The following is a 54,716-nucleotide window of genomic DNA, read 5'->3' on the forward strand; positions in this document are numbered from 1 at the left end:
ACCGACACTGCCTTCGACGAGGCCCATGGCGCGCTCCTGAGTATGGGCGCATCGCAGCTGCCGCCCTGCTCGCAGTCGCATCTGGCGCAGATGCGCGCACTGGTACTGGCCAGTCACTACATCGTCGAACTCGGCTACATGCAGCAGGGCCGGTTGCGCTGTACCTCATGGGGGCCATCGCCGCAGGCGGTTGCGCACACCGCTGCCGACTTCGTGGTCAAGCGTGGCATTGCGGTCACTACGAGGCTGCGTCCGCTGGCCAATCCGCAACACCCGCTGATGGCCCTGCAACTGCGCGACTACAACGTCCTGATCAATCCGACCACGCTGACCGACATCAATCTGCCGCCCGGCCTGCAGTTGGCGATCGGCACGCCGGACGGACAGATACTGAGCAGTACCGGCACTGCCGCCGAGCGGCTGCTGATCGCAGCGCCGACCGACGCCTCCGGCACCGGCGCAGATGCCCAGGTATTGTCCGGCCGCGACCGCCGCGGCGACTGGGCCGCGGTCGTCACCGAGCCGGCGGCCTATCTGCGCGGGCCGCTGGCGGCCGCGCGGCTGCAGGTGGTACCGGTCGGCATTGCGCTGGCGCTGCTGTTGGTCAGCCTGGTGATCTGGGTGTCGCGGCGGCGGTTGTCGCCGCTGGCACGGCTGGAAATCGCCGTCCAGCGCAACGAGTTCGTCGTGCATTACCAGCCGATCATCGCGCTCGACACCGGCGCCTGCGTCGGTGCCGAGGCGCTGGTACGCTGGCAGCAACCCGATGGCGTGCTGATCCCGCCCGATGCCTTTATCCCGCTGGCCGAAGAAAGCGGCTTGATCCTGCCGATCACCGACCTGGTGGTGGCCGAAGTCATCCGCGACCTCGGCCCCACCCTGGCGGCTGACCCCTCCCTGCACGTGGCCATCAATGTCTCTGCCGAGGACATCAAGAGCGGCCGTGTGCAGACCGTGCTTGCCCAGGCGCTGCACGGCACTAGTGTGGACAGCGGGCAGTTGTGGGTGGAGGCGACCGAACGCAGCCTGATGGACATCGAAGCGGCACGCACCACCATCACCCATTTGCGCGGTGCCGGCCACACGGTGTCGATCGACGACTTCGGCACCGGGTACTCGAGCCTGCAGTACCTGCAGGGATTGCCGCTGGATGCGCTGAAGATCGACAAGTCGTTCGTGGATACCATCGGCACCCACTCGGCCACCAGCGCGGTGACCTCGCACATCATCGACATGGCCAAGACGCTGCAGTTACGCACCATTGCCGAAGGCGTGGAACGGCAGGAGCAGCTGGACTATCTGCGCGCGCACGGCGTGGATCTGGCGCAGGGCTGGCTGTTCTCGCGCGCGCTGCCGGCTACCGGCTTCATCGCCTACCACGCACTAATGCGCGGCGCTGCGCACTGACCGGCGCCGGGACGGCGCCCTGCACTGACCTGGACCGTCAGGACGCGTAAGTCGACCAATAGCCACGGCGATCCAGGCACCACGATAAACGTTGTGCGCGCACGGCATGCTCGAATCGCAGCGCAGGTACTGATCTCGCCCGCACGCAAGCTCAAATTGCCCGAACGCGTGCTGCCCGAGCTGGCGCTACCGCTTTGCGTTCACCCCTGCCGCAAGCACCGATGCCGAGCACCCGGCAAGGTGCAATCTCGTGTGGCGATCCTACTGGGACTGACTGCACCAAAAAAAAAAGGCCGCCAATGGCGGCCCTTTCGATCAGGCGCTTTGCAAGGCGCCTTCGCGTTGGCGGCGTACCGGCTTGGGCCGGCTCGGGAACGCATGCCGCACGATCCGCCACATCACCTGGCCGAACTGACGCGGCAGCGAGCCGGTGTTGTAGTGCTGGCCGTAACGCGCACAGACCTGCTTCACCTCGACCGCAATCTGCGCGTAGCGATTGGCCGGCAGGTCCGGATAGAAGTGATGCTCGATCTGGTGGCTCAGATTGCCCGACAGCACGTTCATCAGCTTGCCACCGGTGAGGTTCGAGGAACCCCGCAGCTGACGCAGATACCAATGGCCGCGCGACTCGTTGCGGATCGACTCCTTCGGGAACACTTCCGCATCGGCGGTGAAGTGGCCGCAGAAGATGATCACGAAGGTCCAGATGCTGCGCAGCACGTTGGCGGCCAGGTTACCCAGCAGCACGGTCAGGAAGAACGGGCCGGCCAGCAGCGGGAACACGATGTAGTCCTTGAGCATCTGGCGGCCCATCTTGCGGCCGACCGGCAGGAACGAGGCGCGCAATTCGGCCGCCTTCATCTTGCCGGCGAACCAGCGGCCCAGGCGCAGGTCCTGGATGGCCACGCCCCATTCGAACAGCAGCGCAAAGAACACCGCCACGAACGGCTGCAGCAGGTAGAACGGGCGCCAGCGCTGTTCGGGAAAGATGCGCAGCAGGCCGTAGCCGATGTCGTCGTCCATGCCGCGCACGTTGGTATAGGTGTGGTGCTTGAAGTTGTGCGTCTTGCGCCAGTTGTCGCCGGTGGCAACGATGTCCCACTCGTAGGTGTTGCCGTTGAGCTGCGGGTCGCCCATCCAGTCGTACTGGCCGTGCATGACGTTGTGGCCCAGCTCCATGTTCTCCAGGATCTTGGACAGGGTCAGCAGCACCACGCCGGCGATCCAGGCCGGGATCAGCACGCTGTGCACGAACGCGCCCAGGAACAGCAGCGCGCGACCGGCCACGCCGGTCCAGCGCACCGCCGCCACGATGCGGCGGATGTAACGCGCATCGGCGGCGCCGACCTGGCTCTGCACGCGGGCGCGGATGGCATCGAGCTCGTCGCCGAAGGACTGCAGTTCGGCAGCGGACAGGGCGCGGTTATGGACTCGGCTCATGAAGATTCCTTACAGATCCAGGATCAGGTCAGTGCTCGGGGCACTGATGCACAGGCGGACCTGTGCGGTGGGTTCATTGCTGCGCTCACCGGTCAACAGGTGGCGCGTGGTGCCGGACTGGCGCGCGCAGGCGCAGCTGTTGCAGATGCCCATGCGGCAGCCGTATTTCGGGCGCAGGCCTTGCGCTTCCAGCCCTTCCAGCAGCGACTGGCCGCGCGGCAGGCTGAGCGTACGGCCACTGCGTGACAGCTGGACCTGCACATCACCGGTTTCGCCGTCTTCCAGCGTCGGCACGCTGAAGGCTTCGGCCTGGAACGCGGCCACGCGGCCCTGCAGGCGCGCACGCGCCGCCTGCACGAAACCGCCCGGCCCGCAGACCATGACGTGACGGCTGGAGAGATCGGCAATCTGCTGCAACGGATAGGTATCGATGCGCGCCGCCGGCGTGGCGCCTTCGCGGGTGGTCAGCAGCCGTACGCGCAAGCGCGGATGGGCGGCGGCCATCGCCTCGAATTCGTCGACGAAGCAGGCTTCGTCACGCTGGCGCACCCAGTACAGCAGGTCCACGTCCATCGGCATGCCGGCCTGCGCGGCGGCCTGCAGCAGCGCGCGCATCGGGGTGATGCCCGAGCCGGCCGCCAGCAGCAACAGCGGCGTCGGGGTGGTCGGCAGCAGCATGTCGCCGAAGGCCGGATCCAGCGACACCACCGTCCCGATCGGCGCAGCGCCGGCCAGGTAGCGGCTGACCAGCCCGCCCTCGATCGCCTTGACGGTGATCGCCAGGCGGCCATCGGCCAGCACGGTCGGGCTATAGCTGCGCAGCAGGCGGCGGCCGTCGATCTCCACGCCCAGGCTCACGTGCTGGCCGGCCTGCAGGCCCTGCCAGTGGCCATTGGGCCGCAGCACCAGGGTCACCGCGTCGCGGCTGGCGGCCGTGCGCGCGACCAGGCGGGCCATCGGCCGTTCCAGCGTCCACAGCGGGTTGAGCCGGGTCGCCCAGAAGTCGAACAGCTGCGGCGACACCAGCCGGCGCGCCAGACGCGTCGGCAATGGGGACTTGGACTTGGGAGGAGATGCCAGGTTCATGGATTGCACTATACGCATGCATGCACAGCCGTGTATACAGTTGTATATCGATCAGAGGAGCTATGATTCAGGCCCACGCCTAGCTGCTGCCTCATGACCTCCATCGCCCTGCCTTCCCAAGACGCGCCGCCGTCACGCAAGCCGGCGATTTCACGCGAGGACCTGATCGCCGCGGCGCTGTCGCTGATCGGACCGCATCGCAGCCTGTCCACGCTGAGCCTGCGCGAGGTGGCACGCGAAGCCGGCATCGCGCCGAACAGCTTCTATCGCCAGTTCCGCGACATGGACGAGCTGGCGGTGGCCTTGATCGATCTGGCCGGGCGTTCGTTGCGCACCATCATCGGCCAGGCCCGCCAGCGCGCCACCTCCACCGACCGCAGCGTCATCCGCGTGTCGGTCGAAGCCTTCATGGAGCAGCTGCGCGCCGACGACAAGTTGCTGCATGTGCTGCTGCGCGAAGGCGCGGTGGGCTCGGATGCATTCAAGCAGGCGGTGGAGCGCGAGCTCAGCTATTTCGAAGACGAGCTGCGGGTGGACCTGATCCGCCTGGCCGCCGCCGACAACGCCAAGCTGCATGCACCGGCGCTGGTGTCCAAGGCGATCACCCGGCTGGTGTTTGCGATGGGCGCGGTGGCGATGGACTCGCCGCCGGAAAAAGATCCCGAGCTGATCGAACAGATCTCGCAGATGCTGCGCATGATCTTGACCGGCGCACGTACCTTGGGCACGCACGGCGGGTGAGCGTGGTTTGACGTTGGAAGCGGCGTGCCTGCCCTGCTTTCATCGATGACGCTTGATCGTTGAGCGCTGCAGCCCGGCTGGCTGCGGATGGATTGCATCGCACGTCTGTACTGCCATCGCGTCAATGACCTTGTGGTCATGCTGGCGTCGTCCACCTGCGTTGCCGCGTCGAGCATCGTTCAAGCGCCCGTGCATCGACATGGCCGCAGGTACTGCGTTTCGCACAGCCAGCCAGAAATAGCGATCGCTGAAACATCTGTAGTGCCTGCGTTCGAAGGCATTTCGATGACCTGCAGGGCAATACGGCCGCATCTTCTGAAGGCCACCGCTTTGTGGAAATACGCTTGGCGTTATCGGCTGACGTCTTGGTACAGATTATCCGTACACACCAGCCACGTAAGGCCATTCGATAAATCAATACACCTGCAGTGCAAGCTTGCTTGAGCGCGATGTTGCAGGCTGGCGTCAGCAACCTCATCCATACCGACAGATGCACAGTTCAGTCTTGTCGCGACGGCACTCACGTCCAAGCACACGCGTTTCACTCCTCGCTGGCCAAGGTGGCGCCACGTTCGCGATCTGCTCGACAGACGCACCTACAGCCACCCCGGAGACGACATGAGCAACCACGATACCCCTCTCGACAAGCAGGAACGCAAGGCCGAAGCGCAGGATTTGAATCGTGATCCGATCTCCGGCGCACCCCGTTCGCATCCGGTAGGCGTGGGTGTGGGCGGCGTTGCAGGCGGCGCTGCCGCAGGTGCGCTGGCCGGTACGGTGTTCGGCCCGCTGGGCACCCTGATCGGCGCTGCGGTGGGCGTGGTGGCCGGCGCTGCAGCCGGCAAGGGCGTGGCCGAGCGCCTGGACCCGACAGTGGAAACCGAATACTGGCGCCAGGAATATCAGAACCGTCCTTACTACAAGGAAGGCACCGATTACGATCGCGATTACGCCACCGTGTACGGCTTCGGCCTGCAGGCGCGCGAAACGCGCCCAACCAGCACCTGGGAAGAAACCGAAGCGACCCTGGCCGGCGAGTGGCCGCGCAATCGCGGGGAATCGCGACTGGAATGGGAAGAAGCGCGCCTTGCTGCGCGTGATGCCTGGGAGCGCGCCGATCGCACCCATAGCGTCTATCGCGAGGGCGACACGCATTACGAAGGCCGCTTCGACAGCGCGAGCTATCGCGATGCCGAGTATTCCTATGACGATTATCGTCCGGCCTATCGTTATGGCATGCAGGCGCGTCAGCAACACGCCGGCCGCCAGTGGGACGACCATCTGGAACGCGACCTGGGCGACGGATGGGACCGGTTCAAGTCCAACTCGCGCCTGAGCTGGGAAAAGGCCAAGCACGCAGTGCGCGAAGCCTTCGATTCCGAGCATCACGGTGATGCGGCACGTCGCAACCCGACCGACCCGCGCGTCTAAGCTCATACGGCCTGGCGCCGAGCCAGGTTGAAGTCTTGGAAAAAGAACGGGCCCCACGGGCCCGTTCTTCTTTGTGGAAAGCACTGCCATGCAAAAGGCGTTCTAGCGAACGCGCGAATCAGCTGGAACTGTTCTCCACCGCACGGATATCGCCACGGAATTCGTTCGTGCCCTGCCCCGGCGAGGAGAGCGCATCGCTCTGCTGCTTGAGCCTGTGCTTGCGCGCGGCCACCACTTCCTTGGCCAGGGCGATGCGCCGGCCGACCACCATCTCGGTCAGCCAGTCGATCAGCGTGCGCGTATATTCCTGCTGGTGTTCCTTGACGCTCAATGCGTGATCGGCACCGGCAATCACGCGTGCACTCAGCGAGCGCGCATTGACGAAGGCATTGGCGTAGTTGCGCAATACCGGATGCGGCACGATCACATCGTGTTGCGCCTCCACCAACAGCACATCGCCTTTGTAATCGGCACAGGCGGCCAGGGCGATATTGTCGTCGGGGGTCAGCACGCGTTGCCGGTAGTCCATCAACTCCGGATCGGCGTTGAGGCTCACCTTGGGGTGATCCCAGTGCTCGTCCTTGTAGAGCGCGGGCGAGCGCAACGCCAGCCATTCCACCGGGCGTTCGCGCGTCAGCAATGCCGACAGGTAGCCGCCGTAACTGAGCCCGACCACCGCAATCGACTGCGGATCGACGTACGGCAGGCCAGCGAGCTGATCGTAGGCGGCCTTGATGTCGTCCAGGTTCTGCGCGCGTGTCACGCTCTGGCGCATCGACGCATAGCCTTCGTGACCGCGCAGGTCGAAGGTCATGCAGATGCAGCCCAGGCCGACCGCTTCGCGCGCACGCACCAGGCTGTGATGCTGGCTGCCGCCCCAACCGTGGACGAACAACACGGCGGGAATGCCGGTGGGCGTCAGCAAGGTGCCGCTGAGTTCGTCCTGGTCGACCGGGATCTGGATGCTGGAAAGTTTGGCTTCCATTATGCGGTGGATACCCTCCTGTATTTGAAGCGCGGACCCGGCCCGGCGCGCTCCGCGCGGTAGTAGATCTGCGCATCCGCAGGCGGTTCGCCCTGATAGATCTCATGCGTGGATGCATGCACCCACTGCAGGTTGGCGTCATCCTGAAAGCTGGAGATCGCGGCAAGCTCGGCCGGTGTCGCGCCGCCGACGCGCCAGGATTGCTCCAGCACACCACAGACCGGACCGGCCTGCCCATCGTCGCCACTGACCACGTCGTAGTTGCGCCGCGAGATGTGCAACCCAGGATAGGCGGCGGTGATGAATCGATCGTATCTGCAGGCCTGCTCGACCACCCGCTGTTGCAGCAACGGTAGCGCGGTCATGGCCAGTGCCTCGAGCGATCCGCGATATACATGCAGCGACGAGCCGCCGTAGACCTCTTCATCCTGCGTGTTGCGCACACTGCATTGCGTGCCGTAATAGGCAATCTGGACACCGGCAAGGCAGAGCTCGCCCACGCTATGCGTCACGGGCTGCAGGATGTTGCGCTCCAGCACCGCGCCATGCGTGCGCAAATAATGCTCCGGCAGGCTGTCCAGCACCTGCGCGAGGTGCGCTGCACCGGCGATACGCCATTGGCCGTTGCCACCCACGCCGGTCGGCAGCTTCAGTCGCACACCGCCATCCGGAAGCAGGAGCTCCAATGCACGCAGGGCATCGATGCGCGAAAACACCGTATAGCCCGCCAATGTTGCCGGGATCAGCGCGGTGGCCAGTGCCTTGTTCCATCCGGCGATGCTGGCTGCATGGTCGGCAATGAGCGGGTGGCCGATCACCTTGGTCGCCAAGAAGGCATGCGGCACGATGCCGCCCAGCAAATCCGCCGCGTCATCGATACCGAGTCCATGCGCCTGTTCCGAGGTCAAGGTCTCATCGGGCACATGAAACACGGTCTCAGGAACAACATGCTTGGAGTCACTGGCGTGCCCTGCGCCGCGAACGCCCAGCAACCTTGCGATTTCACCGCAGACCCAGGCATGCGTGGCACGCTCATGACCGTCCTCGGGCACCGGACGCGTGACATGCCCCACGACCTGGCAGTACTGCCTGTGCGCCATCACGTCTCCCCTCGCAGCGTCGAGCCGCGTGCCGTTGCTGGCTTGTTCAAACAGTTGAGACGTATGCAGGCATTGATACAGCGCTATGCGATGCCCGGGAGAAACGGCTTATTTCAGCGTCAGATAGAACGCAAATACGATCGCAAGGACGACGATCAAGCTGATGGCGACACGTCCCCCTCGTAGCTCCACCAAGGCATGCCACCACACGCGTGCTTCGGAGGTACCGCTGGCGGCTTGCGGCTTACGGCTGCTTTCGCTGTCCTGCATCCTGAGTACTCTCATCTCCCTAAAGTCATCCCACATCCTAAGCATCAGACGTTACACAAGTGTGGAACGATTCAGAATCTTCCGTAAATTGCGGCATTGCGCAGGCGTTTCTCGCTCATCAATGCAGCCACCAGCCGATACGCGATGGCAAGCCTCACACCTCGATGGCCGACATTTCAGCCAATGCAATCGATTGCTGGCTGTTGCTCAGCACGACGCCATCGCCTCGATCGCAACTGCACGTCATTCGCGGCATGGCCTGCATACGCAGCGTGTAGAGGCGCAAATGCAAGCTGACCAGTTAAGCACGCACCGCGGCAGTGCGTTGAATAGTCGGGTTCGATGATCATTCGTTGACACAGCCGCAGTTACCCTGCATGTCAAGTTTGTTTAACCCGGACCACGCGAAGTCATGAGCAGAGACCCATCCGTCATCGATGTACAAGCCGAAATCGCGCATTGGCAGGCGCGGCACGCGCAGGGCAACCTGGGTGCAGGCAAGTTCAGCGAATTGTCCCCGGTGGTGAAAATGGCCTGCGATATCTATCTGCAGGCGCCGCGTTCGAGCGATCAGGAACGCCTGCGCCTGTTTCGCGACCGCCTGGAACATCACTTCATTTCATCCAGCACCCAGTCCAATTACGAGCAATTGGCCACCGACTGCTGGCACCGGCTGGGTGCACGCAATAGTTGAGCAGTATGTGTTGAGCAAGACCGTTACTCATTGGAGAGCATCATGAAAACCCCGTATCAAGTGCAGCAGGAGCTGGAGCGATTGGAGCGGCTGGTTCCGCACATCGTCAGCGACCAGGGCGACCGCGCGGAGGACATCCTAGGCTTCCATGTCGCCAGCTTGCTGGGCAGTGCCCCGGCCAGCGAACACGCGCTAATTCGCGAGCGCACCGCACGCATGGCGCGCGTGTGCCGCACCGCGCAGGACACCGTGCGTACGCCAGCCAGATCGTTGGGCCTTGGCGCAGCCGCCCAGGCGCAGCTGGCCTGACCGGCAGGCGCCGATCCACGCATCACCGGAGCCGCGTAGCGGCTCCTTTGCATTTCACCGTCGGCAGTATTGGCCGCATTCTTTTAGGACCTCCATGAAATCCCTTCTTGTCGCGACATCGCTCCTTGCCGTGCTCTCCCTGACCGCCTGCGATCGCCCCGGCGGCGATGCCTCGCGGACTGCGCCGGCAGTATCGCCCGAACCGACTGCCGCACCGGTCAGCGGCACCGGCGCTGCCGAACTGGCCAAGGGCGATCCCGCCGTGCTCGGCGTGCTGGCGGCGCTGGATGAAAACGAAATCGCGCTGGCCAAGCAGGCCATCTCCCAGGATCTGGGCGGTGCGACCGACACCTTCGCCAAGCAGCTGCTGCACGACCACGAAGCCAACCTGGAGAAAAGCAAGGCACTGGGTGCCACCGACAGCCCGCGTGCCGATGCAATGCGCGCCAAGGGCAAGGCAGCGGTGGACGCACTGGCAAAGACGGCGACCCTGCCCGATGGCAAGGACGCCTACCGCAATGCCTTCCTGCGCACGATGGTCAGCGACCACGGCGACACCATCAAGATCATCGACGCCGAACTGCTGCCCGCCGCCGAAAGCGCGCCGGTCAAGCAGCATCTGGAAGAAAGCCGGCGCGTGGTGTCGGCGCACTTCGAGCGTGCCCACGCGGTGTCCTCCTCGCGCTGAGCCCGTTGCAGCGTCTGCAAGCACCCAACGCGCCGGCCTGTCCGGCGCGTTGGCGTTTGGGCCTTGCTGGTCTTTACTGGTGGACGCGCGCTGCGCCCGGCCGCCGTCCTGGTGCCGCACGCGGCCATCGCAGCGGGTGCAGCAGCGACTTCACTTTGCAGCAGGCAGCGCTGGCCTATCGTGCCGCATCGATTCGGCGCAGGAATGTCCCATGCAGTTGCTCATCACCGGCGGCACCGGCTTCATCGGCCAGGCCTTGTGTCCGGCACTGGTGCAGGCCGGGCACCAGGTCAGCGTGCTGACCCGCGACCTGCGGCGCGCAGCGCGTCGCCTGCCCGGCATGACCGTGGTGGACACGCTGGACGGCGTGCAGGCCGATGCGGTCATCAATCTGGCGGGCGAGCCGCTGGCGGCTGGCCGCTGGACCGATGCGCGCAAGCAGCGCTTCCGCGCATCGCGCCTGGGCATCACCGGCCAGCTGCATGCCTGGATCGCGCAGCAGCCGGCCGAACGGCGCCCGGCGGTGCTGATTTCCGGCTCGGCGGTGGGCTATTACGGCGAGCGGGGCGACAGCACCCTGACCGAGGCGGACCACGCCGGCAACGATTTCTCTGCGCAGCTGTGCCGCGACTGGGAAGCCGAAGCGGCAAAGATCGGCGCACTCGGCCCGCGCGTGAGCTGGGTGCGCACCGGCATCGTGCTCGACCGCGACGGCGGCGCCCTGGCCCGCATGCTGCCGGCGTTCCGCTTCGGCGGCGGCGGCCCGTTCGGCGATGGCCGCCACTGGATGAGCTGGATCCACCGCGCCGACATGGTGGCCTTGCTGCTGTGGTTGCTGGAACACGGCCAGCCCGGCGCCTACAACGCCACCGCACCGACCCCGGTCACCAATGCCGAGTTCGCGCGCACCCTGGCCCACGTGCTGCATCGTCCGGCACTGCTGGCGCTGCCAGCCGGCCTGCTGCGGCTGGGCTTCGGCGAGATGGCCGAGCTGCTGCTGATCAGCCAGCGCGTGCTGCCGCAACGCGCGCTGGATGCCGGCTTCCGCTTCCAGTATGTCCATCTGGAAGCGGCGTTGCGCGCCATCCTGCAGCGCTAGCGCCTGCGTGGCCCTGGGGCCCTGCGCAATGGCAGGGCTGCCGGCCGCATGTAACGGCACGGAGGGCCATGCACTAATATTTGCCTAACGACCATCTCCGACAGTGCTGCCGATCTCGGACTGGCCCTGGGCCCGGCGGAACACCTATGCACCTGCTGCTTGTCGAAGACGACACCATGCTGGCCAACGCGATCTGCGATGGCGTCCGCCAGCAGTCCTGGACCATCGACCACGTCGGCAGCGCCAATGCCGCCAAGACCGTGCTGGTGGACCACCGCTACACCGCGGTGCTGCTGGATATCGGCCTGCCGGGCGAATCCGGGCTGACGGTGATCCGCTTCATGCGCGGCCATTACGACGCCACGCCAGTGATCGCGCTGACCGCGCGCGGCCAGCTCACCGACCGCATCCGCGGCCTGGATGCCGGTGCAGACGACTACCTGGTCAAGCCGTTCCAGTTCGACGAGCTGATGGCGCGGCTGCGTGCGATCACCCGGCGCAGCCAGGGCCGCGTGGTTCCGCTGCTCACGCAGGGCGATGTCTGCGTGGACCCGAGCAGCCGCAAGGTCACCCGCGACGGCAAGTGGGTGGCGCTGAGCGCGCACGAATACCGCCTGCTGCTGGCGCTGATGGAACGCGCCGGGCGCGTGGTCACCAAGGATCAACTGGAAGAAGGCGTCTACGGCGGTCCGTCCGAAGGCGGCAGCAACATGATTGCGGTATACGTGCACCAGCTGCGCCGCAAGCTGGGCGACGAGCTGATCTCCACGGTGTATGGCCAGGGCTACATGGTCGGCAAGGCACCGGAATGAAATCGCTGCAGGCACGCATGCTGGCGGCGCTGGCCGCAATCGTGTTGTTGAGCTGGTCCACCTCGTTGTGGATCCTGGTCGCCCTGGTCACCCAGGGCCATCACAGCGTGTTCGAGCAGGAGCTCAACATGTTCGGCGACCAGTTGATCAGCGCCCTGCCCGATGCGCTGGAGCACCGCTTCGATACGCAACCGGAGCCACCGGCCGCGGTCGATACGCACACCCCGATCGGCAATGCGTCCTCGCGCATGAGCTTCAAGCAGACCTTGATTGCGATGGTGCTCAACACCTTGCAACTGGGGGTATTGGGCGTGCTGGTGTGGTGGGCGGTCCGCACCTCGCTCGCACCGCTGCGCGCCATCTCCGGCGCCATCGCGCAACGCACCGGGCTGGAGACCGAGCCGGTGCCGCTGGCGCAGGTGCCGGACGAGATTCGCCCGCTGATCGGCTCCTTCAATTCGCTGCTGGCCCGCGTGGAAAAGACCGTGCAGGCCGAGCGCGATTTCGTGGCAGACGCCGCGCACGAACTGCGCACCCCGCTGTCTGCGCTGCATGCCTACGCCGAGGTCGCGCTGCGCGCACCCACGCTGGAGGCCAAGGACGCGGCGCTGCAGCAGCTGCTGGAAACCGCGCGCCGCAGCAATCGGCTGGCCGAGCAATTGCTGGATCTGGCGCGGCTGGATGCAGGCATCAGTTCGGCGGCGTACCAGCAGGTGGACATGGGCGAGCTGATCTCGCATGTGCTGGACGAATTCAGCGTGCAGGCAGAGGCCCGCCACATCAATCTGCAGGTGGAAGCATCGCCGTGCCTGCTGCGTTGCGATGTGGATGCGGTGGGTATCCTGATCCGCAATCTGGTCGACAACGCCATCCGCTATGGCCGGCCTCACGGCATGGTGGAAGTGAGTTGCGGCTACTGCCTGCGCGCCGATGCGCTGCATCCGTTCGTGCAGGTCAGCGATGACGGCCCGGGCGTGCCGGAGAGTGCCCACGCGTCCATCTTCGAACGCTTCTACCGGGTTGCCGGCAGCCAGGTGCAGGGCAGCGGGATCGGGCTGTCGCTGGTGGCCGGCATCGCGCGCCTGCACGAAGCCAGCATCGAAACCTGCGAAGGCCACGAGGGCCGCGGCCTGTGCGTGCGCGTGGTGTTCGCCAGCGAGGGCGTGCGCCGCACCGGCTGAACGCAGGTGGCGCGTGGCGATCGCCCAGCGCCCAACCCAATAAGTTTCCAACACCCGCTACCTACAGTGCACTCACCGCACGCATCCAGGATGCATGGTGATGTTTCACTCGATCCGTTCCACCCCGCTCTCCCCCGCCGCCATCGCGCTGCTGGCACCACATACGGCTGCCAACGACAGCGTTGCCCCTGCCCCGGTCGCCGATGTCCTCCTGCTGGACTTTCGCTGTGGCCGCACCGGCACGCGCAATCGCGACATCTGGAGCGAACTGCCGGATATCCGCAGCGCGCGTCAGGCGCGCCGGCTGCAGCACTGGGCCAAGAGCGGGGTGTTGTTCACTGCCGCCGCAGTGGTGTTTGCGCTGGCGGTGGCCAGCTATCTGATGCATTGAGCGCGCGGCCCCGCTGGCGCGTGCTTGCCCCTATCTGCTTCCTCTCCAGGTATTTGCCCATGTCGTTGCATTCCCTTGTCCGTTGCTGCGCGCTGCTGGTTGTCGGCGTGACGCTGATCGGTTGTGCCAGTACGCGCCCGATGCCGTACAGCCAGCTGCCGTCTTCAAGCTATCTGCGTCCGCACGATGGCAGCCGTGGTGACCGCATGCCATACGCCTACCAGGGCGAGGTGGATTGGACGCGCTACCGCGCCGCACTGGTCGAGCCGGTCAGCATCTATCGCGGTCCTGACGCGCAATTCGAAGACGTGCCCGAGCAGGACAAACGCATGCTCGCCGATTACATGCAACAGGAGTTCGGCAATGCGATCGGGCAGCGTTGGCAGCGCGCGACGGTGGCCGATCGCGACACCTTGCGCGTGCGCATCAGCCTGACCGGTGCCAAGCCCAGCAAACGGGTGCTGGGCACCTTCATGAAGGTGGATCTGGGCGGCGGTTCCTATAACGCGGTGCAGGCCGCACGCGGCAAGGAAGGCGCGTTTTCCGGCTCGGTCAGCTACGCGGTGGAAATCTTCGACGCGCAGAGCAACCGCCTGCTCGCCGCCTATGTCGAAAAACAGTATCCGAGCGCAATGAACATCAAGGCCAGCCTGGGCGCCTACGACGCCGCCAAGGCAGGTATTCGCAAGGGCGCCGAGCAGTTGGTCAAGGGAATGGAGTAGCTGGGATTTGGGATTTGGGATTCGGGATTCGGGATTCGGATTAGCGGAAGCGATGGTTTCCAGTTTTCCTTCTCCCACCGGGAGAAGGTGCCCCGCAGGGGCGGATGAGGGTACGGGCGAAGCCTCGCGAACTCGGAACGACATGCGGCTTCGTCGGTTTCACGCTACCGCCGCTGCACACCCAACGCATTCTTGCAGCGCAGGCGCTCAAGGACGCGCGCCCATGGCGTGCAAGCCGTACCTTCTCGCTCCGTGAGAAGAGTGGCTTGATGTCCCGCATCTGGCGAGCGGTGCGGACAGATGCCCATCCGGTTCAAATGTCAGATCCAGTCACTTGCCCGATCACATGAGCGCAGCAAGCAAGGGACTGCCTCGTTAACGATCACACCACAAAAAAGGCCGGCGCTGCACAGACAGCGCCGGCCATTGTCGGTCTGCACGGCCAACGCATTGTCAGCGTGCAATGCCCTCTTGGTGCCGCAGCATCAACGCGTCACGCGCTTGGCCACCTTCTTGCCCACCGCCTTGCGGGCGGCGGTGGTCTTGGCCACGGCACGCGTGGCCGGGGTCTTGGTGACCTTGGCGGCCTTCTTCAAGGTGGTCTTGGTCACCGCCTTCTTGAGCGGGGCCTTTTTCACTGCGGCTTGTTTGGTGGCGGTCTGCTTGGCCACCGGTGCCTTCTTGGCGGCGGGCTTGACGATGGTCTTGGCGACCGGCTTCTTGACCGGCGCCGCCTTGGCCGCAGCCTTCTTCGCTGCCGCACGCGCGCCTACCGTGGCCACCGCGCTCTTGCGCGCTGCGCTCTTGGCCGCGGTCTTGGCACTCAGTGCTGCCGCTTCGGCCTTGGCATTGGCCTTGGCGGTTTCCAGCTTCTGCTTGGCGCTGGCCTTGGTGTTGGCCAGTTTCTTCTTGGCAGCATCGGTGGTGCTGCTCAGCTTCTGCTTGGCGGCATCCTTGGTAGATGCAAGCTTCTGCTTGGCAGCGTCCTTGGTGGCGGTCAACTTGTCCTTGGCGGCCTCCTTGCCCGACACCAGCGAGCGCTTGGTCTTGGCCACGCTGCGCTTGACCGCGGTGGCTGCATCGCCAGCCTTTTCGACGACGCGCTGTTCGACCTTGACCACGGCCTTGCGGGCCTTGGCGACGCGGGTCTTGGCCTCTGCCACCGCCGTGCCGGCCGCGTCCTGCACGCTGGCCACCGCGTCGCTGGTGGTGCTGGCGATGGTCTCGCCCAGTTCGGTGGCAGTGCTCTTGACGCTATCGACAGCCTCGGACAGGGTTGCCGTCACACCATTGCCGTTGCTCATAGGACCCTCCTTAAGGGCATCAGTGCTGAAAACGCGGGCGATGCGCAGCGGCATGCGTATGCTGAACAGGCATCGGATCAAGCGGACGCTACGCCGGGCTCAAGCGACTGTCAACGCAGCGCCGGCAAGGGCTCGGCGGCGCTTTCACCAGGCGTTAAATTGCCCGCTGGCACTCTCGTTCAGCTTGATTTACGCAGTCAGACGCCCTATTCCTCTTCCACCGCGTAACCCGGACTCGTTGCATGCGCCCGCTGCCCACCTTGCTGACCCTTTCCCTGGCCGCTGCCTTCGGCGGATTTGCCGCCACCGGCATCAACGCCTGGATGGACAACCGCGCCGAGGCCGCACCGGCCGGTGCCTCCACTACCTTTAGCTTGCCCGCGGCCGCCGCGTTGCCGGCCGCCGTCGCCGGGCAACCGGTGCCGTCGCTGGCGCCGATGCTGCAACAAGCGATGCCGGCGGTGGTGAGCGTCAATACCAAGCAAGTGGTGCGCGTGCGCAACCCGTTCTTCAACGACCCGATCCTGCGCCGGCTGTTTCCGCAGGTGCCGCAGGACCGCATCAACGAGTCGCTGGGTTCTGGCGTGATCATCGATGCGCAAAAAGGCTATGTGCTGACCAATCACCACGTCATCGAAAATGCCGACGATGTGCAGGTGACGCTTGGCGACGGGCGCACGGTCAAGGCCGATTTCATCGGCTCCGATGCCGATACCGATATCGCGCTGATCCGCATCAAGGCCGACAACCTTACCGACATCAAGCTGGCCGACAGCAATGCGCTGCGCGTGGGTGACTTCGTGGTGGCGATCGGCAACCCGTTCGGCTTCACCCAGACGGTGACCTCCGGCATCGTCTCGGCAGTGGGCCGCAGCGGTATTCGCGGGCTGGGCTACCAGAATTTCATCCAGACCGATGCCTCGATCAATCCGGGTAACTCCGGCGGTGCGCTGGTCAACCTGCAGGGCCAGTTGGTGGGCATCAATACCGCCAGCTTCAATCCCCAGGGCAGCATGGCCGGCAATATCGGCCTGGGCCTGGCGATCCCCTCCAACCTGGCGCGCAATGTGGTGGAGCAATTGGTGACCAAGGGCGTGGTGGTGCGTGGCACGCTCGGGCTGGAAACCCAGAACCTCACCCAGCAGATGCTGCAGGGCCTGGGTGTGGATTCGTTGCGGGGTGCGCTGGTGACGCGTGTGTTGCCAGGGTCCGCTGCGGCCGCCGCAGGCGTGCAGCCGGGCGATGTGGTGGTGGCCGCCAATGACCAGCGCGTGGACAGCGCAGAGGCGCTGCACAACTATGAAGGCCTGCAGGCGGTTGGTAGCGCGGTCAGGCTGGAGATTCGCCGCGATGGCAAACCGCTCACGCTCACCGCCAAACTGAAAGAGCAGGACCGGGCAGTCACCGGCGACATGCTCGACCCACGCCTGGGCGGCGCCACCTTCGTGGACCTGCCCGAATCGCTGCGCCAGTCCGGCATTACCGGCGTCATGGTTAGCGAGGTCAAACGCGGCGGTCGTGCCGCAGCCAATGGTCTGGTCAGCGGCGATGTGATCGTGGCCAGCAGCGTGGGCGAGTTTGCCGATCTGGCCAGCTGGCGTGCCAACTTCCAGCGCAAACCGCAGCAACTGGTCGTGCGCATCCTGCGTGGCAACGCGCAGTACGACGCGTTGATGCGTTGACGTGGCGTGCACTGCCATCGGCGCGCACTAACACCTCCTACACCGTAGCGATGCTATTGCTGCACCACGCCCGCATGCTGTCGCGGCTGCCATCAATGACCGAAGGAGATATCGCATGAGCCCCACCAATACCGACCAGCTGAAAGAAAATCTGAGCGAAGCCAGCACCCACCTGAAGTCTGCCGCCAGCGCCGCAGGCGAGGCCGTCAAGGGCGCCACCAGCGCTGCAGGCGATGAGCTCAAGCTCGGTCGCGCCAACGTCAAGGCTGAGCTTTCCGATACCGCACTGGCCGGCATGGCTGCTGCCGAGTTCGGCGGCGCCGCTGCCAAGGAACAGCTCGACGTGCTGGTCAGCAAGGGCAACGACCTGCTGGAAAGCGCCACCGATCTGATTCGTGAGCGCCCGCTGGCTGCGTTCGGTGTTGCGTTTGCGACCGGCTGGATCATTGCCAAGCTGGCACGCAGCAACGACAACTAAGCCGTGAGCGATCAGGCCTCTACAGCTGCCGGCTCCGACGCGCCCGACGCGCGTCCGGAAACGCCAGGACTGGACGAAAGCGTACGTGCGGTCGGCGCAGCCGGCCGCGCAACGCTGGGCTCGGCCAAGGACACCAGCCGCGCGTTGCGCCGGCTGGTATCGGCCGATTTGCAACTTGCACGCAGTGCCTTCGGGCGCGGACTGGCCTGGGCATGCGTTGCCGTGGTCTTTGGCGCGTCGTCGTGGTTATTGTTGGCAGGTGCGATCATCGCGCTGCTGCAACGCGCCGGCCTGTCGTGGTTCCAGGCGATGTTTTTCACCGCGTTGGCCAGCTTGCTGGTCACCGGCATTGCGGCGTGGCGGGTGTTCTTCTACTTCGACCACACCGGCCTGAATGCAACACGTCGTCAGCTGGTCAAGCTGGGCATCTTCGATGACAGCAGCGACGACGACGATGCCAATGCATCGGCTGCCAATGGAGCACGCACATGAAGTTCGGCACCTTGCGTCAGCGCGTGGAACGCGCCGAATTCCTGGTGGAAGGGCGCGCCCAGGAAACACGCCTGCATTGGGGACAATTGCGTGACACCTGGCGTGCCGGGTGGTCTCCGCTGCGAATCATGGTGGTTGGTTTCGGCCTGGGGTTTGTCACCGGCCGCAACGAACCGCAGGCGGCATTGGGCAGCATCGCCAGCAAGCTCGGCGGTATCCCGAAGATTCTGCAGATGATCAGCACGATCTCTGCGCTGTTCACCGCACACCGTGCGCAGGAAGCCTCCGAGCAGGCCGAACGTGCCGCAGACAGTGCAGAAGAGGTCGCTGCCGATCCACCGGTGACGGTGGTGCAGTCGCCAATCGATCGCGCCGCGTAATGGCGGGTTCCCGAGCACCGCTCGGGATCACGCTGCGGGTATCCGCCGCCCGCTGCGCGGCAGAGCCCGCCACCGATGCTGTTAAGGACTGACGTTACGCGCACACCCTCTGTGCGCTGCGTTGACGCGTTCGGCTGATAATGGCCCACCGCTGGCAGCACGCCAGTCTGCTGCCAGGGCGCGCATGACTCTTCCCGTCGATTCTATGGATGCTGCCGCTGCGGCAGATTCACTCCCGCCGCCACCGGCACCACGCCCACGCGCACCGGTCTCGTTGGTGGTGCTGGCCACGCTTGCGGTGGGTTATACGCTGTGGGCTGCACAGACGATCATCCTGCCGGTGATGCTAGCCGCCTTCTTTGCCTTGATCGGCAACCCCATCCTGCGCGGTCTGCGCAAGCTGTACATCCCGCGCTTTCTCGGCGCCTTGATGGTGTTGTGCCTGGGCCTGGCCGGTACCGTGACACTGGCCGCGCAGCTGGCCGGGCCGGCCGCCGAATGGGTGCAGCAGGCGCCCCGGCAGATGCGCCAGATCGCGCGCGACGTGCGCGATTTCACCAAGCCGGTGATGCAGGCCAACCAGGCCGCGGAAAACTTTGCACGCGCGGCCGGCGGCGATGGCCAGCGCAGCGTGCAGATCGTGCGCACGCAGATGGACGACCCCTACAAGGCGCTGGTGCGCACGCCCAAGCTGGCCGCCTCGGTGCTTGCGGTGGTGCTGCTGACGTTCTTCTTCATGGTCTACGGCGAAAGCCTGCAACGGCATGCGATCGCCTTGCTGCCCAACCGACAGCAGCAACGCTTCACCACCGAAATCATGCTGGACATCGAGCGCGAGGTCTCGCGCTACGTGCTCACCATCAGCGTGATCAATACGCTGGTCGGGCTGGTCTTCGCCGGCATTCTGTATGTGCTCAAGATTCCGCTGCCCGAAGCGCTGCTGTGGGGCACGGTGGTGGCGCTGCTCAACTTCGCGCCGTATGTGGGCCCGTTGATCGGTGTGATGCTGATGCTGCTGATGGGCTTTGTGGAATTCCGCACTACCTTGTCGGCGATGCTGCCGGCGATCCTGTACCTGGCGCTGCACACCATCGAAGGCCAGGTGGTCACACCGATCGTGCTTGGCCGCCGCATGGCGATCTCGCCGCTGATGCTGATCCTGGCGCTGATGCTGTTCGGCTGGCTATGGGGCATGGTCGGCCTGCTGCTGGCGGTACCGCTGCTGGTCTGCATCAAGATGGTGCTGAGCCGGGTAGAGGGAATGCAGCGTTGGGCGCGGCTGCTGGAGTAGCCGGGATTGGGGATTCGGCATTGGGGATTGGTAAACGCAACCGCGCAGTTGCCGTTGCCAATCCCCAATCCCGATTCCCCAATCCCAACGCAAGACCGTAAAATCTGGCGATGAGCTTCCACATCAGCGCCATCACTCTCGACCTCGACGATACGTTGTGGCCCTTTGCGCCGATCGGGGCGCGGATCGACCAGGTGTTGTACGACTGGATGCGCGAGCACAGCCCGGTCACCGCCGAGCGGTTTCCGGTGGAGGCAATGCGCGAACTGCGCGAGCGCAGCTTTGCCGACAACCCGCACCTGCATCATGACCTCAGCGCGCTGCGGCGGTTGACGCTGGAAATGGCGCTGCGCGAGAGCGGCGGCGACCTGGCCTTGCTGGAGCCTGCGTACGACGTCTTCTACGCCGCGCGCAACCAGGTGGAGTGCTACCCGGATGCGCTGGACGCGCTGGCGCGTATCGCCGCGCATGTGCCGGTGGCGGCGCTCAGCAATGGCAATGCCGATCTGCAACGCATCGGGCTGATGCATCACTTCGCGTTTCAGCTGGGCTCGCGCGAGCACGGCAGCGCCAAGCCGGATCCGAGCATCTTCCTGGCCGCATGCGCGCGGCTGGAGGTGCCGCCGGCGCAGGTGCTGCATGTGGGCGACCACGTGCGCATGGACGTGCTGGGCGCGCTGGATGCCGGGCTGCGCGCCTGCTGGATCAACCGTGATGGAGCGCCGTGGTCGCACCCGACCCAGCAACCGGATCTGGAGTTCGACTCCATGACCGGGCTGGCCGACTGGCTGGACGCGCAGCAGCCGCACCCCGACCCCGCACACGCCGGCATCCGCCTTCCCGCCTGAGCCACTTTTTGCTCGGCGCATGGCGCCGCCTCCGAGGATTTCCATGTCGCAGCTCACCGGTTTCATCGATCCCAACGCCGCAGCCTTGCCGCTGCATGTGCTCGACCGCGAAGGCTTTGCACGTTGGTGCGCCGAGCAGCCCACGCACGTGCTGTCGTGGGCACAGGCGCAACGGTTCGATGCCGCGCCAGGCAGCGTGCTGTTGTTGCCGGGCGAACAGGGGCTGGCCGGCGCGGTGCTGGGCATCGGCGACCGCGCCGATGCCTACGCCTACGCGCATGCACCGATGGCGCTGCCGCCGGCCAGCCGCTGGACCCTGGCCAACACGCTGAGCGAGAGCGAGCAGGCGCTGCTGCACCTGGGCTGGGGCCTGGGTGCGTACCGCTTCTCGCGCTACCGCAAGGTACCGCGCGCACCGGCCGAACTTGCCGCTACGCCGACACCGCAGACGCGCGCCTTGATCGAGGCCTGCATCCGCGTGCGCGACTGGGTCAATACGCCGACCGAGGACATGGGCCCGCAGCATCTGGAAGAGGCCACGCGCGCACTGGCGCAAACGCATGGCGCCCAGGTCGATGCCATCGTCGGCGAGCAATTGCTGGCGCAGAACTTCCCCACCATCCACGCGGTCGGGCGTGCCTCGCACCGGGCGCCGCGGCTGATCCAGCTGCAATGGGGCGATGCGGCGCATCCGCATCTGGTGCTGGTTGGCAAGGGCGTGTGCTTTGACACCGGCGGGCTGGATCTGAAGCCGGCCGATGGCATGCGCAACATGAAGAAGGATATGGGCGGCGCGGCGCATGCCTTGGCGCTGGCCGGCCTGGTGATGGCGCAGCAGCTGCCGGTACGACTGACCCTGTTGATTGCCGCGGTGGAAAACGCCGTCGGCCCGGATGCGTTCCGCCCGGGCGAAGTCATCACCACCCGCGCCGGCGTCACGGTGGAAGTGGACAACACCGATGCCGAAGGCCGCCTGGTGCTGTGCGATGCGCTGAGCTACGCCACCGAGCAGCGCCCCGATCTGATCCTGGATTTCGCAACGCTCACCGGTGCCGCACGCATCGCCTTGGGGCCGGACCTGCCCGCGCTGTTCGCCAACGACGATGCGCTGGCGCAGGCCTGGCTGCGTGCCGGCGAGCAGACCCGCGACCCGGTCTGGCGCATGCCGCTATGGCGCCCGTATCTGCGTTACCTCAACAGCCATGTCGCCGACATGGCCAACGCCGGCTCGCGCATGGCCGGCGCGGTCACCGCTGCGCTGTACCTGGAGCGCTTTGTCGCGCCGGGCCAGCTGTGGGCGCATCTGGACGTGTATGCCTGGAACGACAGCGACCGCCCCGGCCGCCCGGCGGGCGGCGAGGCGCTGGCGCTGCGCTCGGCCTTTGCGATGCTTCAGCAACGCTACGGCGGCTGAGCTCGCCGCGCACGCAACGCGTGCGGGGCATCAACACGCGCCTCAAGTCGCGCCGGTCATCCCTGGCTGCGCAGCAACGGCGCGATCGTGCGCATGCGTGTCTGCGTCGCCGGGCCGACCAGCGCAAACGCGGTCTCGCCTTCGGCCCAGTACTGCGCCAGTAGACGGCCATCGCGCCGTTCGCCGGTGGGCATCGGCCCGCTGCGTGGACGCAGATACAGGCCGATACGCGCGCCGTCGGCATCGCTGTAGACCAGCATCGCTGCCGCGCCTTCCGGTGTGGAAAGCAACTGCCCGCCGCGCAGCACATAGCCCTGCGCACGCAGATCCGGCACCACACCGGCATTGCCGAAATGCGTGCGCAACCACGGCTCCAATTCCGTACGGCGCTGCACCTCCAACGCAACGCCCGGATGCGCGTCGACATCGGCAAACAGGCGGTAGGCGGCCACTGCATCAGCCATCGGCACGCGCTGAATGGCGAGCCGGCTCTCGCGCAACTGCCAGCCCAGCCCGGTGCCCAGGCCCAGCGCCAGCACGCAACTGGCGGCCATGGCCACCAGGGTCCGGCGGCGTTGCTGCAGGCCACGGCGAATCGCTGCAGGCGTCAGCGCCAGCGTGGCCATCTCCGGCTCCAGGCCGGCGTGCGCGGCGCGCAGCGCTTCGGCATCGCGTTTCCAGCCGGCCACGCGCGCGGCCTGCGCCGGGTGCGCCTGCAACCAGGCGGCCACCGCTGCGCGTTGCGCCGGCTCCAGCCGGCCATCGACATAGGCGTGCAGTGCGTGTTCGTCAGGCGGCGGAGTGCTGGTCATTTCAGGATCCTCAATGCAGGTGCGTGGCGCATGTGGCCTTCGTTCAATGCACGCAGGCGTTCGCGCGCACGCGACAGCCGCGACATCACCGTGCCGATCGGGATGCCGAGGGTGTCGGCCACCTCGCGGTAACTGAAACCCTCCACGCTGACCAGGAGCAGCAAGGCGCGCTGTTCCGGCGGCAGCAACGCCAGGCTGGCCAGCATGGCGCGGCCGTCGTGCACCTGCTCGGCCGATGCGGACTGGCTGGGCTGCTGCGGTGCGAACAGGCCCACCACGCGCTGCCAGCGCGCGGCGCGGCGCTGCCCGTCCAGAAACTGCCGGTACAGGATGGCGAACAGCCACGGCTGCAGGGCCTCAGCGGTATGGCGGGTGCGCCAACGCCGCAGCGCACGTTCCAGCGTGGCCTGCACCAGGTCGTCGGCGCTGGCGGGCTCGCCGCTCAGCGAGCGCGCGAAGCGACGCAGCGCCGGCAGCACGGCACGCAGTTGGTCATCGTCCAAAGCATCCATCGGCAGGTTTGGTGGTGGCATCACACAGTAGACGCGCTGGAACGTGGACTATTCCCACGTTCGATGCGCGTGCCACAACGCCTGGGCGATCACGGGAATAAGCCGGCCTGCACGTCGTCTCACTGCATCGACCACTCACCGCACCGACCCCTGGAGCCAGCCATGACCTTGCCACCTCCTTCCCCACCGCCACAGCATGGACGCGTTCGCGTGGCGCCCTTGCTGGGGATCGCTGCGATTGCCGGCGGCCTGGCGGTTGCGTTCGCCTGGACCGCCGGCTGGATCGGTGGCGACCGGCTGACCGCCGCGCGCATGACCGACACCATCGAGGCCAGCGGGCCGCCGCATCCGGGCTTTCGCCGCGCACATACCAAGGGCGTGTGTGTGAGCGGGGACTTCAAGGCCAGCGGCAAGGCCACCTGGCTGTCGTCGGCACGCATCTTCAGCCAGGCCAGTACGCCGGTGCTCGGGCGCCTGTCGATCGGCGGCGGCGACCCGCATGGCGCCGATGGTGCGGCACGCGTACGCAGCATGGCATTGCTGTTGCGCAGCGACGACGGGCAGGAATGGCGCACCGCGATGAATAGTTTTCCGTTCTTCGTGGTGGCCACGCCGGCCGGTTTCCAGGCATTGAACGTGGCATCGCGGCCGGACCCGGCTACCGGCAAGCCAGACCCGGCCAAGCTGGCAGCGTTCGGCAAGCAGTATCCGGAAGCAGCCAAGTTCCAGCAGTGGGCCAAGACCGCACCGTGGTCCAACAGCTGGGCCAATACGCAATACAACGGGGTGAATGCGTTCCGCGCGATTGCCGCCGATGGACGCGAGCGCTACATCCGCTGGTCGATGCGTCCGCATACCCCGTTCCAGGAGCTCAGCGCCGAACAGCGCGCGCAGGCCGATGGCGATTTTCTCGCCACCGATCTGGACACGCGCCTGGCGCAGGGGCCGCTGCGTTGGGACCTGGTGCTGACCGTGGCCGAGCCGGGCGATGCGGTGGACGATCCCTCGCAGCCATGGCCGGAAAGCCGCAAGCAGATCGTCGCCGGCACGGTATCGATCGACCATGCCGAGCCGCAGGCCACCGGCCCGTGCCGCGACCTGAATTACGACCCGCTGATCCTGCCCAAGGGCATTGCCGGATCCAACGACCCGATCCTGGCGGCGCGCTCGTCGGTGTATTCGCAATCGTTCAACCGGCGCGAGCATGAGATCGCCAATGGCACAGGCAGCGCCGCCACCGGCCAGGGAGCACGCCAATGAGCAGCCATACCCACTTCAATCTGCCCGCACGCGTGCTGCACTGGTTGATGGCCGCGATGATCCTGACCATGCTGTTTGTCGGCGTGGGCATGGTGGCCTCGGTGACGCAGCGGCCGTGGTTGATCGATCTGCATCGCCCCTTGGGCATCGCGATCCTGATCCTTGCGGTGCTGCGCCTGATCAATCGCCTGCGCAACCGCCCGCCGCCGCTGCCGGCCGACCTGCCGGCCTGGCAGAAGGCCGCGGCGACCGCTTCGCACTGGTTGTTGTATGCGCTGATGCTGGGCATGCCGTTGATCGGCTGGGCGATGCTGTCGGCCGGCGCTTATCCGATCGTGCTGTGGCCGGGCGCGAACCTGCCGGCGATCGCGCCGCACGATCCTGCGCTGTACGCCTGGTTGCGGAGCGCGCATGGCTGGTTGGCGTACCTGTTGTTCGCCACCGTGCTGGGGCATCTGAGCGCGGCGCTGTTCCATGCCTGGGTGCGCCGCGATGGCGTGTTTTCCAGCATGGCGCGTGGCGAGCGCTCTGCGCGTTGATGGATGGGTGTCGGCTCCCTTCTCCCGCCGGGAGAAGGTGCCCCCGCAGGGGCGGATGTGGGTACGGGCGAAGCATCGGGTTGACCGCCATCTGGAGTGGCGTTGCCGCGCACCCTCACCCTCACCCCTCTCCCGGCGGGAGAGGGGCTAGGATTTAACGCTGGCGTTTTGTCTTGGCCGCTGGCGCGGATGCTTCGATGCCCTTGCCGGTGGCGGCCCAGTAAATCCCGCCGTACAGATGCTCAAGATAACGTGGGTCGTTGTAGGCCTCGGCCAGGTGGCCGAGCGCGGTGGCGAACACGCGGCCGCCTTCGAAGTGGTGGTACCAGGCCACCGGATGCTGCTTGCCCATGCCCTTGGCGACCTGGCCCGGCCAGATCAGCGTGGGGTCGTAGCTGGTTTCGTCGACCGTCATCAGCGTGACCAGGTCGTCGCTGTACGGCGGATCGTATTCGTACCATTCGTCGGTCCACACCCAGCGCGCGGGCAGGCCGGCAGTGGCCGGGAAGTTGGCGTCCACCACGTCGACCATCGCGGTCTGCATGTACGGATGGGTGCGGAACGAGCGGCCGATCAGATGGTCGTACCACTCCCAGTCGCCGCGCTTGATCGCAAACGCCTTGTGCACCGCCACCACGCCGCCGCCGTTGCGCACGTAGGCCTGAAAGTTCGCACGCTGCGTGGGATCCAGATCGGTGGCCGGCGTATTGAGCAGCACGATCGCCGCGTATTGCGATAGATCGCCATCGAAGGCCTTGGCATTCCACGCCCACACCAACTCGACATAATGCTTGCGCGCCATCGCTTCGAATTGCGGCTTGGCGACCGGGATATAGTCGTGGTGATACTGGTTGGGAATCGCCGCCACCAGGATCTTGAATTGCTCGGCAGACGCGTTGAATGCGCACACCATCAGCAGGCCCAACAGCCACAGGGATTTCATGCCGTTCGCTCGCAGGGATCGTTCTGGCCCGGCAGTGTACCCGCGCCTGCGCGGCATGCTTTTCGCGTCATTTGGAATAGCGGCAGGCGGCAATGCACAACAGATACGCGGCGCAGCATGCCATCCATTGCTGCGCTCGCTGACAGCGCAACGCGTCTGCGTCACTGCGTCACAGCCAGCCTTTCTGCCGCGCCAGCCGATACGCTTCGATGCGATTGGCCACGCCCAGCTTGCCAATGCATTCGGACAGGTAATTGCGCACCGTGCCATGCGACAACTGCAACTGCTGCGCGATCTCGCTGGCCGAGCGGCCTTCGCCGGCCAGCCGCAACACCGTGCGCTCGCGTTCGCTCAAGGGATCGGCTTCGACCCAGGCATCCAGCGCCAGTTGCGGGTCGATCACCCGCCCGCCACGCTGCACCTGACGCAGGGCGCCGACCAGTTGTTCGGCCGGCGCGTCCTTGAGCAGATACGCCGCCACACCGGCATCCAGCGCGCGGCGTAGAAATCCCGGGCGGGCGAAGGTGGTGACGATCATCACCCGCAGCGGCAGTGCCTGACGCTGGATGCGCTGGGCCAGCTCTAAACCGGTCAGGCCAGGCATTTCGATATCGGTGATCAGCACGTCCGGCTGCAGGCGTTGCAGCTCGCGCCAGGCAGTTTCGCCATCGCCTGCGCTGCCGACCACCTCGATATCGTCTTCCAGCCCAAGCAAGGCGACCAACGCGCCACGCAGCAGCGCCTGGTCTTCGGCCAACAACACCCGGATCATCGCGCGCGCTCATATGCAGACAACGGTGGCGCACGATAGCAGCGCTTGGGCCCGCCGTGCATTGCGTGCAATGCGGTGGACGTGTGCGCGATCAGCGCGACGGTGGCAGCAGCGGCACCGGCAAGGGCGGCTGCGCCGTCGCCAGCGTGGGCTGTGGCAACGGCACGCTGGCGCGCAGGCGCATGCCACGCGGCAGTGCTTCCACCTCCAGCGCGCCGCCCAGGCCGTGCAGGCGTGTGCGCATGCCGTCCAGGCCATTGCCGGGCACGATCACCCCGCCACGCCCGTCGTCGCTGATGTCCAGCACCGCCTGCTCGCCCTGCGCGCGCAGGCTCACGCGCATCCGCCTGGCCTGCGCATGCCGTTGCACATTGGTGGCCGCTTCGCGCACCACCAGTGCCAGTGCGGTTTCGTGTTCGGGCGGCAAGGCCAGCGTTTCCAGTGCGTGTTCCAGCACGATGCCGTCCATCTCCAGCAATACGCGCGCCGACGCCAGCTCGGCCACCAGCCCGGCGGCGCGAATGCCGGTGACCGCGCGCCGCACCTGCGCCAGGGCATCGCGCGAAATCTGCGCCACCGCATCGATCTCGCTGCGCGCGGCCTGCGGATCGCGCGCGATCAGGCGCGCGGCCAGATCGGACTTGAGTGCCACCAGCGACAAGGTGTGGCCGAGCAGATCGTGCAGGTCGCGGCCGATGCGTTCGCGCTCGGCGGTGGCGGCCAGCCGGCGCACTTCGTCCTGCGATAGGCGCAGCAACGCGTCCTTGCGTTCGTTGATGCTGTACACCGCACCGACACCGGCCATGCCCAGCACCGACACCGGCAGCCACACCAGCGATTGCAGGCGCATTCCCAGCCAGTGCGCCCAGCCCAGGTAGAGCACGTTCATCACCACCAGCATCGCGAAGTGCCGCCACAGGGCCTGCCGTGTGGACGGGGGCAGGCTCAGGCAGGCGAAGACGAAATAGCTGATTCCCGAGGGATACACCGGCAGCAACGCGGCACTGAGCACACCCATCGCCCAGGCATAGCGATACAGGGTGCCGCGCGGCGCCAGCAACATGCGCGCATACAGCAGCAGGAAGACCGGATACGACAGCAGGGTGCACAGCAGCCAGGTGCTGTCGTACCCCCGCGAGGAAAACACCGGCACCACGAACACCCAGCTCGACCACAGCAGATGCACACCATCCATCCACGGCGACTGGCCCTGCGCCAGCCGCGCGGCAACCTGCGAATTGGCGGCGGGGCGAAGCCAGGCGGGAAGCGACACGCGCATCGGGATGGGTCCATGTGAGTGATCGGATTCTGCCACTGCCGGGCCCGACCGGGCGCCCGATGCTGCAGCCTCGCCCATCCTGAAGGGCGCGGCCAGTTGCCGCTGTCATGCACGGCAGGTGACAGCTGTCACTGGTGGATGCCGCCATCGCGGTCGCATGCTGCGCAGCACCTGGCAGCAGCGTTGGTCGCGCTACCGTTCGTCGCCGCAACCGCATTGGTGACTTCCGGCAGCTTGCGGCGCCGCCTGCGGCCGGTCACATTTCGCGCAGCATCCCGTCCTGGTCATCGATGAATACTTCCGCCGATCTGCTCAAGCAACTCCGCATCGACCGCCAGCGCCCTGCCGCCCCCGAACCTGCACGGCGCGGCGGCTGGGTCATCGCCGCCGTGATCGTCATCGTGCTGCTGGCGGCCGCGGCGTGGTGGTTCACCCGCCGCCCGGTGGCGAAGGTACAGACCGCAGCGGTGGTGGCGATCAGCGCCGGCAGCAGCAGTGCCTCGGTGCTGGACGCATCGGGCTACGTGGTGGCGCGGCGCATGGCCACGGTGTCGGCGCAGGTCACCGGCAAGGTGCGCGAGGTGATGATCGAAGAAGGCATGCGCGTCGAACAAGGCCAGGTGATGGCCACGCTGGACCCGCTGGATGCCGATGCGCAGCGCACGCTGTCGGCATCGCAGCTGTCGGCCGCACGCAGCCAGGTCGACAACATGCAGGCGCAACTGGCAGTGGCCAATGCCGATGCGGCGCGGCTGCAATCGTTGGTCGGTGCGCAACTGGTGTCGCGCTCGCAGTACGAGCAGGCCACCGCACAGCGCGATGCCTTGCGCGCACAGCTGCAGAATGCGCAACGCAATGTGCGCGTGGCATCGGACCAGCTGGCGATCTCGGCAATCCGCTCGGACTTCAACGTGGTGCGTGCGCCGTTTGCCGGCGTGGTCACCGCCAAGGCCGCGCAGCCCGGCGAAATCGTCTCGCCGCTGTCGGCCGGCGGCGGCTTCACCCGCACCGGCATCGGCACCATCGTGGACATGGAGTCGCTGGAGATCGAAGTGGAAGTGGGCGAGTCCTACATCGGCCGCGTGCAGCCGAAGATGCCGGTGGAAGCGGTGCTCAACGCGTACCCGGAATGGAAGATTCCCGGCGAGGTGATCGCCATCATTCCCACTGCCGACCGCGGCAAGGCCACGGTGAAGGTGCGCGTGGCGCTCAAGCTCAAGGACCCGCGCATCGTGCCGGAAATGGGCGTGCGGGTGAGCTTTCTGGAGCGGGCCAATACGCAGGAGGCCAGCAAGCCGCAGGGCGTGCGCATGCCGGCTGCGGCACTGGTCGAACGCGACACGCGCACGGTCGCGTTCGTGGTCGGCGAGCGCAACACCGTCAGCATGAAGACAGTCACTCCCGGGATGGTGATGGGCGAGGACCGCCAGGTGGTGTCGGGTTTGAGTGCGGGCGACAGCGTGGTGCTGGATCCGCCGCAAGGCCTGAAAGACGGCGACACGGTGGCCGAAGCCGACGCGACCCCTGCCGAGTGACTGCGCCGGTCACTGCAGTCACCAGCTGGGCAGCGACGCCGCTCCGGGGAGCGCGGCGCCCACGGTGGCGGCAATGGCTGATGCGGTCGTGGCACCTGGATGGCGCTGCGATCGCGCAAGGCGCTGCAACCACATAGCAAGGATCACAGCGGCGTTGGTGATCCACAGCCAGCGGCGTCATCGGTCAGTGCAGACCTAGCCGCCTGGCTTGTCGCCGCCATGCGTCGCCGCGCATGTCCCAGCAGTTGCGTCTGTCGTCACCCAGTCTCGCACCGTCTTGCCGCCTCACCGTCACCGCATCGCCGTGTTGCCGCCTCATGCAATCGCGGTCGCCATGCCGCATCGCGCTTGCCTCTTCCCATTGCACCGCCAGGAGTCGCCATGACCGCTCTCGTCAGCTTGCGCAACATCACCAAGACCTACCAACGCGGCCCCGAGCAGGTGCAGGTGCTGCACGGCATCGACCTGGAGATCGCCAGCGGCGACTTCGTCGCGTTGATGGGGCCGTCCGGCTCGGGCAAGACCACCTTGCTCAATCTGATCGGCGGGCTGGACAACCCCAGCGGTGGCGAGATCGAGATCCAGGGCGAGCGCATCGACCGCATGAGCGGCGGCCAGCTCGCGACCTGGCGCAGTCACCACGTCGGCTTCGTGTTCCAGTTCTACAACCTGATGCCGATGCTCACCGCGCAAAAGAACGTGGAGCTGCCGTTGCTGCTCACCGCGCTCAACGCCGCGCAACGCAAGCGCAATGCGGAAATTGCCCTGACCCTGGTCGGCCTGCAGGAACGCCGCAACCACAAGCCCAGCGAACTGTCCGGTGGCCAGCAGCAGCGCGTGGCAATTGCACGCGCGATCGTGTCCGACCCCACCTTCCTGATCTGCGACGAACCCACCGGCGATCTGGACCGCCATAACGCCGAGGAGATCCTGCGCCTGCTGCAGGAACTCAATCGCGAACACGGCAAGACCATCGTGATGGTGACCCACGACCCCAAGGCCGCCGAGTACGCCACCCATACCATCCATCTGGACAAGGGCGAGCTGGCCGATGCGCCGCTCGTGCTCTAAGGGAGTGCTGCCATGAAGTATCTCTGGCTGGTGTGGGCGCAGTTGTTCCGCAGCAAGACCCGCACCTTGTTGACCTTGCTGTCGGTGGTGGCGGCGTTCCTGCTGTTCGGCATGCTCGATTCGGTGCGCGTGGCCTTCACTTCCGGCGGCAGCGTCAGCGGCGTGAACCGCCTGGTGGTGGCCTCGCGCCTGTCGATCACCCAATCGCTGCCGATCAGCCTGGAGCCGCAGATCCGCAGCGTGCCGGGCGTGCGCGATGTGACCTCGGCGATGTGGTTTGGCGGCATCTACCGCGACCCGAAGAATTTCTTCCCGAACTTTTCGGTAGCGCCCAATTTCTTCGACGTCTACAGCGAGTACGAGCTGCCCAAGGAACAGCTCAAGGCGTTCCAGACCACGCGCACCGGCGCCATCGTCGGCGAGACCCTGGCCAAGGCCAATGGCTGGAAAATCGGCGACACCATTCCGCTGCAGGCCACCATCTTCCCGCGTGGCGGCAGCAACGACTGGCCGCTGCAACTGGTGGGCATCTTCCGCATGAAGGACCGCGCGGTGGCGGCCAATCAGGAACGCCAGTTGATGATGAACTGGAAATACTTCGACGAGTCCAACGACTACATCAAGAGCAGGGTCAGCTGGTACACGGTGACGTTGCGCAACGCCGACCAGGCCTCGCGTGTGGCGCAGGCGATCGACGCGTTGTCGGCCAACTCCGATCATGAAACCAAGTCGCAGACCGAATCGGCGTTCCAGCAGGCCTTCATTAAGCAATTCGCCGATATCGGCCTGATCGTCACCTCGATCATGGCCGCGGTGTTCTTCACCTTGCTGCTGCTGACCGGCAACACCATGGCGCAGGCGGTGCGCGAGCGCATACCGGAGCTGGCCACGCTCAAGACGCTGGGCTTTCAGGACCGCACCGTGTTGAGTCTGGTGATGGTGGAGTCGGTGCTGTTGATCGGCCTGGGCGGGTTGATCGGCATGGGTCTGGCATCGCTGGTGATCCCGCTGGTGGCCGCACGCAGCGGCGGGGTGATGCCGGTGCAGGGCGTGCCACTGCAGACCTGGTTGGTCGGGCTGGGCCTGATGGCCGGCATCGGCATCGTGGTGGGTGTGCTGCCGGCGCGACGCGCGCAGCGCTTGAAGATCGTCGATGCCCTCGCCGGCCGCTGACAGGAGCAGGCAAATGCAAACCCAATGGAAGAACCGTCTGGTCAATCTGCTGTCGGTCGTGTCGCTGGCCGTCGGGTTGGCCGTGTGGATCGCGCTGCCGTGGATCGGCGTGCTGGTCGCCGCCGCCTTGCTGGCGGTGTGGCTGGTTGTCACGTGCAGCGGCCGGCTGTCGTTGGCCGCTGCACGTATCGGCATCGCCACGCTGCCGCAACGCTGGGGTGCCAGCTCGGTGATCGTGGTCGGCATCGCCGGTGTGGTCGGCGTGCTGGTGGCAATGCTGGCGATGGGTCAGGGGTTTCAGGCCACGCTCAACAGCACCGGCGACGACACCACCGCGATTGTTCTGCGCGGCGGCTCGCAGGCCGAGACCAACTCGGTGATCACCCGCGACCTGGTGCCGCTGATCGGCAGCCTGCCCGGCATCGCCGCCGATGCCAGGGGCCGCCCGCTGCTGTCGCCGGAGCTCTCGCAGGTGGTCAACATCGCCTCCAGATCCGATGGCACCGACGTCAACGCGCAACTGCGTGGCGTGGGCGAACAGGCCTGGGCGGTGCACGACAAGGTCAGGCTGGTGCAGGGACGGCGCTTCACCCCCGGCCTGCGCGAGATCGTGGTCGGCAAGGGCGCGTTGACTCAGTTCCGCGGACTGCAGCTGGGCAAGACGCTCACCCTCGGCAGCCAGCAATGGACCGTGGTCGGCGTGTTCGCCTCCGGCGATGCGCACGATTCGGAGCTGTGGACCGATGCGCAGACGCTGGCCACCACCTACAACCGCAGCGCCTACCAGTCGATCAGCGTGCGCACCACCGGCAAGGCCGGTTTCAGCCAGTTCAAGACCGCCATGGCCGCCGATCCGCGGCTCAAACTGGATGTGGAAACCACCCGTGCCTACTACGGCAAACAGGGCGGTGGCTTGAACAGGTTGATCAGCATCCTGGGCACGGTGATCGGCGCGATCATGGCGGTGGGCGCGGTGTTCGGCGCGCTCAATACCATGTATGCGGCGGTGGCCACGCGCGCGCGAGAGATCGCCACGATGCGGGCGATCGGTTTCCGCGGCACGCCGGTGATCATGGCGCTGATGCTGGAGACCATGCTGCTGGCGTTGCTGGGCGGCTTGCTCGGTGGCCTGATCGCCTGGGCCATCTTCAATGGCTACAGCGTGTCCACGCTGGGCAGCAACTTCAGCCAGATCGTGTTCCAGTTCAAGGTCTCGCCGGAGCTGTTGTGGAGCGGGCTCAAATGGGCGCTGGGCATTGGCCTGGTCGGCGGGCTGTTCCCGGCCTTGCGGGCGGCGCGGTTGCCGATCACCACTGCCTTGCGTGAGGTGTAGCGCGGGCCTTGGCCCGCCGGGAATCAGGAGTGGGATTGGTGACAGCCAAAGCGGAGCAAGTGCGCTGCTGCGGCTGAACGCAGTGCGGGCTGTCATCGTTTTGTCACTGCACTGCGGTAGATGCGCGGGTCGGGCAGGCCGTAGGCTGCCCGGCCGTTGCATCCATCGATCTTCGCCCATGACGCGCCTGATTCTGCTGGCCTGCGCCTGCCTGTGGCTGGCCGGCTGTTCCTCGTCCTCCACCTCGCTCAGCGAGCGCCTGGTCGCGCCCGGCGGCACCTCGCCATTGCTGGATGAGGAGCGCATTGCCGCCACCATCGCCACGGTGCCCAACCGCAGCGGGCATGTGGTCACGCGCGATCAGGTGCCGATCTTCTGGCGCGCGATCGACCCCGGCCAGTACGCCATGCACTACCGCTATCTCGGCCAGCGCCACGATCCGGCACATGCGCTGGATGTCGATTTCAGTTTCAAGGTGCCCACCACGACCCCGCCGACGCCGCGCGGCACCGTGGTGCTGCTGCATGGCTGGATGATGGATGGCGATTCGCTGCTGCCTTGGTCGCTGGAGCTGGCGCAGGCCGGCTACCGGGTGATCACCATCGACCTGCGCAACCATGGCCATTCCGGCGGTGGCCCGTCCGGTTACGGGACGCGCGAATCCGACGACGTCATCGACGTGCTCGATGCACTGCAACCGCGTGGCGAGATCCGTGGCCCGCTGTACCTGTTCGGCATTTCCTACGGCGCCGCCACCGCGCTGTTCACCGCCGACAAGCTCGGGCCGCGCGTGACCGGCGTGGTGGCGATGGAATCCTTCGCCAACGCCGGGCGCGGCATTCGCGACATGGTCCCGCACCTGCTCGCCAGCCAACCGGATGGCTGGCGTGGGCAGGCGGTGGCCGCGTATGCGCGCTGGCGTTATGCCGACCAGAATATCGATGCGGTGATCGCCGCCGCCGACCGCCAGCTGCAGCTGGACCTGGACCACGTCGATGTCACGCAGGCCTTGGCCGACACGCGCAGCTGCGTGCTGCTGGTGCATGGCGATGCCGATCAGCACATCCCGGTCGCGCATGGGCGTGCGCTGGCGCTGGCCAGCCCGCGCGCGCACTACGTCGAGCTGCCTGGCGAAACCCATCTGAGCCTGCCGCTGCGGCTGGATCTGCTGGGTGGGCCGATCGACCAGTGGCTGGCGCAGACGCAACAGGATCCAGGCCACTGCCCCGCGCCGCAGGCACTGCCGACCTCCACGCTGGCGGTGGCGACACCGGCGTTGGCGCCGCGCGGCTGAGAGCGGTGGACGAAGGTCGCGAACGGTCGTCAGGCGGGAGCGGACCGCGCGTTCCGAAACGGTGGGTCTGAATGACATGCCGATGACTGCACCCGCACCGCGGTGAACGCAGTCGTCTGTTGCTCGCCCTGAATCCAGGCAGGAGCTGCGCAACGGCAGGCTGTCGAAGCGCGCACCGCGCTGCTGCCCACCGCGCAACGCAGCCACTGCGCGATTGCCCGGATCGCGCAGCGGCCGATGCTTAAGGCGTCACCACCACCTGCCGCCGCTGCCGCCGCTGCCGCCACAGGCTATCGCCGACGAACAGCAGCAGCCCCACCCAGATCGCGGCAAATCCCATCGCGCGCCCCTGATCGAACGGCTCGTGGAAGAACCACACGCCCAGCAGCAACTGCAGGCTCGGCGCGATGTATTGCAGGATGCCCACCAGCGACAGCGGAATCCGCCGCACGCCATACGCAAACCCGATCAGCGGCACTGCGGTCAGCACGCCGCCCAAGATCAGCAGCAGATCGGTACGCAGGTCCCAGCCGCTCAGGAAGGCGCCGCCATGGCCCTGCTCGCCCCAGCCCGCCAGCAGCAGCGCCGGCACGAACAGATACACGCTTTCCACGCCCAGCCCGGCCACCGGATCCACCGCCACCAGCTTGCGCAGGAGGCCGTAGGCACCGAACGAGAACGCCAGCCCCAGCGCGATCCACGGCGGCGCACCGGCATCCAGGGTCAGCCACAGCACGCCCGCCGCCGCACACACCACCGCCACCCACTGGATGCGCTGCAGGCGTTCCTTCAACACCAGCACGCCCAGCAACACGCTCAGCAGCGGATTGATGAAATAGCCCAGGCTGGCCTCGATCACATGCCCGGCGTTGATCGCCCAGATATACAGGCCCCAGTTGAACGCAATCGCCACGCTGCTGCCCGCCAGCATCCATAGCGCGCGCGGCTGCGCGGCGATGGCGCGCCACCAGCGCAGGCCCGAGGTGACCAGCAACCACGCCACCACCAGCAGCGCGCTCCAGACGATGCGGTGCGCGATGATCTGCAGCGACGGCACCGCCTTGAGCAGGTGCCAGTACAGCGGCACCAGGCCCCAGATCACGAAGGTCGATGCGGTGATCAACAGCCCGCGACGCGCCTCGGTCGGCGAGACCGCCGTCATCGCCGCGCCTTGGCCAGGGTCACCACCAGCACGCCGGACAGGATCACCGCCATCGCGCCGATGTCGTGCGCGCTGAAACGCTCATGCCCCAGCCAGGCACCCAACGCCACCGCAATCACCGGGTTGACGTAGGCGTAGCTGCCGGCCAACGCCGGGCGCACGTGATGCAGCAGCCACACGTAGGCGGTAAACGCCACGATCGAGCCGAACACGCACAGATAGGCCACGGCCAGCAGCCCCTGCGAGGTCGGCAGGCTCTGTGGGCGCTCGCCGATCAGCAGGCCGGTGCTGACCAGCAACACGCCGCCGCACAGCATCTGCCCGGCGGCAGTCATGAACGGCGACGGAGGTCGCGTCCGCGCGACCACACCGAGCCGAAGGCCCAGCCGATCGGCGCGATCAGCAGCAACACCAGCCCACCCGGCGTGGCGGTCAGGCTGCTGCCGGCGTTGAGCCAGACCACGCCCAGAAAGCCGATCACGATACCCAGCCATTCGCCACGGCTGGCGTGCTGCCCGCGCAAGGCGCCGAACAAGGCCATCCACAGCGGCACCGATGCCACCGAGGTGGCGGCCAGGCCCGACGACACGCTACGCTCGGCCAGCACCACCATGCCGTTGCCCAGCAGCAACAGGGCCGCGCCCATCATCGCCACGTTCTTCCATTGCGCGCGCGTCGGCGCAGCCACCCCGCGCCAGCGCAGTACCGCATACAGCACCGTGCCGGCCACGATGAAGCGCGCCCCGGACACCATGGTCAGCGGCAGCGCGCCGCCTTCCAACGCAAAGCGGATCGCCAGATAGGTCGAGCCCCAGACCACATAGACCAGCAACAACGCGACAACGACCAGGCCGCTGCGCGCAGGCGCCACAGCATCGTGTGAAGAGGACATCGAAGATTGCCAAATACAGCGGAAGCTTCAATTCTAGATCACCTGCCCACGCCAACGTCGTACGCCTCTCGGGCGCCTGCCGCGGTATGGTGCGCATTGATCCCCGGCCCGGAGTGCATATGCAGCGTCGCGTCCCCTGGTTGATGTTGGCCGCCCTGACCGTGCTATCGGCCAGCGCATTGGCACGCGTGCCCGAACCCTGGGAGCCCAGCGGGCGCAAGCTCCTCGAGGCCGGGCTGGACGGTTCGTTGGCGCCGGAGATCGCGCCCGAACAAACCGAGCTCAAGGTCATGCTCTCGGCAAACCGCGCCGGCGCTTACCTGCTCGGCGTCGCCAGCAGCAGTTACCGCACGCAATGGTGCATGCCGGCCGGCAAGAGCGGCCCGCCGGATATGCAGGCGATCATCAGCGATATCGGCGCGCTACCCGACGCGCGCCTGGACGAAGCCGCACCTGCGTTGATCGTGCAGGCGCTGGCCAAGCGCTACCCGTGCCGCAAATAGGCGGCGCGGTCGCCGCAAGCCGGCTCGACCAACCGCCACGCAATGGCCGGATGCACTGACGTTCGCCTCGCCGATCGCCCGACGCCCGGGCTCGAAAGCAGCAGGCGTTTGCACACCACCGGCCTTACTTGCGCGCGGCGTCGCTGCTGGCGCGGATCGCCTTGAACTCCGAACCGTCCTGCCAGCTCGGCCACTGCCGGCCGTTGGCCAGCGCCACGCCGACGTCGTAGACCAGGGTGGTGTCGGCCGCGTGGCCGCTGGCATCCCATTGCGGGGTCCAGCGATCGCAGGGCTGGTGATAGCACTCGGCAAAATACTTGTCGCGCAGCGCCTTGCCGGCCGCCACGCCGCCGTCGAGCATGTCCAGCCCGGGACCGGCGGTGATCGCCGGCACGCCCATGCGCGCAAAGGCGAAATGGTCGGCGCGGTAGAAGAAGCCCGCTTCCAGATTCGGGTCCGGCGAATAGCTGCGGCCGCGCGCCTTGGCCGCGGTTTCCAGATCGCCTTCCAGCGATACCCGTCCACGTCCCCACGAGGCGATATCGCGGGTGGGGCCATCGGGGCTGAACATCTCCATGTTGAGCACCGCCACGGTCTTGTCCAGCGGCGCCAGCGGATGCGCGGCGTAATAGTTGGCGCCAAGCAGGCCCTTCTCTTCCGCCGTCAACGCGATGAAATACAGCGTGCGCTGCGGCTTGGGGCCGGCCGCGAACACGCGCGCCAGTTCCAGCACGCTGGCCACGCCGGTGGCGTTGTCCACCGCGCCACGCCGCACCGTGTCGCCGCCGGCATCGGCCTTGCCCACGCCGAACGCATCCCAGTGCGCGGAGAAGATCACCGTCTCGTCCGGATGCTGGCTACCAGTGAGCTTGGCCACCACGTTGTGCGTGACCACGCGCTCGCGCTTGAGCTTGAAGTCCACCGACAGCGTCGCATCGCCCAACGCCACCGGAGCGAAGTCGCGCTGCTGCGCGCGCAGCTTGGCCTGCGCAAAATCCAGCCCGGCGCGCTGGAACAGCGACACCGCCAACGCCTGCTGCATCCAGCCACGCACCGGCACATGCTGCGCCTTCGCATCGGCATCGCTGCGTTCGATATCGAACAACGGCGACAGGCCCGAACTCTGCACCGTCGCCCAGCCGTATGCGGCCGGCGCGGTCTCGTGCACGATCAACACGCCGGCGGCACCACGACGCGCGGCCTCTTCGTACTTGTAGGTCCAGCGGCCGTAGTAAGTCACCGCCTTGCCATCGAAGGCGCCAGGCTGGCTGGATTCGAAGTCGGCATCGTTGATCAGCACCACCGCGATCTTGCCGCGCAGGTCCACGCCCTTGTAGTCGTCCCACTGCCGCTCCGGCGCACTGATGCCGTAGCCCACGAACACCAGCGGTGCATGCTTCAAGCGCACCGCGTCCTGCGGACGCAGGCTCTGCAGGGTCACATCGCTGCCATTGACCAGCGTCTGGCTCTTTCCGCCGACACGCAGGCTGGCGCGCACCGGGCCATCGACCTGGGCGCGTACCAACGGCACCGCCTGGGTCCAACCGCCCTGCTCGCCGCCCGGCTGCAGGCCGCCAGCCTTGAACTGCTCGACCAGGTAATCGACCGTGCGCTGCTCGCCGGCACTGGCCGGCGCACGGCCCTCGAACTCGTCCGAGGCCAGCAGACGCACATGCCGCGACAACGCTTCGGCATCGATGCCGCCTCCGGGCAGATCGTTGGCGGCCTGCGCCACGCCCCCCACGAACAGGCAGGCGGACAACAACAGGATGCGCATCGGATTCACGGCATGGCCTTGCAACAGATAGATGACACACAGTTTACAAGCGCGCGGCCGCCACGGGAGCGCTCTGAGCCGCGTTGGCAGGCGCGATGTCTTCTTTCTCTAGCAGGCCCCTTGGGCTGCATGGATGCTGTCACGGAGCTGCATGGGAGTGTACGGAATGTCATGCGCGTGGTGATGGCATCGCACTTTCGACTCACTGGGCTTTTTGAACCGGGACTCCTTTCGCGCCTAGACGCGGCTACGGGTCAAGGTCTCGATTGTTTTGGCATTGTTTTCCGGAGCCTGTGCAGTGCGGATAGATCGGTTGCAGGGCGGCGGATCTGCGGCTTGGCTGCAAGGCCCTTGCCCGCCCACCATCGCGGGACACGCCGCAAGTACGTCCATGTAGGCTCTTACGCGGCATCCATGCCGCGTAAGGTCCCGCGACGGAGAGCGGACAAGGACCCGTCGGGATGGTCGGTGTGCACGGTTGCAAGCGGTGCATGACCTGCGCTGGTCGGATCACTTGTTCGTTCGATTAGCGCCTCACCATCTTCCCATCGCGAGCCGAGCGGCAGGCAGGTGTCAACACGCAACTTAAAAACGTCTCATCTACTACCGCTAGCCGAGCAACAAGCTTTTAAAAGCAGCCGACCAACTCTCTGGTGCGGTGTCCCCGCACGGATTCACGGCAAGTCCCGCAAGCGGTGAGGACACCGCGCACTCGACTGACGCGGCTTTTGACTGTCGCCGAACGATGCGACGACTCGCTGCAGCGTTCGAGTGGGTGGATGTTACCCACTCCAGCGGCGCTAATTGGTGCGCGTCGCGTGATCCAGCCAACACGCCAGGCCCTGCGCGTTGAGTTCGATGTCGGTGCCCAGTAGCTGCGCCACGCGTGCATCGTCCAGCCGGCAGCCGTGCAGGCGGGCGCGCTGCAGATACAGGTCGGTCAGCGCCGCCACCATGCAGCGATGGCGGTCAGCATGCTGCGCGCAGTCCAGCGCGATGGCGGTCATCGCATGGATCTGCTCGACCAGTGCCTGCGCCAGCGGTGCCGGCGATTCGACCCGGCCGTAGTGGGTGAGATACATCGCCTGCGGCGCGGTCTCCATCAGCCGCGCGATCGAGTGCAGCATCGCCTCCGGTTCGAATTGCACCGGCGAGGAGGTCGGCAGGATGAAGGCGCCTTGCGCGCTATCGAGCTGGCGATACGACAGGCCGAAGGTGTCGCCAGTGAACCAGCTGCGGCTACGCGCATCCCACACGCACAGATGATGGCGTGCGTGGCCCGGCGTCTCGATGGTGCGCAGCGCGCGCTCGCCCAGCATCACGGTCTGTCCGTCGACCGCTTCCACCACGCGCTCGGCCGGCACCGGCACGATCGCGCCGTAACTGCGCGCCATTTCCGCCGCGCCGTACACCGCCGTGGCACCGGCGATCAGTCGGGCGGGGTCGATCATGTGCGGCGCGCCGCGCGGATGCACCAGCACCCGCGCATTGGGCAGATGCTGCAGCAAGGCTCCCGCCCCGCCGGCGTGATCCAGATGCACGTGGGTCAGGATCAGCCAGTCCACCTGCGCCGGCGTCAGCCCGGCCGACTGCAATGCGGCCAGCATCTGCGGCACCGACAGCGAAGTACCGCAATCGACGAAGGCGCCGCGTTGCGCCTCGACGATCAGGTACGCCGCATCGAACTGCACCCCGCCAAAGCCGGTGTCGATGGTGTGGATGCTGGAATCGGCAGTCGCTGTCATTGCTCCCCCACGGCTATGCGAGAGGCCACAGTCTAGCCACCGGCTCCACGGGTGTCGTTACGCCTCGCGCAACACGCGCAGCGCCGCCAGGATCACCTCCGCCTCCACCTGCGCATGCACGCCCGGCAATTGCAGGTCGCTGCCCTGCTCGGCCTGCTTCAGCCGCGCAATCAGCTGGCCCGCATCGCGTGGCGAGGCGAAGCCATCGCTCTGCAGCAGCAACGCACCGGCGCCGTCGGTCAACTTGAAATAGAACTGCCCGTCGCTCTCGCGGTATTGCTTGAACACCGGCGGCGCGCTCTTCTCGCTCGCTGGCGTCGTAGCCGCATCGCCCTGGCTGGACAGATCGCGCAGACCCACCGCAGCACGCAGCTCGGCCAAAAACGGCGTGGCGTAGCGCGCGCGCAGACGTGCGCCACCGGCGCGCAGGATCGCCTCGATCTTGGCCGGCTCGGCCATCAGCGCCTCATAGCGCGTGCGCAGCGGTGCGATCTCCTGGTCGATACGCTCGAACAGCTGTTGCTTGGCATCGCCCCAGCCGATGCCATCGGCAAAAGCCTGCGCAAGGGCCGCCGTTTCCTGCGGCGTGGCAAAGGCCTGGTACAGCTGGAACAATGCCGACCCCTGGGTGTCCTTGGCCTCGCCCGGCGCGCGCGAATCGGTAAGGATGGAGAACACCAGCTTGCGCAGTTCCTCGCGCGGTGAGAACAGCGGAATCGTGTTGCCGTAACTCTTGCTCATCTTGCGGCCGTCCAGACCCGGCAAGGTCGAGACCTGCTCGTCGATCACCACCTCGGGCAGGGTGAAAAAGTCGCGGCCATACACGTGGTTGAAGCGCTGGGCGAAATCGCGCGCCATCTCGATATGCTGGATCTGGTCACGCCCCACCGGCACCTTGTGCGCGTTGAAGATCAGGATGTCTGCAGCCATCAGCACCGGGTACATGAACAGGCCGGCGGTCACGCCCGCATCGTCGTCTTCGCCGTCGGCGCGATTCTTGTCCACCGCCGCCTTGTAGGCATGCGCACGGTTGAGGATGCCCTTGCCGGCCACGCAGGTCAGCAGCCACAGCAACTCGGTGGTCTCCGGCACATCGGACTGGCGATAGAACCACACCGTTTCCGGGTCCAGGCCGCAGGCCAGCCAGCTGGCGGCGATCTCCAGCGTGGAGCGCTGCGTCCGCGCCGGGTCCTGGGCCTTGATCAGGCTGTGCAGGTCGGCCAGGAAGTAGAAGCTTTCCGCATCGGCAGCCGTACTGGCCTGGATGGCCGGGCGGATCGCGCCGACGTAATTGCCCAGATGCGGGGTGCCGGAAGTGGTGATGCCGGTAAGGACGCGAGTGGTCATCTGCGTAAGGCCAGGGAGTCAGCACGCAAGTTTAGCGGTTCCGTGCCCCTGACATGAACGAGACGGTGCCTTGTACCTGCCGCTACCGGCAGCGGCGGCAGACGCAAGACGGGCCGCATCGAGCGGCCCGTCCTGTGCAGTTGCGCTCACCACGGAAGGTGGGCGCGGTTGTGCGACACCGTCAGGTGTCGTCGCGCAACGACTTTTCGAAGGCGCGCACCTCGGTCTGGGCGCGGTCGCGATCCCAGCCGTAGCGCTCCTGCAACTTACCCTGCAGATATTCGGCGTTGCCCTCGGCAACCTTGAAATCGTCGTCGGTGAGGTCGCCCCACTTGGCCTGCGCCTTGCCCTTGAGCTGGGTCCACTTGCCGGAAATGATGTCAGTGTTCATTGCGTCGACTCCGCTGATGCGGCCGCGATTGACCGTCTGCGCAGGTTGCCCACCGCACCGTTCGCCGCAGATCAAAAGCCGTCAAACCCGTACTCACCGCACTGAACGGTTGCCGACGCTTGCGGCGCAGCTCTACGCATGGCCGCGCCGTCGTATGCCCAGATGCGTCGCCGCGCTGCCCTGCCTGCGCAAGGCATCAGGCAAAAAAACGGGCCTTGCGGCCCGTTTTTTCTGCATGCAGCGCTAGATTACTTGCGCGCAGCGTCTTCCACCTTCTCGCCAGCGCCCTGCACGTCCTTGCCGGCACCTGCGACGGTGTTGCAACCCGACAGCATACCGACCGACAACACCGACAGCACCAGCAGCACAATTGCACGCTTCATAACAGACTCCTTCGTGGGTAAAGCGGCGGCTTGCCGCAGATCAATCAAATCAAACAACTAGGGTTCAAAACGCAAGGATCAGCACTTACCGTCGCTGCAATTGTCGGCCTTCTTTTCGACCTTCTCGCCTGCACCCTGCATGTCCTTGCCGGCGCCGGCCATGGTGTTGCAGCCAGTCATCACGCCGGCCGAAAACAGGCCCAGTACCATCAGTGTCAGCAGTCGCTTCATCGGTCTTCCTCAAGTTCTGCGTTCGGTGCAGACGCACCGTGTCTGGCGACAAATCTGACTGCGCGGCCGTGGATTTGATGTGAACGTGGCGTGCTGCGTTCAGTGATCGATCAATCTCGCATCAGTGTTGACTTGCCGAACAGGCTCTCGACCAGATCCACCGCCAGCTCGGCGGTGGCGTTGCGGTTGTCCAGGACCGGATTGAGCTCGACGATGTCCAGCGACCCCATGCGCCCGGTGTCGGCGATCATCTCCATCACCAGCTGCGCCTCGCGGTAGTTGGGCCCACCCGGCACGGTGGTCCCCACGCCCGGTGCGATGCTCGGGTCCAGGAAATCCACGTCGAAGCTCACATGCAGATGGGTGTCATCACTCATCCCCTGAAGGGCGGTCTCCATGGTGCGCTTCATGCCGGCCTCGTCGATGTAGCGCATGTCGTAGACATCGATGCGGTGCTGTTTGATCAGGCGCTTCTCCTCCGGGTCCACCGAGCGGATGCCGATCTGCCGCACCTGCTCGGGCAGCAACGCCGGTGCGCTGCCGCCCAGATGCGTCAACGCCTGCGGGCCCAGCCCGCACAGGCAGGCCACTGGCATGCCGTGCACGTTGCCCGACGGTGTCACCTCACTGGTATTGAAGTCCGAGTGCGCATCCAGCCACAGCACCCGCAGCGGGCGTTGCTGCTCGCGGCAGTACTTGGCCACCGCGGTGATCGAGCCGATGCCCAGGCAGTGGTCGCCACCGAGCATGACCGGCATGCGGCCTGCGCACAGCTGCGCATAGCTGGCCTCCATCAGCGCCTGGTTCCAGGCCACCACCTCGTCCAGATGCCGGTAGCCGGCCTGCGGGGCCTGCCAGGGATTGCGCGGGCCATCCAGGTTGCCCAGGTCGTGCACCTCCACGCCGCGGCCGATCAAGGCCTCCTGCAGCCCGGCGATGCGCAACGCCTCCGGCCCCATCCGCGCACCACGGTGGCCGGCACCGATGTCGGTGGGAACGCCAATCAAGGAAACCGGCAGGTACTGCGTCGCCATGCATTGCTCCAGCATCGAGAAAGCGCTGCAGTCTAGTCGCCGGCTCGTGCGCTGACGCGCGGCAGCGCAGCACGGCGTCCGGCCTGCGTCACCGATCACGCAATCGCATTTGCCCCTGCAGCAATCGAAAGTGCGGCCGATAGTGCGTAGCGGGCAATGGTCGGACCGGTACGGATAGCAGGCGCAACACCGCGGTACAGGCGCGCTGCAGTTAGGCCGGAGCAGTGGCAGTGCATCGGCCGCGCCCGCTTGGCGGTGGCAACCGCGGTCTGATGGCTGCTTGAAGTGACGTGGTTGGGCAGTTTGTGGCGTATCTGCGCTTTGCGGACTGTGCTTGTCTGACCGCACAGTTAAGAGATTGAGGGTGCTATGACGATGACGGAAGGTGCCGATGCTACTGTTCGCCCGCCAGCGCGGGACCCGGTGTCATCGACAAGGTCTTTCATCGCGCAGCGGGTTTCGTACAGGGGAGGATTTCATGCCGCATAACGCCGTCAACCAGGTCGTCAAGGCTGCCGTGGGCGAGGTCGCGCGGGCGTCGCACCAATACGATCTGCAACGCATCGGGCGCGAGTTCGCGCAGACCATCGAGCGCGAGCCGGGCATCCGTCTGCTGATGCTGTCCACTGCCGACGGGCGCGCCATCGCCGAACAATCCAGCCTGGATGTGGACGGTCGCCGGCTGGCAGCGATGGCCAATTCGTTCCTGACCCTGGGCGAGACCCTGGCACGCGAATCCAGTCTGAGCGAAGCCGACTACGCCACCATCAGTACGCGCGGCGGGCAGCTGGTGCTGATCCGCATTCGCGCCGACAAACCGTTGACGCTCACCGCGGTGGGCAGCAGCGATCTCAATGCCGCAGCGCTGCTGTTCAACGCACGCGACTGCGCCGGCCGCCTGGCGACAGCGCTGGCGCAGCCGGCCGACTGAGCGTTTGGCACTGTTCGTGCTTGTGCCAGTGCACTGAATTTCTCACCGCTCGTAAGGACGACCCGTGTCAAAACTCAATTTGGAACACCTGCATTCGATCGCCGGCTTCGTCGGCGCTGCCCTGGTCGATAGCGACAGCGGCATGGCGCTGGGCATGACCGGCGGCACCGATCTCAACCTGGAACTTGCCGCAGCCGGCAACACCGAGGTGGTGCGTGCCAAGCGCCGTATCGCCGAGCAGCTCGGCCTCAACGACACCATCGAAGACATCCTGATCACCCTGGCGCGTCAATACCACCTGCTGCGCCCGCTGGAGAGCAACGGCACCTTGTTCCTGTACGTCGTGCTGGATCGCGCCAAGGCCAATCTGGCCATGGCCCGTCATGAGCTCAAGGCGTTCGAGAAGACCCTGGACTTCGGTTGATGCCAACCAGGCGGCGCGCACGCGTCGCCTGCCCGGCCTGCCGGTCCGTACCGGCAGCCACCGTACTTGCTACGCGCCGACGCGGCGCCCTGTCATGACCTCACCCATTCACACCATGCGGGTCGCCACGGCCGGCCTGGACCTGCTGCACACCACGCGCCTGAAACTGGCGTGCTCGTTGCTGCTGGCCGAGCGCATCGACGTGCAGTTGGGGCAATGGCCGCAACACGCCGCCGAGGTGGTGGTGCTGGGGCTGGAAAGCCCCGATGGCCTGGCCGCCTGGCAGGCCTTGCAGGGGCAACCCGTGCGCGTGCTGGTGGTGTCGCGGACACCGGTCGGCGGCGCATGGCTCAAGCACGGCGCCACCGTGCGCGAACTCAACGAGCAGATGCGCCTGTTGCTGTCGTCCTCCGATCATGCGCAGGTCGCCGAGCCGGCCTTGCTGGTCCGCCATTGCCGCGGCGAATTCGGCACCGCTGCGGTGCTGCTGCGCAACGGACATTTGCAGGTGCGCGTGGACCCGGCCGACAGCTGCGTGCAGCTTCCCGCCGGCATCGCCTTGACCGAGCTGCTGGCGGCCCTGGATCGCCCCGGCTGGCAGGTTGCGCCGGACACCGCCGGTAGCGCACTGAGCCAACGTATTTCCTTCGAGGCGCTGTATTTCGCCCTGCCCGAGCACCTGCGCCCCGCGCTGCCGGCGGTCGAACCTAGCCATGCGCTGCGGTTGCGGCAATGGCCGGAGCTGAGTGCCGAGACCAGTTCGCCGGCGCAGCTGATTGCCATTGCCCACCTGCATGCGCGCCCGTGGCGCCCGCAGGCGCTGGCCAATGCTTGCAAGCTGCCGCTGCAAACGGTGGAATGCCTGTTCGCCGCTGCACTCGCCAGCGGCCTTGCCCAGACTGCGGAGATTCCCGTGCCTGCAACGCAGCCCCGTCCGGACAGCAGCAACTCCCGGTTCTTCTCCTGGGTCGCACGTCGCTTTGGCCTCTCTCTCTTTCAGGCGCAGTCATGAGTCTTCCGGCCAACAAACTGGTGTTCGTTGGCGGCATGGGCGCCGGCAAGACCACCGCCGTGCGCGCCATCTCCGACGTGGAGCCGGTCAGCACCGAGATGCCGCTCAGCCAGGATGCCTACGGGGACAAGACCTACACCACGGTCGCACTGGACTACAGCTCGATCGAACTGGAAGACGGCGAGTTGCTGCACGTCTACGGCGTGCCCGGGCAGAAGTACCTGGATTTCATGTGGCCGCTGGTGTGCGACGGCGCGTTGGGCGTGATCGTGCTGGTCAGCGCGCGCGATCCGCAGATGCGCGATGCCACCGTGGCCTTGCTGCGCGAGTTTTCGCAGATCGCACCTGCGGCAAGCCTGGCGGTGGGCATCACCATGACCGACGAAATGCAGGACTTTTTGCTGCCGCCGTTCCGCGATGCGCTGGTGGCCGAAGGCTTCCGCATCCCGGTCATGCGCGTGGACGCACGCTCGGCCACCCAGATCACGTTCCTGGTGAAGTCGCTGCTGTCCTATCGTTACACCTCGGCGACCAGCTGAGCGGGCGCGTACGTGGCATTGCCGACGTGGTCGGCGCGCGAGAAAAACAAGGAATCCGGTCACGACGGTGCCTGAGAGGGCGTCACGCGGGGGATGCCGCCTCTAGGGTGACGGCGACGCGTCCATCTTCCTTGTTGCCAGGCACGCGACGCGGACGTCATACATTCGGGTGCTTTGCCTGACTTGTTCAGTATGCCGCGCAGCCAGAAATCAGGGCATCGGGACGTTCCCGACATCGCGCAGGACATACCGGTCATACGGCATATGCAATAGCGCCAGCAGCCGGCAGCGCCTGCAAGCGGCGGTCGTGATGCGGTTGTTGTGCGCGCCCGGCGCTGCGTTGCACAGACCGTCGTCAAGCCATCCCGCACAGGCATCGACGCGCGGCAGCGGCGGTGCCATCGGTGACGCGCAGCGCAGACCCGATGCGCCGGGATCGGCCGCTGCAGGGCGACGTCCGCGCCAATGCCAGGTGCTGATCCAGCACCACGATCGGATAAAGTAGCGCGATGACAATCGAACTGAAGCCCGGCGGTCTGCTGATCGCGATCGAAGGCATCGACGGCGCCGGCAAGACCACCCTCGCCCGCCGCCTGGCCACCACGCTGGAAGCGGCCGGCGCGCGCGTGGTGCTCAGCAAGGAACCGACCAATGGCCCCTGGGGCACCCAGCTGCGCCAGTCCGCCGCCACCGGCCGCCTCAGCGCCAACGAAGAAGCCGAGCTGCTGATCCGCGACCGCCACGAACACGTGGACACCCTGATCGCACCGGCGCTGGAGCGGGGCGACATCGTGATCCTGGACCGCTATTTCCCCTCGATGGTCGCCTACCAGGGCGCCGCCGGCCTGCCGCTGGACGATCTGCTGGAGCGCAACGCCTTCGCGCCGCGCCCGGACGTGCTGCTGCTGCTCGACCTGCCCCCGCCCACCGGCCTGGCGCGTATCCGCGCCCGCGGCGATGCACCCAATCACTTCGAAACCCAGGACAACCTGGAACGCTGCCGCAGCATCTTTGCCCAGCTGCAGTTGCCGGGAAAGCACGTCGTGGATGCCAGCGCCGACGCGGACAGCGTGCTCCGCCAGGCCCACGCCATCGTTGTTGCCGCACTGGCCGAACGCCTGCGCGTCGACGCCACCGATGCCGACCAGGCCACGTTGGAACTGCTGTCGGCCGGTCGCCCGGCCTGAGTCGCTGCGCGTCCTGCGCGCAGGCAACAGCAACTGGCGCGTTGTGATTGGCGGGCCGCGGGCAGATAGCTGTTTCGGCCGATCACACCGGACAAGGCGCGGCCCGGAGACGCTGACCCAACAGCGCAGTCAGCCCCGAGCTACATGGACATTTCGGGATAAGACGAGAGAACCTTCGTGGTGCCGGCACCCGGATTCGAACTGGGGACCTACCGCTTACAAGGCGGTTGCTCTACCAACTGAGCTATGCCGGCAAAGGCAGGCGCGTTGCGCGCCGGTGCGCATTCTAGCGCAGCGCGGCGCAATCTAGCGACCGCTGACGCGTTGCACCGGCGGTGCCCTGCAATGTGCCGATCGCAGCCGTGCTGCGCACATCGATCCACCAGCGCGATTGCCCGGTGCCGCTGGGCAGCAACTGCGCCGGAAACCCTGCACCGACCAGGCTGGCCTGACGGCGCTCGGCACGCTCGCGACTCTGGTACTGCCCCAGCGCGATGGTGTTGTCCTCGCCCTGGGCAATCACGTAATAGTCGCCCATGCCGGCGGCGGCGATGCGCTTGACCAAGGCTTGCGCCGCTGCACGATCGCCGACATTGGGCAGCATCACCCGGAACGTACTGACCCCGGCGTCCTTGTCCTCGCGCACGCGGGTGCGCAGGGCCTGGCCACGCAGGCGTGCCAGCGCGGCATCCGCATCGGCGCGCGCCGCATACGGCCCCAGGCTGGCGCAACGCTCCGGCGCAGCGGCGGGAGTAGGTACCGCTGGCGATGGTTTGATCGCCACTGCCGCAACTTCGTTCGGTGTTGGAGCGACCTTGGCTGGTGGTGGAACCTGTGCCGACGTCTGCGACGTTGCGGCCACCTTCGCGGCGGCCGCATCTATCGAAGAAGACGCTGCCGCTGCTGCCGTCGGTGTCTCAGTCGGTGCAGGTGCAGGTGCAGGTGCAGGTGCATCCGATGGTGCGGTGACCGCAGCTGCCGGGACCATGCCTGCCTCGCTCGCCTCGCCTGGCGCTGCTAGCGATGCTGCCGCAGTGCTCGGCAGCACTTCCAGGCGCGCCACACCGGCCGGCTGCGGCGGTGCCGCCACCGCTGCCGGTGCCGGCTGCAATGCCCACCACAAGGCCACACCGGCATTGAGGACGATCAGGACAACGATGAGTACGCGGACATACATGCGATGGATTCTAAGCGCGGGCAGTCACAACCGGCGAGCGCTGGTCGGCTTGCTGCCCACGCCAGGCGGTAGGCGCAGTGTACGAGCGCGGCCGACCGATCCCGTCTCCCGGCCGCGCCCGCCGCGTGGCCGCACGATCGCATGGCCCGCCGTTCAAGGCGCCGACGCAGACCTCGCCCAGGTCGCCAGCCCGTCCAGCACCAGCGCGGCGCGGAAGCTGGCATCGGGCAATAACGGCAGCAGCGGCGGCGCGCCGCCCCCGTGCACCAGCAGCCGCACCGGTACGCCCAGACTACGTTGCGCGTGCTGCAGGCTGCGCTCGATCAGCGCCACCGCCGCGCCATCGCAGCCGGAGGTCAGCGCATCGTCGGTGTCGTCGGCCAGCTCGACATAGGTCCCGCCACTGGCCGGCAACTGCACCGCGCGCGCATGCAGCGCCTCGCGCATGGTGGTCGGCGAGGCGGCGATACGGCCGCCGTGGTGCTGCCCGTCGGCGCCGAGCACATCGATGGTCAGCGCGGTGCCCACGCCGGCCACCAGCACCGGTGCGTCGCCGCGTGCGCCCAGCAGCGCCAGGAAGCGATCGACCCCGAAGCGGCCCGGGTCTGCGTAGGCGATGCGGATGCCGGCGCACTCGGCCGCGGTCCGCACGATGCGCACCTGTTCGAAACGCTCGCGCAGGCAGCCGAGCATGCGCTGCGTCAACGCCGGCGCAGCCACGCTGGCCACATGCGCGATGCGTCCGGTGGGCAAGGCCGACAACGCGGCCGCATCCATCGCCTCGGCACCGTGCGGCCAGGCCTGCACGTCGCCGGCGCGGTCGCCCTGCAGCGGTGCGTACTTGAACCGCGAATTTCCCAGGTCGAACAACCACTCGCTCATGCAGGTCTCACGCTCACTTCTCCGGAGTGGAATAGCCGTACCGTCTCGCCCAGTTGCACCCGCAACGCGCCGTCGGCTGCCAGGCCAAGCGCAATGCCGTGATGCCGGGTGCCGGCCTCCTCGACCTGCACCGCGCGGCCGCTCAGTACGTCCAGGTCCGCATAGCGGCCCAGGAACGGGGCCAGCCCCTGCGCCTCGAACAGCTCCAGCGCCGGCAGCAGCGCCGACAACACTGCGGCCACCACGGTATCGCGCGACACCGCGTGGCCGGCCAGCGTATCCAGATCCACCCACGGTTGGTCGATCGCAGCGGCCGCTGCCGCGGGCATATGCACGTTCAAACCCAACCCGATCACCGCGCGCGCGTTGCCGGCCATTTCGCCGCCGCCTTCGATCAGCAGGCCGCCCAGCTTGCGCTCGCGCGCCAGCAGATCGTTGGGCCACTTCAACCCGACATCGGCAAAGCCACAACCGCGCAGGGCCTCGGCCACCGCCACGCCCACGGCCAGGCTGAGCCCGGCCAGCTGGCCCAATCCGCCGCTGAAACGGCGCGAGGCCGACAGATAGATGTGCGCACCCAGTGGCGAGGTCCATTGACGCCCACGCCGGCCGCGCCCGCCGGTCTGCCGCTCGGCCAGCAGGACCGCCACGCCCTGCGCCGGCGCCGGGCGCGCCAGCAAGCTGGTGTTGGTGGATTCCAGGGTCCAGGCGATCTCCAGCGCAGCCAGGCCTGCCAGCGCATCGGCCGCCATCGCCGCACGAATGCGCGCGTCGTCCAGCAGGTCCAGCGGCGCCGCCAGGCGGTAGCCGTCCCCGGCCCGCCCTTCGATCTCGACCCCGGCCGCGCGCAGATTCTGGATCCGCTTCCACACCGCCGCACGGGTCAACCCGGCATCGCGCGCCAACGCATCGCCGGATAGCCGGCCGCTCGCAAGTTTGGCCAGCAAGGCGCGGTCATCCACGGCAAGTCCCCAAATCGATCCGCGAAAGTATGCGCCAAGCGTCCGCACCCGCCCAGCCTGGCTTGCGTGAGGGAGTGAAAAGCACGTTATGATCGGCGACTCACGCCGCTTGCCCTGGATGTGGACGATGCGCCGAATCACGGTTTGCCTGCTCCTGTTGTTGGCTCCGCTTGCCGCGCTGGCATCGGACCAGCTGGCCGATGGCGATCATGAGAGCTGCGTCAGCAGCAACTCGGCGGCACGCGGCAGAACCCCCAACGGCGAGCCGGCAACCCCGGCACGTGCTCCCGCGCACAAGCCCGCGCCGGCCACCGGCGGTGGTGGTGGCGACGGCGACGGACTGTTCCCCCGCATGCGCACGATGCCGCGCTGGCATAGCTTCCTGCCGGGCATGTTCCGCTGATCCAGTGGTTGTTGCGCCGGCTGCGCCGGCCGCCGGCCGATATTCCCGATCTCTTATGGCTGCCGGTCAGCCGCCGCTGCGCCTGGGTCGCTGCGCTCGATCCGCCCCGCCAGCACCGTCTGCGTGCACTGACCGCGCAGTTCCTGCAGCAAAAAACCATTTCCCCGCTCGACGGGCTGCAGCTGCAACCGCACGATCACGTTTTGCTGGCTGCCATGTGTTGCCTGCCGCTGCTGAACATCGGCGCGGCCGGCTGGCGTGGCTGGTCGCAGCTGATCGTTTACCCGGACGCATTCCGCGTGCAACGCACGCATGTGGATGCGGCCGGAGTGATGCATGCCTGGGACGACACCCTGATTGGCGAGGCCTGGGAGCAAGGGCCGCTGATCGTCAGCTGGGCCGACGTACAGGCCGACCTGGACGACCCGCAGGCCGGCTTCAACGTGATCGTGCATGAGATGGCGCACAAGCTCGATGCACTCGATGGCGCGCTCGACGGCACCCCGCCGCTGCCGCGCGCTGCACAGCGTGCCTGGGCACGCGATTTCCAGCGCGCCTTCGATACGTTTTGCCAACGCGTCGATGCGGGCGAAGACACCGAGATCGACCCGTATGCCGCCGAGGCACCGGAAGAATTCTTCGCGGTCGTAAGCGAATACCACTTCTCCGCGCCACAGCTGCTGGCGCGCCTCATGCCGGATGTCGCTGCACAGCTGACGCGTTTTTATGGGCCGTCGCCGTTTGCGGCGTCAGCGCAGCGCTGATGGTGCGGTGGCATGCCTGCATGCGTTGGGCTGTCGTCGTGCAATGCTGTCGCGCGCATCAATCGCACGCGTTTCAAGCGACTGAGCACACCAATGCGCGATGTCGCACGCGGCTACACGCGGACGGATCGACATCGCTCGCGCATTGCCAGGCACTCACACCAACCCAAGATCGCGCGGCCTGGCACCGGGAAACACCCGTTCCAGCTGCGCAGGCGACAATCCCCACAACCGGCTCAATACACCGCCGAACAGGCTGCGGTAATTGGTGAGCACCGGATAATCGCGGTTCTGCAGCAGCTGCGCCTGCGCAACTTCTACCTGCTCGCCGGCGATCCGGCCGCCACGCACGCTGCCACCCAGCACCCAATAGGTGGTGCCGTGCCCGTGATCGGTGCCCCTGCTGCCGTTCTCGCGGAAGGTGCGGCCGAACTCGGACAGCACCACCACCACGGTATCCTTCCATGCCGGCCCGAGGGCGTCGGCGTATGCCGCCAGCCCTTCGCCCAGATTGCGCAGATTGTTCGCCAGGCCGCCTTCGACACTGCCCTGATTGGCATGCGTGTCCCAACCGCCGACATCGACAAAGCCCAGCCGATAACGCTCGCGCATCAGGCTTGCCATGCGCCGGGTTTCGTCGGCGAAGGTGCGCGCACTGGCGGCGCCGCGACCGGCCTGCTCCATCTCTTCGCGCAGCTGCGCGGTGACCTGCTGACGCAGTGCCAGTCCCTCGCGCGCAGCGGCCGCCAGCGGGGTTGCGTCGTACATTTGCGACAGGATCTGTGCCTGACGCGCATCCAGACCGCCCTTGCCGATGCCCCGCAACGACACGTTGGGCAAGTCGCCGCCGCCCTGGAAGGTCAGCGGTAAGGAATCGGTGAAGGCAATCGCCGGCACTCCGCTGAGCACACCCGCCAGGCGCGCCATGAAGCCGGAACGATAATCGCGGCGCTGCCGGCCAGCCTGACCGGATTCGATATCGTCCTGGGTTTCGAAGTGACTGCGCGACAGATCGTCGGTACCGGCAAACGGCACGAACGCCAGTTGCCGGCGTTGCCACAGCGGCAGCAGCGCATCGCGCATCACCGGGTTGAGACCCCATTGCGTATCCAGCGCAACGGCACTGTTCGGGTTGGCCGCATCCGGCCGCGCGATCGCCAGGGTCGGACGCGCCTGATAATAAAAATCGCTGGCATGCGGTACCAGCAGATTATTGCTGTCGTAGCCGCCGCGCAGAAATACCACCAGCATGCGCGCGCTGTCGCGTGGCGCAGCAAACAAGCGACCGCTCCAGGGCAGACTTGCGGCCGCTGCAGAGGCAAGCAGAAATTGACGTCGTTGCATGGCGCGCTCCCGTGGCGGTGATCGCTGGTCGAACGTTGAACAGCGGGTTTGAATCGGCAACCGTCGAATCGGCAACTCTCGAATCAGCGAAAGTTGAAGTCAGGCGATGACAGCAGGAATCCGTTCCATTCCGCAGGCGAACGCGCCTGCGCCAAGGCATCGCGCGTGCCGCTGGAGAGCGACGGCGCCACCCGGCGATACGATGGGCGCATGTCGATCTGCGTCAGCGCCGGCAGTGGCGTGTCGTTATCGCCATCGAAGCGGAACAGTTGCTTGGGTCCGCTACCCAGCGAACGTGCCACCTCGAAGCGTCGCGCCAGTTGCCCGGAGCTGGTCCATGCCTGCGATTGCAGCGACCAGCCATCCGGGGTGATGCGCCCGAACAGCGGCTCGCCGAGTTGCTGCAGCCAGCTCGCCATCGGCGCGGCATTGACCACCGGCTGGCCCTCGTACGCCAGTCGCATGGCCGAAACCACGAACCGATTCGGATCCTTGAACTTGCGTGGTTGCGCCTGCGCAAATTCCGGCGCGTCCAGCATGGCCTGCATCACCTGGGCGATATCGCCATCGCTGCGTTGAAACGTGTTCGCCATGCGCTCGACCAGCGCGGCCGGCGGCTTGTCGCTGACAAAGTACTCGGCCAAACGCTGCGAAATGAAATGCGCGCATGCCGGCTGCCGCACCAACAGCTGCACCGCGCGCTCGATCTCATCCAGGCCGCCCGCGGCGATGCGCTGGCCCAGCAAGGTCTTGTCGCCGGGTTGATGGCGTGCGGGATTGAATTCGAACAGCCCCTTGCGCACCACTTGCGGTTGCCCCGGCACGGCAGTCGGCAAGGGCGGAGCGCCCTCGGCCTTG

At 66.5% G+C, this 54,716-nt stretch carries 56 protein-coding genes, 1 tRNA gene and 1 pseudogene (2 of these 58 running past the window's edge); 33 read left to right on the forward strand and 25 right to left on the reverse strand.

The window, feature by feature from the left end:
• Nucleotides 1-1,407, forward strand: the 3' portion of a protein-coding gene (locus ACCQ04_RS18705; RefSeq protein ID WP_102582067.1) for an EAL domain-containing protein. 153 nt of this gene lie to the left of the window's left edge; the window shows 1,407 of its 1,560 coding nt (coding positions 154-1,560); the start codon falls outside the window, past its left edge; the stop codon is at nt 1,405-1,407.
• 315 nt (nt 1,408-1,722) lie between these two features.
• On the opposite strand, the gene ACCQ04_RS18710 is transcribed toward ACCQ04_RS18705, so the two are convergent.
• The gene (locus tag ACCQ04_RS18710; protein WP_024939708.1) at nt 1,723-2,847 is read right to left on the reverse strand and encodes a fatty acid desaturase family protein; all 1,125 of its coding nucleotides are present in this window, start codon (nt 2,845-2,847) and stop codon (nt 1,723-1,725) included.
• Nucleotides 2,848-2,856: 9 nt separating this feature from the next.
• Nucleotides 2,857-3,933, reverse strand: a complete 1,077-nt coding sequence (locus tag ACCQ04_RS18715) for a ferredoxin reductase (RefSeq protein WP_054591258.1) — start codon at nt 3,931-3,933, stop codon at nt 2,857-2,859.
• Nucleotides 3,934-4,026: 93 nt separating this feature from the next.
• Here ACCQ04_RS18715 and fabR point away from each other — a divergent pair, with 93 nt between their 5' ends.
• Nucleotides 4,027-4,674: an HTH-type transcriptional repressor FabR gene (gene fabR / locus ACCQ04_RS18720; protein WP_016902665.1), complete on the forward strand. Its 648-nt coding sequence runs from the start codon at nt 4,027-4,029 to the stop codon at nt 4,672-4,674.
• Between the two features lie 618 nt (nt 4,675-5,292).
• Entirely contained in the window at nt 5,293-6,105 is an 813-nt protein-coding gene (locus tag ACCQ04_RS18725; RefSeq protein ID WP_226427949.1) for a hypothetical protein, read from the forward strand.
• Between the two features lie 118 nt (nt 6,106-6,223).
• Here ACCQ04_RS18725 and ACCQ04_RS18730 read toward each other — a convergent pair whose 3' ends face one another.
• Together ACCQ04_RS18730 and ACCQ04_RS18735 are read right to left on the reverse strand one after the other, a co-directional pair.
• On the reverse strand, nt 6,224-7,090 hold the full coding sequence (locus tag ACCQ04_RS18730) for an alpha/beta hydrolase family protein (protein WP_046344865.1): 867 nt from the start codon (nt 7,088-7,090) through the stop codon (nt 6,224-6,226).
• Complete coding sequence (locus ACCQ04_RS18735) at nt 7,090-8,190, reverse strand: DUF3182 family protein (RefSeq protein WP_226427948.1); 1,101 nt, start codon at nt 8,188-8,190, stop codon at nt 7,090-7,092. Before ACCQ04_RS18735 ends, ACCQ04_RS18730 begins: the two co-directional genes overlap by 1 nt.
• A 682-nt stretch (nt 8,191-8,872) precedes the next feature.
• On the opposite strand from ACCQ04_RS18735, the gene ACCQ04_RS18740 reads away from it, so the two are divergent.
• From ACCQ04_RS18740 to ACCQ04_RS18775, 8 genes are all read left to right on the forward strand, one after another.
• Nucleotides 8,873-9,154, forward strand: a complete 282-nt coding sequence (locus ACCQ04_RS18740; RefSeq protein WP_184520082.1) for a hypothetical protein — start codon at nt 8,873-8,875, stop codon at nt 9,152-9,154.
• 42 nt (nt 9,155-9,196) lie between these two features.
• On the forward strand, nt 9,197-9,463 hold the full coding sequence (locus ACCQ04_RS18745; protein ID WP_026064358.1) for a hypothetical protein: 267 nt from the start codon (nt 9,197-9,199) through the stop codon (nt 9,461-9,463).
• 94 nt (nt 9,464-9,557) lie between these two features.
• Complete coding sequence (locus tag ACCQ04_RS18750; protein ID WP_024939702.1) at nt 9,558-10,151, forward strand: DUF4142 domain-containing protein; 594 nt, start codon at nt 9,558-9,560, stop codon at nt 10,149-10,151.
• Between the two features lie 211 nt (nt 10,152-10,362).
• Nucleotides 10,363-11,250, forward strand: a complete 888-nt coding sequence (locus tag ACCQ04_RS18755) for a TIGR01777 family oxidoreductase (protein ID WP_226427947.1) — start codon at nt 10,363-10,365, stop codon at nt 11,248-11,250.
• Nucleotides 11,251-11,396: 146 nt separating this feature from the next.
• On the forward strand, nt 11,397-12,062 hold the full coding sequence (locus tag ACCQ04_RS18760; RefSeq protein ID WP_016902656.1) for a response regulator transcription factor: 666 nt from the start codon (nt 11,397-11,399) through the stop codon (nt 12,060-12,062).
• Nucleotides 12,059-13,243: a sensor histidine kinase gene (locus ACCQ04_RS18765; RefSeq protein WP_126966458.1), complete on the forward strand. Its 1,185-nt coding sequence runs from the start codon at nt 12,059-12,061 to the stop codon at nt 13,241-13,243. The genes ACCQ04_RS18760 and ACCQ04_RS18765 overlap by 4 nt, the downstream gene beginning before the upstream one ends.
• Nucleotides 13,244-13,343: 100 nt before the next feature.
• On the forward strand, nt 13,344-13,634 hold the full coding sequence (locus tag ACCQ04_RS18770; RefSeq protein WP_047130141.1) for a hypothetical protein: 291 nt from the start codon (nt 13,344-13,346) through the stop codon (nt 13,632-13,634).
• 59 nt (nt 13,635-13,693) lie between these two features.
• Nucleotides 13,694-14,356, forward strand: a complete 663-nt coding sequence (locus ACCQ04_RS18775) for a DUF3313 domain-containing protein (protein ID WP_047127539.1) — start codon at nt 13,694-13,696, stop codon at nt 14,354-14,356.
• Nucleotides 14,357-14,841: 485 nt separating this feature from the next.
• On the opposite strand, the gene ACCQ04_RS18780 is transcribed toward ACCQ04_RS18775, so the two are convergent.
• Nucleotides 14,842-15,660: a histidine biosynthesis protein HisIE gene (locus ACCQ04_RS18780; protein ID WP_065033475.1), complete on the reverse strand. Its 819-nt coding sequence runs from the start codon at nt 15,658-15,660 to the stop codon at nt 14,842-14,844.
• Nucleotides 15,661-15,902: 242 nt separating this feature from the next.
• Here ACCQ04_RS18780 and ACCQ04_RS18785 point away from each other — a divergent pair, with 242 nt between their 5' ends.
• The 7 genes from ACCQ04_RS18785 (at nt 15,903) to ACCQ04_RS18815 (ending at nt 22,245) form a co-directional block, all read left to right on the forward strand.
• On the forward strand, nt 15,903-17,342 hold the full coding sequence (locus tag ACCQ04_RS18785) for a Do family serine endopeptidase (protein ID WP_039815026.1): 1,440 nt from the start codon (nt 15,903-15,905) through the stop codon (nt 17,340-17,342).
• A gap of 115 nt (nt 17,343-17,457) precedes the next feature.
• Complete coding sequence (locus ACCQ04_RS18790) at nt 17,458-17,820, forward strand: hypothetical protein (protein ID WP_006450942.1); 363 nt, start codon at nt 17,458-17,460, stop codon at nt 17,818-17,820.
• A 3-nt stretch (nt 17,821-17,823) separates the two neighbouring features.
• The gene (locus ACCQ04_RS18795; protein WP_226427946.1) at nt 17,824-18,312 is read left to right on the forward strand and encodes a phage holin family protein; all 489 of its coding nucleotides are present in this window, start codon (nt 17,824-17,826) and stop codon (nt 18,310-18,312) included.
• On the forward strand, nt 18,309-18,692 hold the full coding sequence (locus ACCQ04_RS18800; protein WP_226427945.1) for a hypothetical protein: 384 nt from the start codon (nt 18,309-18,311) through the stop codon (nt 18,690-18,692). The genes ACCQ04_RS18795 and ACCQ04_RS18800 overlap by 4 nt, the downstream gene beginning before the upstream one ends.
• Before the next feature lie 184 nt (nt 18,693-18,876).
• The gene (locus ACCQ04_RS18805; RefSeq protein ID WP_024939693.1) at nt 18,877-19,983 is read left to right on the forward strand and encodes an AI-2E family transporter; all 1,107 of its coding nucleotides are present in this window, start codon (nt 18,877-18,879) and stop codon (nt 19,981-19,983) included.
• A gap of 110 nt (nt 19,984-20,093) precedes the next feature.
• Entirely contained in the window at nt 20,094-20,831 is a 738-nt protein-coding gene (locus ACCQ04_RS18810) for an HAD family hydrolase (RefSeq protein WP_226427944.1), read from the forward strand.
• A 43-nt stretch (nt 20,832-20,874) separates the two neighbouring features.
• Entirely contained in the window at nt 20,875-22,245 is a 1,371-nt protein-coding gene (locus ACCQ04_RS18815) for a leucyl aminopeptidase family protein (protein WP_039524791.1), read from the forward strand.
• A 56-nt stretch (nt 22,246-22,301) separates the two neighbouring features.
• Here the strand turns inward: ACCQ04_RS18815 and ACCQ04_RS18820 are convergent, their stop codons facing one another.
• Together ACCQ04_RS18820 and ACCQ04_RS18825 are read right to left on the reverse strand one after the other, a co-directional pair.
• Nucleotides 22,302-23,057 (reverse strand): anti-sigma factor family protein, encoded by a 756-nt coding sequence (locus ACCQ04_RS18820; RefSeq protein WP_102251080.1) that lies wholly within the window; start codon nt 23,055-23,057, stop codon nt 22,302-22,304.
• On the reverse strand, nt 23,054-23,569 hold the full coding sequence (locus ACCQ04_RS18825) for an RNA polymerase sigma factor (protein WP_046344888.1): 516 nt from the start codon (nt 23,567-23,569) through the stop codon (nt 23,054-23,056). The genes ACCQ04_RS18820 and ACCQ04_RS18825 overlap by 4 nt, the downstream gene beginning before the upstream one ends.
• Nucleotides 23,570-23,731: 162 nt before the next feature.
• Between ACCQ04_RS18825 and ACCQ04_RS18830 the strand changes: the two genes are divergently transcribed.
• Nucleotides 23,732-24,829 carry a catalase family peroxidase gene (locus tag ACCQ04_RS18830; protein WP_046344889.1) on the forward strand — a complete coding sequence of 366 codons (1,098 nt, stop codon included), beginning with the start codon at nt 23,732-23,734 and terminating at the stop codon, nt 24,827-24,829.
• Entirely contained in the window at nt 24,826-25,368 is a 543-nt protein-coding gene (locus ACCQ04_RS18835; protein WP_016902642.1) for a cytochrome b, read from the forward strand. Before ACCQ04_RS18830 ends, ACCQ04_RS18835 begins: the two co-directional genes overlap by 4 nt.
• 154 nt (nt 25,369-25,522) lie before the next feature.
• Here ACCQ04_RS18835 and ACCQ04_RS18840 read toward each other — a convergent pair whose 3' ends face one another.
• The 3 genes from ACCQ04_RS18840 to ACCQ04_RS18850 form a co-directional block, all read right to left on the reverse strand.
• The gene (locus ACCQ04_RS18840) at nt 25,523-26,311 is read right to left on the reverse strand and encodes a ThuA domain-containing protein (RefSeq protein ID WP_016902641.1); all 789 of its coding nucleotides are present in this window, start codon (nt 26,309-26,311) and stop codon (nt 25,523-25,525) included.
• Between the two features lie 169 nt (nt 26,312-26,480).
• Complete coding sequence (locus tag ACCQ04_RS18845; RefSeq protein WP_016902640.1) at nt 26,481-27,083, reverse strand: response regulator transcription factor; 603 nt, start codon at nt 27,081-27,083, stop codon at nt 26,481-26,483.
• A gap of 91 nt (nt 27,084-27,174) precedes the next feature.
• The gene (locus ACCQ04_RS18850) at nt 27,175-28,362 is read right to left on the reverse strand and encodes a sensor histidine kinase (RefSeq protein WP_102584069.1); all 1,188 of its coding nucleotides are present in this window, start codon (nt 28,360-28,362) and stop codon (nt 27,175-27,177) included.
• Between the two features lie 290 nt (nt 28,363-28,652).
• Here ACCQ04_RS18850 and ACCQ04_RS18855 point away from each other — a divergent pair, with 290 nt between their 5' ends.
• The 5 genes from ACCQ04_RS18855 to ACCQ04_RS18875 all read left to right on the forward strand — a co-directional run bounded on the left by ACCQ04_RS18855 (nt 28,653) and on the right by ACCQ04_RS18875 (nt 34,768).
• A complete protein-coding gene (locus ACCQ04_RS18855; protein ID WP_226427943.1) occupies nt 28,653-29,897 on the forward strand; it encodes an efflux RND transporter periplasmic adaptor subunit in 1,245 nt (414 codons plus the stop codon).
• A gap of 381 nt (nt 29,898-30,278) precedes the next feature.
• Nucleotides 30,279-30,968, forward strand: coding sequence for an ABC transporter ATP-binding protein (locus ACCQ04_RS18860; RefSeq protein WP_024939051.1), 690 nt, complete (start codon nt 30,279-30,281; stop codon nt 30,966-30,968).
• Nucleotides 30,969-30,980: 12 nt separating this feature from the next.
• On the forward strand, nt 30,981-32,141 hold the full coding sequence (locus tag ACCQ04_RS18865) for an ABC transporter permease (protein ID WP_046344898.1): 1,161 nt from the start codon (nt 30,981-30,983) through the stop codon (nt 32,139-32,141).
• Between the two features lie 13 nt (nt 32,142-32,154).
• A complete protein-coding gene (locus tag ACCQ04_RS18870; protein WP_226427942.1) occupies nt 32,155-33,474 on the forward strand; it encodes an ABC transporter permease in 1,320 nt (439 codons plus the stop codon).
• A 178-nt stretch (nt 33,475-33,652) separates the two neighbouring features.
• Entirely contained in the window at nt 33,653-34,768 is a 1,116-nt protein-coding gene (locus ACCQ04_RS18875; protein WP_226427941.1) for an alpha/beta fold hydrolase, read from the forward strand.
• A 241-nt stretch (nt 34,769-35,009) separates the two neighbouring features.
• Here the strand turns inward: ACCQ04_RS18875 and rarD are convergent, their stop codons facing one another.
• Nucleotides 35,010-35,930 carry an EamA family transporter RarD gene (gene rarD / locus ACCQ04_RS18880; RefSeq protein WP_226427940.1) on the reverse strand — a complete coding sequence of 307 codons (921 nt, stop codon included), beginning with the start codon at nt 35,928-35,930 and terminating at the stop codon, nt 35,010-35,012.
• A pseudogene (yedA, locus tag ACCQ04_RS18885) lies at nt 35,927-36,822 on the reverse strand (drug/metabolite exporter YedA). The gene rarD and the pseudogene yedA overlap by 4 nt, the downstream one beginning before the upstream one ends.
• Before the next feature lie 86 nt (nt 36,823-36,908).
• On the opposite strand from yedA, the gene ACCQ04_RS18890 reads away from it, so the two are divergent.
• Nucleotides 36,909-37,325: a Rap1a/Tai family immunity protein gene (locus tag ACCQ04_RS18890; RefSeq protein WP_046344903.1), complete on the forward strand. Its 417-nt coding sequence runs from the start codon at nt 36,909-36,911 to the stop codon at nt 37,323-37,325.
• 124 nt (nt 37,326-37,449) lie between these two features.
• On the opposite strand, the gene ACCQ04_RS18895 is transcribed toward ACCQ04_RS18890, so the two are convergent.
• The 7 genes from ACCQ04_RS18895 to rocF all read right to left on the reverse strand — a co-directional run bounded on the left by ACCQ04_RS18895 (nt 37,450) and on the right by rocF (nt 44,233).
• Nucleotides 37,450-39,102 (reverse strand): M28 family metallopeptidase, encoded by a 1,653-nt coding sequence (locus ACCQ04_RS18895; RefSeq protein WP_046344905.1) that lies wholly within the window; start codon nt 39,100-39,102, stop codon nt 37,450-37,452.
• 800 nt (nt 39,103-39,902) lie between these two features.
• Nucleotides 39,903-40,847: an MBL fold metallo-hydrolase gene (locus ACCQ04_RS18900; RefSeq protein WP_226427939.1), complete on the reverse strand. Its 945-nt coding sequence runs from the start codon at nt 40,845-40,847 to the stop codon at nt 39,903-39,905.
• A 57-nt stretch (nt 40,848-40,904) separates the two neighbouring features.
• Nucleotides 40,905-42,194, reverse strand: a complete 1,290-nt coding sequence (locus ACCQ04_RS18905; RefSeq protein WP_226427938.1) for a tryptophan--tRNA ligase — start codon at nt 42,192-42,194, stop codon at nt 40,905-40,907.
• Between the two features lie 181 nt (nt 42,195-42,375).
• The gene (locus ACCQ04_RS18910) at nt 42,376-42,585 is read right to left on the reverse strand and encodes a CsbD family protein (protein ID WP_016904514.1); all 210 of its coding nucleotides are present in this window, start codon (nt 42,583-42,585) and stop codon (nt 42,376-42,378) included.
• Between the two features lie 248 nt (nt 42,586-42,833).
• Entirely contained in the window at nt 42,834-42,968 is a 135-nt protein-coding gene (locus ACCQ04_RS18915) for an entericidin A/B family lipoprotein (protein WP_016904515.1), read from the reverse strand.
• 78 nt (nt 42,969-43,046) lie between these two features.
• A complete protein-coding gene (locus tag ACCQ04_RS18920; protein WP_006451340.1) occupies nt 43,047-43,199 on the reverse strand; it encodes an entericidin A/B family lipoprotein in 153 nt (50 codons plus the stop codon).
• Between the two features lie 110 nt (nt 43,200-43,309).
• Nucleotides 43,310-44,233, reverse strand: a complete 924-nt coding sequence (rocF, locus tag ACCQ04_RS18925; protein ID WP_102251133.1) for an arginase — start codon at nt 44,231-44,233, stop codon at nt 43,310-43,312.
• Nucleotides 44,234-44,711: 478 nt separating this feature from the next.
• On the opposite strand from rocF, the gene ACCQ04_RS18930 reads away from it, so the two are divergent.
• From ACCQ04_RS18930 to tmk, 5 genes are all read left to right on the forward strand, one after another.
• Complete coding sequence (locus tag ACCQ04_RS18930) at nt 44,712-45,164, forward strand: roadblock/LC7 domain-containing protein (RefSeq protein ID WP_054591235.1); 453 nt, start codon at nt 44,712-44,714, stop codon at nt 45,162-45,164.
• A 64-nt stretch (nt 45,165-45,228) separates the two neighbouring features.
• Nucleotides 45,229-45,588, forward strand: coding sequence for a roadblock/LC7 domain-containing protein (locus tag ACCQ04_RS18935; RefSeq protein WP_016904518.1), 360 nt, complete (start codon nt 45,229-45,231; stop codon nt 45,586-45,588).
• 94 nt (nt 45,589-45,682) lie between these two features.
• Nucleotides 45,683-46,600: a hypothetical protein gene (locus ACCQ04_RS18940; protein ID WP_226427937.1), complete on the forward strand. Its 918-nt coding sequence runs from the start codon at nt 45,683-45,685 to the stop codon at nt 46,598-46,600.
• Nucleotides 46,597-47,139, forward strand: coding sequence for a GTP-binding protein (locus ACCQ04_RS18945; protein ID WP_016904520.1), 543 nt, complete (start codon nt 46,597-46,599; stop codon nt 47,137-47,139). The genes ACCQ04_RS18940 and ACCQ04_RS18945 overlap by 4 nt, the downstream gene beginning before the upstream one ends.
• 509 nt (nt 47,140-47,648) lie before the next feature.
• Nucleotides 47,649-48,326 carry a dTMP kinase gene (gene tmk, locus ACCQ04_RS18950; protein WP_226427936.1) on the forward strand — a complete coding sequence of 226 codons (678 nt, stop codon included), beginning with the start codon at nt 47,649-47,651 and terminating at the stop codon, nt 48,324-48,326.
• Nucleotides 48,327-48,504: 178 nt separating this feature from the next.
• Here the strand turns inward: tmk and ACCQ04_RS18955 are convergent.
• The 4 genes from ACCQ04_RS18955 to birA all read right to left on the reverse strand — a co-directional run bounded on the left by ACCQ04_RS18955 (nt 48,505) and on the right by birA (nt 51,347).
• Nucleotides 48,505-48,580, reverse strand: a tRNA-Thr gene (locus ACCQ04_RS18955).
• A gap of 32 nt (nt 48,581-48,612) precedes the next feature.
• A complete protein-coding gene (locus tag ACCQ04_RS18960) occupies nt 48,613-49,503 on the reverse strand; it encodes an SPOR domain-containing protein (RefSeq protein ID WP_226427935.1) in 891 nt (296 codons plus the stop codon).
• Nucleotides 49,504-49,656: 153 nt separating this feature from the next.
• Complete coding sequence (locus ACCQ04_RS18965) at nt 49,657-50,385, reverse strand: type III pantothenate kinase (protein ID WP_039524746.1); 729 nt, start codon at nt 50,383-50,385, stop codon at nt 49,657-49,659.
• Nucleotides 50,382-51,347: a bifunctional biotin--[acetyl-CoA-carboxylase] ligase/biotin operon repressor BirA gene (gene birA / locus ACCQ04_RS18970; protein ID WP_024939066.1), complete on the reverse strand. Its 966-nt coding sequence runs from the start codon at nt 51,345-51,347 to the stop codon at nt 50,382-50,384. The genes ACCQ04_RS18965 and birA overlap by 4 nt, the downstream gene beginning before the upstream one ends.
• Before the next feature lie 88 nt (nt 51,348-51,435).
• Between birA and ACCQ04_RS18975 the strand changes: the two genes are divergently transcribed.
• Complete coding sequence (locus ACCQ04_RS18975; RefSeq protein WP_024939067.1) at nt 51,436-51,750, forward strand: hypothetical protein; 315 nt, start codon at nt 51,436-51,438, stop codon at nt 51,748-51,750.
• Nucleotides 51,751-51,758: 8 nt separating this feature from the next.
• The gene (locus ACCQ04_RS18980; RefSeq protein ID WP_184632861.1) at nt 51,759-52,514 is read left to right on the forward strand and encodes a M90 family metallopeptidase; all 756 of its coding nucleotides are present in this window, start codon (nt 51,759-51,761) and stop codon (nt 52,512-52,514) included.
• A gap of 156 nt (nt 52,515-52,670) precedes the next feature.
• Here ACCQ04_RS18980 and ACCQ04_RS18985 read toward each other — a convergent pair whose 3' ends face one another.
• On the reverse strand, nt 52,671-53,858 hold the full coding sequence (locus ACCQ04_RS18985) for a DUF1501 domain-containing protein (protein ID WP_226427934.1): 1,188 nt from the start codon (nt 53,856-53,858) through the stop codon (nt 52,671-52,673).
• Nucleotides 53,859-53,941: 83 nt separating this feature from the next.
• Nucleotides 53,942-54,716: the 3' portion of a DUF1800 domain-containing protein gene (locus ACCQ04_RS18990; RefSeq protein WP_372358594.1), read on the reverse strand. The gene runs 707 nt beyond the window's last position; only the last 775 of its 1,482 coding nucleotides appear in the window; its start codon lies off the right edge, out of view — the gene reads right to left on this strand; the stop codon is at nt 53,942-53,944.

Origin of the sequence: Xanthomonas sp. NCPPB 2866 (genome assembly GCF_041475745.2) — a bacterium.
GTDB classification, from domain to species: domain Bacteria; phylum Pseudomonadota; class Gammaproteobacteria; order Xanthomonadales; family Xanthomonadaceae; genus Xanthomonas; species Xanthomonas arboricola.

What these genes read in the sequence shown, in the direction of transcription:
- ACCQ04_RS18710 (WP_024939708.1), bottom strand. Translation starts at nt 2,847, where the DNA reads ATGAGCCGAGTCCATAACCGCGCCCTGTCCGCTGCCGAACTGCAGTCC.
- ACCQ04_RS18715 (WP_054591258.1), bottom strand. Translation starts at nt 3,933, where the DNA reads ATGAACCTGGCATCTCCTCCCAAGTCCAAGTCCCCATTGCCGACGCGT.
- fabR (WP_016902665.1), top strand. Translation starts at nt 4,027, where the DNA reads ATGACCTCCATCGCCCTGCCTTCCCAAGACGCGCCGCCGTCACGCAAG.
- ACCQ04_RS18725 (WP_226427949.1), top strand. Translation starts at nt 5,293, where the DNA reads ATGAGCAACCACGATACCCCTCTCGACAAGCAGGAACGCAAGGCCGAA.
- ACCQ04_RS18730 (WP_046344865.1), bottom strand. Translation starts at nt 7,090, where the DNA reads ATGGAAGCCAAACTTTCCAGCATCCAGATCCCGGTCGACCAGGACGAA.
- ACCQ04_RS18735 (WP_226427948.1), bottom strand. Translation starts at nt 8,190, where the DNA reads ATGGCGCACAGGCAGTACTGCCAGGTCGTGGGGCATGTCACGCGTCCG.
- ACCQ04_RS18740 (WP_184520082.1), top strand. Translation starts at nt 8,873, where the DNA reads ATGAGCAGAGACCCATCCGTCATCGATGTACAAGCCGAAATCGCGCAT.
- ACCQ04_RS18745 (WP_026064358.1), top strand. Translation starts at nt 9,197, where the DNA reads ATGAAAACCCCGTATCAAGTGCAGCAGGAGCTGGAGCGATTGGAGCGG.
- ACCQ04_RS18750 (WP_024939702.1), top strand. Translation starts at nt 9,558, where the DNA reads ATGAAATCCCTTCTTGTCGCGACATCGCTCCTTGCCGTGCTCTCCCTG.
- ACCQ04_RS18755 (WP_226427947.1), top strand. Translation starts at nt 10,363, where the DNA reads ATGCAGTTGCTCATCACCGGCGGCACCGGCTTCATCGGCCAGGCCTTG.
- ACCQ04_RS18760 (WP_016902656.1), top strand. Translation starts at nt 11,397, where the DNA reads ATGCACCTGCTGCTTGTCGAAGACGACACCATGCTGGCCAACGCGATC.
- ACCQ04_RS18765 (WP_126966458.1), top strand. Translation starts at nt 12,059, where the DNA reads ATGAAATCGCTGCAGGCACGCATGCTGGCGGCGCTGGCCGCAATCGTG.
- ACCQ04_RS18770 (WP_047130141.1), top strand. Translation starts at nt 13,344, where the DNA reads ATGTTTCACTCGATCCGTTCCACCCCGCTCTCCCCCGCCGCCATCGCG.
- ACCQ04_RS18775 (WP_047127539.1), top strand. Translation starts at nt 13,694, where the DNA reads ATGTCGTTGCATTCCCTTGTCCGTTGCTGCGCGCTGCTGGTTGTCGGC.
- ACCQ04_RS18780 (WP_065033475.1), bottom strand. Translation starts at nt 15,660, where the DNA reads ATGAGCAACGGCAATGGTGTGACGGCAACCCTGTCCGAGGCTGTCGAT.
- ACCQ04_RS18785 (WP_039815026.1), top strand. Translation starts at nt 15,903, where the DNA reads ATGCGCCCGCTGCCCACCTTGCTGACCCTTTCCCTGGCCGCTGCCTTC.
- ACCQ04_RS18790 (WP_006450942.1), top strand. Translation starts at nt 17,458, where the DNA reads ATGAGCCCCACCAATACCGACCAGCTGAAAGAAAATCTGAGCGAAGCC.
- ACCQ04_RS18800 (WP_226427945.1), top strand. Translation starts at nt 18,309, where the DNA reads ATGAAGTTCGGCACCTTGCGTCAGCGCGTGGAACGCGCCGAATTCCTG.
- ACCQ04_RS18805 (WP_024939693.1), top strand. Translation starts at nt 18,877, where the DNA reads ATGACTCTTCCCGTCGATTCTATGGATGCTGCCGCTGCGGCAGATTCA.
- ACCQ04_RS18810 (WP_226427944.1), top strand. Translation starts at nt 20,094, where the DNA reads ATGAGCTTCCACATCAGCGCCATCACTCTCGACCTCGACGATACGTTG.
- ACCQ04_RS18815 (WP_039524791.1), top strand. Translation starts at nt 20,875, where the DNA reads ATGTCGCAGCTCACCGGTTTCATCGATCCCAACGCCGCAGCCTTGCCG.
- ACCQ04_RS18820 (WP_102251080.1), bottom strand. Translation starts at nt 23,057, where the DNA reads ATGACCAGCACTCCGCCGCCTGACGAACACGCACTGCACGCCTATGTC.
- ACCQ04_RS18825 (WP_046344888.1), bottom strand. Translation starts at nt 23,569, where the DNA reads ATGGATGCTTTGGACGATGACCAACTGCGTGCCGTGCTGCCGGCGCTG.
- ACCQ04_RS18830 (WP_046344889.1), top strand. Translation starts at nt 23,732, where the DNA reads ATGACCTTGCCACCTCCTTCCCCACCGCCACAGCATGGACGCGTTCGC.
- ACCQ04_RS18835 (WP_016902642.1), top strand. Translation starts at nt 24,826, where the DNA reads ATGAGCAGCCATACCCACTTCAATCTGCCCGCACGCGTGCTGCACTGG.
- ACCQ04_RS18840 (WP_016902641.1), bottom strand. Translation starts at nt 26,311, where the DNA reads ATGAAATCCCTGTGGCTGTTGGGCCTGCTGATGGTGTGCGCATTCAAC.
- ACCQ04_RS18845 (WP_016902640.1), bottom strand. Translation starts at nt 27,083, where the DNA reads ATGATCCGGGTGTTGTTGGCCGAAGACCAGGCGCTGCTGCGTGGCGCG.
- ACCQ04_RS18850 (WP_102584069.1), bottom strand. Translation starts at nt 28,362, where the DNA reads ATGCGCGTGTCGCTTCCCGCCTGGCTTCGCCCCGCCGCCAATTCGCAG.
- ACCQ04_RS18855 (WP_226427943.1), top strand. Translation starts at nt 28,653, where the DNA reads ATGAATACTTCCGCCGATCTGCTCAAGCAACTCCGCATCGACCGCCAG.
- ACCQ04_RS18860 (WP_024939051.1), top strand. Translation starts at nt 30,279, where the DNA reads ATGACCGCTCTCGTCAGCTTGCGCAACATCACCAAGACCTACCAACGC.
- ACCQ04_RS18865 (WP_046344898.1), top strand. Translation starts at nt 30,981, where the DNA reads ATGAAGTATCTCTGGCTGGTGTGGGCGCAGTTGTTCCGCAGCAAGACC.
- ACCQ04_RS18870 (WP_226427942.1), top strand. Translation starts at nt 32,155, where the DNA reads ATGCAAACCCAATGGAAGAACCGTCTGGTCAATCTGCTGTCGGTCGTG.
- ACCQ04_RS18875 (WP_226427941.1), top strand. Translation starts at nt 33,653, where the DNA reads ATGACGCGCCTGATTCTGCTGGCCTGCGCCTGCCTGTGGCTGGCCGGC.
- rarD (WP_226427940.1), bottom strand. Translation starts at nt 35,930, where the DNA reads ATGACGGCGGTCTCGCCGACCGAGGCGCGTCGCGGGCTGTTGATCACC.
- ACCQ04_RS18890 (WP_046344903.1), top strand. Translation starts at nt 36,909, where the DNA reads ATGGTGCGCATTGATCCCCGGCCCGGAGTGCATATGCAGCGTCGCGTC.
- ACCQ04_RS18895 (WP_046344905.1), bottom strand. Translation starts at nt 39,102, where the DNA reads ATGCGCATCCTGTTGTTGTCCGCCTGCCTGTTCGTGGGGGGCGTGGCG.
- ACCQ04_RS18900 (WP_226427939.1), bottom strand. Translation starts at nt 40,847, where the DNA reads ATGACAGCGACTGCCGATTCCAGCATCCACACCATCGACACCGGCTTT.
- ACCQ04_RS18905 (WP_226427938.1), bottom strand. Translation starts at nt 42,194, where the DNA reads ATGACCACTCGCGTCCTTACCGGCATCACCACTTCCGGCACCCCGCAT.
- ACCQ04_RS18910 (WP_016904514.1), bottom strand. Translation starts at nt 42,585, where the DNA reads ATGAACACTGACATCATTTCCGGCAAGTGGACCCAGCTCAAGGGCAAG.
- ACCQ04_RS18915 (WP_016904515.1), bottom strand. Translation starts at nt 42,968, where the DNA reads ATGAAGCGTGCAATTGTGCTGCTGGTGCTGTCGGTGTTGTCGGTCGGT.
- ACCQ04_RS18920 (WP_006451340.1), bottom strand. Translation starts at nt 43,199, where the DNA reads ATGAAGCGACTGCTGACACTGATGGTACTGGGCCTGTTTTCGGCCGGC.
- rocF (WP_102251133.1), bottom strand. Translation starts at nt 44,233, where the DNA reads ATGGCGACGCAGTACCTGCCGGTTTCCTTGATTGGCGTTCCCACCGAC.
- ACCQ04_RS18930 (WP_054591235.1), top strand. Translation starts at nt 44,712, where the DNA reads ATGCCGCATAACGCCGTCAACCAGGTCGTCAAGGCTGCCGTGGGCGAG.
- ACCQ04_RS18940 (WP_226427937.1), top strand. Translation starts at nt 45,683, where the DNA reads ATGACCTCACCCATTCACACCATGCGGGTCGCCACGGCCGGCCTGGAC.
- ACCQ04_RS18945 (WP_016904520.1), top strand. Translation starts at nt 46,597, where the DNA reads ATGAGTCTTCCGGCCAACAAACTGGTGTTCGTTGGCGGCATGGGCGCC.
- tmk (WP_226427936.1), top strand. Translation starts at nt 47,649, where the DNA reads ATGACAATCGAACTGAAGCCCGGCGGTCTGCTGATCGCGATCGAAGGC.
- ACCQ04_RS18960 (WP_226427935.1), bottom strand. Translation starts at nt 49,503, where the DNA reads ATGTATGTCCGCGTACTCATCGTTGTCCTGATCGTCCTCAATGCCGGT.
- ACCQ04_RS18965 (WP_039524746.1), bottom strand. Translation starts at nt 50,385, where the DNA reads ATGAGCGAGTGGTTGTTCGACCTGGGAAATTCGCGGTTCAAGTACGCA.
- ACCQ04_RS18975 (WP_024939067.1), top strand. Translation starts at nt 51,436, where the DNA reads ATGATCGGCGACTCACGCCGCTTGCCCTGGATGTGGACGATGCGCCGA.
- ACCQ04_RS18985 (WP_226427934.1), bottom strand. Translation starts at nt 53,858, where the DNA reads ATGCAACGACGTCAATTTCTGCTTGCCTCTGCAGCGGCCGCAAGTCTG.